Origin of the sequence: Thiomicrospira cyclica ALM1, assembly GCF_000214825.1 — a bacterium.
Lineage (GTDB): Bacteria > Pseudomonadota > Gammaproteobacteria > Thiomicrospirales > Thiomicrospiraceae > Thiomicrospira > Thiomicrospira cyclica.
This window is the reverse complement of sequence record NC_015581.1, coordinates 1038086-1094740: the sequence shown is the minus strand read 5'-3', so window position 1 is coordinate 1094740 and position 56655 is coordinate 1038086. Positions and strand designations below refer to the sequence as shown.

The following is a 56655-nucleotide window of genomic DNA, read 5'->3' as shown; positions in this document are numbered from 1 at the left end:
ATTGTGGGTGATTTTTGACATAAGGTGACCAGAGGTTGTGTCCTGAAAACTCTTTAAGGTCATAAACTGCAGTTTTTCAAACATTTCTAAACGAATTTGCAAGGTGGCGCGTTCACTAATCCATTGGCTCACTACCTTGCTGATGTATTCAAACACACCCTTAAAAATAAACACTAAGGCTAACAGAAAGGGCAAAATCACAAAACTATTTGGGTCTTGCTCAATTAAGCCGACATCGACCAGATCTTTGAGCACATAGGCTGTGGCTGGTTCCAAAAGCGCAATCAATACCAAGCTAAACAGGGTTAAGGCAATGGCGCTCTTGTAAGGCAAGATGTAGCGGAGTAATTGGCCATAGAGTTTTAATGATTGTCTATCGTACATAGTTTATAGCCCTATTCCCGACGTAGCAGACCGTTGACGATTAGGTTGGCCCAACCTTGGCTTTTAAAATTCTTAGCAAGTTCATCGGGATTGTAATAATGATCCACCCACTCCCAAAATGACACCGTCGGATTTTCGCTGGCAAAGTTTTCATAGCAGTCAAAAAAATAGTCCAAACGACCGGTATCAGCCCAACGAAAATGACCATACTTAATGGCCAATTCTTCACGCGCTGTTGCGACAGGCTCATCTAAACGGGTAATGCGATACAGCACGCTGGCTAAACCCGCACGGTCGGCTCCCGATTTACAATGCATCAAAATGGGGTATTCCACCGAATCAAACATGACTTTAAGTGCTTGTAATTCACTTATTTTGGGCAAGCGTCTTGATGACAGCTTAATATTAATTAAACTGACCTGGTACTTCTCGCAGGCCTCCGCTTCTAACAAATGCGCGCCTGATTGATTGGCCTTACGTAAGCTCACAATGGTTTTTACACCATGCAGTTCCTTAAGCTTGCGAATAAAACCGGCTGAAGGGTGATTACTCCGAAACGCCTCAGGGCTAAGCTGATAAAAATTACGGTAGAGTTTTCGAATAAGCTCATGGTCAACAAACCAGGCGTGTAAGGTGGCTAAAATGCGGCGCTTTACGGAAAGCTGATGAGAAGATGACATTAACGGGGTTCTATTCAATTAAAAACTCGCTTATTCTACCGTTTTTAAGCCAAAAAGGGTAAGCAAGTCATTATGGCTAATGCAGAATTCATCAAAAATGCCAGACGATATGCCTGGTCATGTTTGCAAGGTGTCGGCAAGTTTTATTATGTCAAGCTGTTTGGCGCCAAGCCGCTTCCCTTGTCGCTGCCAAGGTCTAGTGCAACAACGGCTGCCCTAGTGGATGACCCCAGCTATCAGCAGTTTATAGATTTACCTCTTCAAACCCTAGATGAAGCGACGTTACAAACTTGGTTAAGCCAATCAGCCAGCCCCAGATTAGTGGCGGCTTTTTCGAAACAACCAGCAACTTGGTTAGAGTTAAAAGATGCTACTGATGTAGCACAGCTCACAAACCAAATGGCCCACTTTCAAAAACTAATTCACGACTTTGACAAAGATTTGAAACTACCGAACACAAAAGCAACCTTTTATGGGCGAGGGCATGGCTTGGATAGCCTGAATGTTTATCGGAAACTAGAGGCTGGCAACGAAACCCTATTATTTGAAAAAATCTATCTTAAAACAGGACGAGATTGGTTACTAATTAACTGGTTCTATACCCAAGTTGCGCCAAAATTACCATCGGCAGTCACGCGTGTCCCGATGCTCATAGATATCCGTGAGGGTCAGCAACTCGTTGCCGCTTATTTTGAATTTATTACCGACCCGCTCGATGATTTACAGTCAAAAAATGACCTAATCCAGCGCGGTATGGCTATCCAACAAATCTTGTGGCAATTAACACAGTCCCATCCCCAGTTAGTAACTGAATTTCCTATCGCTCATCAGCAACTAAATAACATACCGCTATTTGCAGGGTGTATGAACCGGTTAGACACATTGCAGGCGCAATTAGCGAAGCAGTTTGGTCTTGAATTGGATGGGTATTGGTTAAAACATCAATTAGAGCGTATAGAACAACACCCGAAACAATTTTGTCATGGCGATATTCATGGTAAAAACCTATCCGCATCAGGCTGGCTAATCGACTGGGATAATTTCAGTTATTTGCCAGTCGGTTATGACATTATGTTGTTACTATCCAAGATCCAAAATATCTATTGCATTGAACAGCTTGAACACATCATTGATCAAGTTAACGCAACAACCTATCCACACCCTTTATCAACCACCATCAAATACAACATGATGTTCTTTGCGGCGGTATTTTATGCCAGAAAACTTAACGAGCGCATTAGCCTATCGACACTTGCGGCAATTTTGCAATGGTTGGCGCGACAAAGTGACTAAGGTGATAAAATAAAACAATTGATTAAAAAGTAACTAGAACTTAATTTAGGACGCAACATGATTGTAGTAACCGGTGGGGCAGGGTTTATTGGTAGTAATATCGTCAAGGCGCTCAATGCGATGGGGCGCAGCGATATTTTGGTGGTCGATAATCTCAAAAATGGCAAAAAATTTATCAACATCGCCGATTGTGATATCGCGGATTATTTGGATAAGGACGACTTCCAAGCGCGTATTTTTGCCGAAGAAGGTCTGCCAAAAATCGACTGCGTATTCCATGAAGGCGCTTGCTCGGCGACTACGGAATGGGATGGCAAATATGTCATGGACAACAATTACCAATACTCCAAAGACTTGCTGCACTATTGCCTAGACCGCAAGATTCCGTTTTTATATGCCTCTTCTGCGGCCACCTATGGCGATGGCCCGAGCTTTATCGAAGAACGCCAGTACGAAAAACCACTAAATGTCTATGGTTATTCAAAATTTCAGTTCGACCAATACGTACGCCAGATTTTGCCGAAGGCTCAAAGCCAAATTGTCGGTTTCCGCTACTTTAATGTCTATGGACCGCGCGAACAGCACAAGGGCGATATGGCGAGTGTCGCGTTTAAACTACATAATCAAATTCTGCGCGGCGAAAATCCGAAGTTGTTTGGCGAATACGACGGTTACGGACCTGGCATGCAAACCCGCGACTTTGTGTATATCGATGATGTGGTAAAAGTGAATTTATGGTTTATGGCCAACTCAGGTAAATCCGGCATTTTTAACCTTGGCCCGGCGGCGGCGGAGCCGTTTAAAAATGTTGCCGAAGCGGTGATTAACTTTCACGGTAAAGGGCAGATTGAATATGTGCCATTCCCAGAGCATCTAAAAGGCGCGTATCAAAGTTTTACCCAGGCGGACAACAGCCGTTTGCGCCAAGCCGGCTACAACGAAAAATTCTACACCGTCGCCGAAGGCGTGCACAAATACCTCAGTTGGCTAACCGAAAACAAACACTTTTTGGATTTTGCGAAGTAGATTGGTATCAACGAGGTGTTAAGGTTTAACATGGAGTAAGTTCATATGAGTTACAAATTTATAGATGAGCGTGAGCCGACTGATGAAGAGCTGAACAGCTTGATGGGTGAGGCGATAAAGAAAGTAAGGCAAAAGCAAAAAAAAGCAATAGAAGTATTTATGAATGACTTACACAATCAAATCGCTCGAATAAAACAAACGAAGAAACATGCAAAAGAAGCCTAGTCTTATTATTGTAGCGGGGCCTAATGGTTCAGGAAAAACAACCATAACTGAACAAGGTTTAGAGCACGAGTGGTTCGAGGGGTGTCATTACATTAACCCTGACTTTATTGCTCAAAATGACTTTGATGGCTGGAATGATGTCTCAAGTGTACTTAAAGCAGCAAAGCAAGCCACTGCGTTGCGCTATGAACTCCTGTCACAAAAAAAAAGTATTGCTTTTGAAACAGTGTTTTCGACTGAAGAAAAGCTCGATTTTATAAAACAAGCTAAAAAAGCAGGTTATTTTATAAGATTATTTTTTATATGCACAAATTCACCAGTGATCAATGCCTCAAGAATTGCGCAAAGATTTTTGGAAGGTGGCCACGAAGTTCCAATTAATAAAATAATTAGTCGTTATCAAAAGTCCATAATAAACGCTTATCAAGCTCGTGATCTTGTTGATAGGTTTTATTTATATGACAATACAGTTGATGGCGAGTTACCGATGCTGGTTGCTAGGTTTGCAGATGGCAAGTTAGTCCGGCGTTATTTGACTGCTTTGCCAAATTGGGCGCAGGACTTTTTTGATGAGGGTACTCAAGTTTGAGAATACTACTTGTCAAAATGTCGTCGATGGGGGATGTGTTTCACACCTTCCCAGCACTAACCGATGCCCAGCAGGCGATACCAGGCCTGGTGGTGGATTGGATAGTGGAAGAGAGCTTTGCGGAAATCCCCGCTTGGCATCCAGTGGTTGATCGCGTCTTGCCGATTAATCTGCGCCAATGGCGCAAACAGCCGTTTGCAAAACATACTCGCCAAGCGGCCAAAGTCTTCTTTGAACAGGTAAACCAACAAGATTACGACCTGGTGATTGATGCGCAAGGCTTGTTAAAAAGTGCCTGGGTTACCCAAAAAATCGCCACGCCCAAAGACCAGAAAGTGGGCCTAGATTGGGCATCGGCACGCGAAAAACTCGCCAGCGTGTTTTATGGTCAAAAAATTTCGGTCGCAACAGACCAACATGCGATTACACGGTTACGCGAACTCTTCGCCAAAGCCCTCAATTATCCAATGCCCAGCACGCCGATTTGTTACGGATTAAATCACCAGGCCTGGTTGCCGCTAGCGCAGGTGAACCATCAGCGCTACATCGTTTGTTTACACGGCACCACCTGGGCAACCAAATACTGGCCCGAAGACTATTGGCAAGCGCTTATCAGCAAACTCAATCAACAAGGCTATCAAGTGATTCTGCCCTGGGGCAATGCCGAAGAACAGGCGCGTTCTCAACGACTCGCCGCCGGTTTAACGGAACAGCAGGCCTGGTGCCCAACCGAACCGCTAAAACTCAATGACATGGCGCGGTTACTAAAACACGCCACAGCGGTGGTTTCGGTAGATACCGGCTTGTCACATGTCGCCGCCGCGCTCGATGTGCCACTGGTGGTGCTCTATCGTGTTACGGATCCAAAACGCGTCGGTGCACTGGGGCAAAAGGTCACGCACCTGTGCTCACCATTAGCACCCAATTACATTAAAAAGTTTCAGCCTGGTCAAGAGCAAGCCTCATTAGAGGGGTTAGGTGTGGAAGATGTCATCTGCGCTATTACTGATTTTGTTGAAGTAAAACGTCATTGATTTTGATTAAATCAAAGTCCTTGTGAATCACATGAATGTAAGCAGGCATACGTGTTTGTCCTAGAATTTGCAGCAAAATCGAACGGTGTAGGCCACGAGAGTTACGAATAATTTGTCCATCTCGTCCAATATTGATGCGCAGAATGTCCGGTGACCATTGACAACCTTTGCTTTTAAGAGACTCAAATAACTCATCTACTTCCTGACCGCGACGCAAAAAAGCTTGTTGCTGTTCTTTTGTGGTCAATTTTTTAAAATCATCCAGCTCATGCCATGGACATTGCTCTTCAAAACGTTGTTTAAAACGGTGAAAAAGATTATGCTCATTCAGTGGTCTAAGGTTTTGGTCCCAGTCACCTGTTTGAAAAGTACCCAATCTATGCATTAAAAAATTACCACGCTTTGAGAGCGTCCGGCTTGATATAAGTCCTTGCACAGCAAACGGGTTGATAAAAACCGGATGAAACAAACTAGCTGTAGGCCAGGTTAACCGGTTTTGACGCAACCGCCAATCACGGAAAAGGTTTTGGGTATATAAACTGCCGATATTTTCATACTGGCGCAGGTTTTTGAGCACTTCAAAAAAGCTTGGATAGATGGGTAATGACATTTTTAATAGCGAGATATTTGTTAGAATGGTGCGATTTTAACGGCAAATGAAAATATTACAACAATTACTGAGTTAATAGCGAATTCATGGCAAAGGTCTTATTTTTTCCCTCCACACCGTTAAATATTCTAGTGTCAGCCGCGCTGGCATGTCATTTACGCCAACAACATGGCGACAGTTTTCAAGCCGAAATCTGGCTAATTGATCAAAAAAATACCGACAACAATCCCTATTTAAATGCCTTAGAGCAATGGTCCGATTCACCCTTTAAACGAGTAACCTGTTTACCGGGCAAAGCCAAAGGGCGTGCAAAACTCCGCGAGCGCAAACAGAACTTTCATGCGATTCAACAAGATCTTGCCGAATTTCAGCCAGATATTATTGCGACCGGCTCTGACCGCCGCATCGAATTTCAATACGCCATGCACCTAATGAAACAGACCAATAAACAGATCAATATGTCGGACTGCAAACCCACCCAGGGCTGGTACTTAGATGATGGACTCTACTCTTATGCCGGTTGGCCGGTACAGCCCGGCAAAGACCAAGTTAACGCCTGGCTAAAAAAACTCACTTACGGCCTTTGGTGGCAAGAACCGAAAACCATTGGCGCATCCAGCTGGATTAACCAGGCCTGGTTGTTTCAGCCTCAGCAGGCCCATCCGTTACTGCAACACAAAAGACTGTACACCCTAAAAACAGACTGGTTTCAAACCCCGGCCATTAGGGCACTCTGTCGTCACATTACCAAGCAATTACCCCGGCAGGAACTGTCAGCCATAAGCTTGCTGTTGTTACTACCGCATCCGGCTGATCAAGCCAAAATGCTCGATTACGTGCAACAGATTAGACGCTATTTAGATAAAATCACCGAGCAGGGTGTCAAGGTTGCGGTAAAATACCACCCCAGGCAGGCGGTTGATGATGAACACCAGCTGGCTAAAAATCCAGCGGTCACTATCATCCCGAAAGATGTGGCCTTCGAATATCTGCTAGCCGATTTACCGCCCAATACGCAAGTTGTTGGCGATATTTCGACCGTTTTGCTGACGGCAAAGTGGCTGCGAGATGATGTCGGAGTTACCGGTGTATTTAATGCCGACGATGCTTATGCGCAACAATTTAAGCCATACTTTGCCCAATTTGGTATTCACATAATAGAAGATTTAACGAAACTACCCATTCATGTCAGCCGCTAACCGTCCAACAGATCTCTACCTTGTTTCGTCCAGTCTGCATTTTTTTTGGGCGTGGTTGCTGGCCGCCAAAAATCAACCACAACGCGATGCGCACTTATGGTTAATTGATCAATATACCAATCAGCCCTTAGCTTTCACCCCCTTGCTTAACCAAGTTGCAACACCCTTTACAAGTACACAACTATGGGCAGGGCGAGAACTGAGCGGCTGGCAAAAATTCAACCAGCGTAAACAGGATTTTAACCAAGCAAAAAAGGCACGGCAGAAAACCGATTACGAAAGAATATTAATTGGTAATGATCGCAGCGTGTTTGGCCAATATGTCATGCAATTAAGTAACACCAGCAACAACATTGCCCTCGATGATGGCGTATTCAGCTATTTGGGCCGCGAAGCCTCCAAATCCTGGCACGAGCGGGTTATTGACCAAGCCTTAAAAAAAATCAGCTACGGCAACTGGTACGACAGCCCCAGCAGCATTGGTGCCAGCAAATGGATAGATAGTGTTTGGCTGATGTATCCCACCGAAGCAAATGCGTTGCTAAACAACAAAAGTTGTCATGATCTAGACCTAAACCGCGATGACCTAAATGCTTTTCAGCCGATTGCCGAGTTGCTAATAAAACAACTTGCGCCAGACCTGCTAACAACAAAAGCCCCCGATGTCTTAATCGCCTTGCCTAATTATTACCTGATAAAAGCCACGCCTGACTACCCAGTGCGGCTTGCACAGCTCATAACACACCTCCAACAGCAAGGGCAGACGATCGCGGTCAAATACCATCCCGCCGCCCAGGGCAAAGACTTGCTTAACCTTAATGCGCAATTTGGGATTCAGTGTCTTAATGACCAATTAAGTTTTGAGGTTTTGCTAGCCCATTGGCAAGATCAGACCGTGCGTTTTATCGGCGACCTATCAACCACCACTTTCTTAGCCCATTACTTTGGTTTTTCAAGTCAATGGTTACCGGGTGTTCAAACTGCGCAAACGCAAGCTATGCAAGCCTTTTGTCAAAAATTAGGCATTACAGCGGTGACCACACATGACTAAGCGCGTCCTGCTGATTAAAATGTCATCGCTAGGCGATTTGGTGCACAGTTATCCAGCACTAACTGATGCGCAAAAAGCCATTCCCGGTATTCAATTTGACTGGGTGGTCGAAGCACCCTTTAAAGACCTGCCCAAACTCCATCCAGCTGTTAAGCAAGTGATTGTTAACCCGCGTTTAGCCATCAATAAAAATCGCCTATCGTTTCAAGCGTTAAAACTTTACCAAAATTTTAAGCGCCAAATACAAGCGACGGATTATGATGCGATTATCGAAAACCAATATGTTAATAAAGGGGCGAAGGTTGCCAAACTGGCGCGCGGCCCAAAACACGGCTTAACGGCAGATACCGCACACGACCCCGGCATCGCGAAACTATTTGACCATACCCACTATGTGTCCCGTGCTCTGCACGCCGTGGATCGCAGCCGAAAACTCATGGCATTAAGTCTGGGTTATGACTATGAGCCTGCCGTAGAAAATAGCTCCCTTGATTATGGCCTAGACCTAAGTGGGATTGCCTTAACAGAACACCTAGCAAACTGGCAGGCCGCCGCCGGTGATTACTTGGTGTTTTGCCAAGCAACCACTTGGCCAACGAAACATTTACCAACCGACATGTGGGTGCCGCTTCTGATCAAAGCGAAACAGGCCGGTTTAAAGGTATTACTGCCCTGGGTTGGCGAAAAGGAACAAAACCAAGTAGCCGATATGATTCGCTTAGCCGAGTGGGGCGAAATGCTACCCCCACAACCCCTTGACCAATGGGCAAAACTCATCGCCGGTGCGCAAGGAGTTATTGGTGTCGATACCGGTTTAACCCACCTTGCCGCGGCACTAGAGCGCCCAACCCTAGCATTGTTTGGACCAACCAATCCGCTATTGACGGGTGCAAAAGGGCGGCAAGCAACCACCTACTGGTTAGACCTAGCCTGCTCACCCTGTATGCAAACGCGCTGTCCGCTAGCAGCAGGGCAGGTGTGTTTTAGTAGAATGAAGGTTGATGATATTTGGCGAATGTTTGAAAACTTAAAACTAAGGTTTAATTATGATTAACATTGTATGTTTAAAATGGGGTACAAAATATTCCACGGAATATGTGAACCGTCTTTATCGAATGGTAAAAAAAAATATAACCGTTCCCTTTTCTTTTCATTGCATTACTGAACAGTCAGCAGGCTTATACCCAGAAATTAGCGTTTTGGAACTTAAAAATCCTGAGCTAGAAGGGTGGTGGCATAAGCTTTCATTGTTTCACTCTGATTGCTATGGACTAAAAGGCACAGTGCTTTATCTGGATTTAGATGTCGTAATTACTGATTCTTTGGACCCAGTAATAAGCTTTTCGTCAGGTAGCTTTTGCACTATAAAATCTCGCGGTAAGCGGTTAAACGCCCGTTTTAATAGTTCCGTCATCCGATTTGAGGCTGGAAGTGTTCCTTTTATCTGGGAAGCCTTTGTCTTCAATCAGCAATGGATATTAAACAACCTTGACGGTGATCAAGATTGGTTGGGTATGATTGTTCCAGGTGCAACAACTTTTCCAGATCACCTTATCGTTTCATTCAAAAAAAATTGCATGGCACAAGGCCAGTCTTGGCTAGGTATTGGTGAAAAGCTAATGAAAAAGGGGTTGATAAAACCAAAAGGGGAATCGGTAGTTCCAAAAGGCGCAGCTGTAGTTATTTTTCATGGTTTGCCGAATCCTGAGGACGTGGCGGAGACCTCCTATAAACAGTGGAAAAAGTCACCATGGATCAAAAAATGCTGGGGTTAGCGCAATTACAACAATCCAATTTACTGAAAGTTTTTTTTCTCAGTTTTTCTTTTTGGATTATTTTGTTACCAGGCCCGCTTTCATTTGAAAGTTTATTTCTCGCGCTTGGCATATTGGCAATTGCCATTTATCGACAACCGCTTAAAGACTTAAAAAAACTGCCTTGGCAGTGGTTTTTGGTAGCAATAGTTTTTTTTGTTGCCTTAACCATTTTGCCGATACCATTTCATCAACCCATGGGCGATAAAAGTTGGATGGTCATTCAGCGCAGGCTAGCCACGATTCTGGTGATAGTTTATGTATTTATTTTATTTTGGCAGTTACGCTTTAATGAACACCAAATATGGGTATCACTTATTATTGGTACGGGTGCAATTGCCTTCTATTTAGGTTATGAAATCTGGCACTTAGATAACCTAAGTGAGATCGCTAAAACACGATTTGGCACTACCTTCACTAATCCATTGCGCTTTGGTATTTACAGTATTTTAATGGCTGTTGTATTAATGGGTGGTTATATTTGGGCATTTAAAACCGGGTTATGGGCGGTAATCTTTTTAACCCTCGCGTTATTTGTTGCACTTTCAGGTGCGGTCATGTCGCAAACACGTTCGGCCTGGCTAGGTTTTCCTGAGGCCGTGTTGGGCTGGAGTTTATTTTACCTTTATTACCTAAAGCGAAATAATAAACTGTCATTAAAGCAAATTTTGCTGGGTATTGTTACAGCCACGGTTTTATTGGGCTCAGCTGTTGTATTTAACTACAGCACTATTGAGCAACGGGTTATGCAAGGAAAGGTTGATGTGGAAAATTACTTTAACGGTACGCGTGCGGGTAGCATTGGGCAACGCTTTGTTATGTGGGAGGCCGCATGGCTTGGCTTTAAGCAAGAACCTTGGCGCGGTATTGGCATTGAAAACGCAAGAGATTTTGTTACAAAAACATCAAGACAGATTATGCAAGAACGATTTAATGAAAATAGGGCACTGGATTTTGGTCACCGCCATAACCAGTTTATTGAAGAAGCTTATACACGAGGTATCTTTGCGTTTTTAGGTTTACTGGCAACGATGGGTTACCTTTTTTGGTATTTTATCGTGCAGATAAGACAAAATAAAAAGCGGGCACAAACCGATATAACGCAGCTTTCTCCATGGCCTGTTATGGGTTTATTAGTCACTATCGCCTATTTCTTGGCAATGCAACCAGAAGCGATCCTCAATTTGAGTGCGGGCATAGCCCATTTTATATTTTTGATGACATTTTTAATTGTCATGTCTCGTAACCGTGAGGGAAAGGTCCAATAGTATGTTTTCTCATAATCTGTTTAAAAAAATAGCCAGGCACCACAAAAAGCCCTCTCTGCAGATTGATGCCAGCAAAACGTGTATTTTAACTGCCGTTAATCAGCGTAAAAACAAGTCACAATTGGTTGAAATACTTCATGCCGAACAACAGGTTGATTTGCTTCAATATTGAGTTGGGCGCCTGCCAATTATGCATATCCCGACAAAATGCTGGTTATGCCCGGTGCGCATCACTATGATTCTGGGTATCATCCATTTGTTGAACTGATTAGAAATGATTCAAAAGAAAAATTTGCCAATTTCTATCAGCAGTTTGTCCCCCAAACCCTTGCTGAAATGTGTGGTGTTAGGATTAATCCAAGTGAGCAAGGATATCATTTAAAACCCTACGATGAACCCTGGTTTTTAAGAGAGTCTAAGATACCAACGGGTGAAAATGGGTTGTCAGCAGAACATGGCGCATCTTTTTACGGTCCGGTTAGTGAGGCTAAGTTATCGTTAGAATACCAGCGTGTGATCAATACTTATAACAGTATTAAAAAGCAGGGTTATTTACCGCATAAATTTGGTCATGTAGATGGGTTTTTTCTCAAGCGTGGTAACGAATATCGTTTTTATGTAAATGGTGCGAAGCATCGTGCCGCAGCTCTAACAGCTTTAGGCTGGAGTCATATTCCGGTTACTTTTAGAGATAATATGACGCGAGTTGTTGCGGACACCGATGTTGATAGCTGGCCTTATGTTGCCGCCGGAAATATATCCAGAACACTTGCTCTGAAGGTATTTGACGCTTACTTTGACGCAACCGATCCGTTAACAAGGTGTTAATCATGTTTAACAATCCTTTTAATAATTTGGATACGTTAAGAAATAATGTTTATTGGATAAACCCTGCACGCATTAGTTTTTATGTGCCAAAAAGTAGCTTTCCTTATGTTGTTAAAAGGCGCGTTAATAAAACAAGGTTTAGCCTTGTAAGCAAGTTTTTTGATCAGCCTTTACCTTTTATTATTTCAGAACAAGCTTTTTCAGATATCAGGCAACCTGTTGAGAGTGTTGTTCGTTATCAAATTATCAGCGACTTTATTCAAAATATAGACAATTATGAACAGAGCATCTGGTTTAAAAAACTGGTTACAGATCTTCATCAAAAAGGTGAGGCGAGGCACAAAAAGTTATCGATGACTAATTTGGATGAGGTTCACGCCTTTTTTAACGGCTATGTTATTGCGCTCTATGAAAGTTTAATTGCCGATGGGTTTGATCTCTCAAAAGGTAAGGATGTCGCCAAGGTTTATATAGATGCTGATGGCGATATTTTGAAGGGCGAGAGTGGGTTCCATCGTTTTGCAATAGCTCGCATAGTGGGTATCAAGAAAATGCCTGTAAGAGTTCAGGGCGTGCATGCTTTATGGGCGGACGGTGTAACAGCAAAAAAACCACTAGCAGCAAAAATAGACCAATATTTTTCGTGTTTAGGTGTTTCCGCCTCGTCATCCTGAATCTAACCCAGTCATTCCGGCTGAGGTTTCCGTCATTCCGGCTGAGGTTTCCGTCATTCCGGCGCAGGCCGGAATCTCCATCATTACCTACGTACAAATAACATGTATAAAATTTATACACTAGCGGATAGTGTATTTTTAATATATATTACTTTCACTTTAATTTACCACCACTGTTCAATGGATGCCGAGCCATCCGAGTGAGATATTTTTGAGAAGTCACCGTCTATGAAGCTATTGACAGATTCCACTCAATTTGTCATTTGGCTTTACAAGTTAACAAAAGGCCTGTTAGCGGTTAAGCCTTTGGTTACGCCGATTGTTGTTATAGCCGAATCTTATTGCAGTCAAACTAAAGCTCATACTCATTTTTATTTAACTTCTAGAGAAGTTGAGGCTTGCTTACTTCAGTATTATTACCCTGTGCATGTGCACGAGGATCAAATTTGAAACTTCAAAAAAGTTACAAGTTGGTAGAGTTTCTAAACAAACCCCATTCACGGTTTTTTAAATACGGCTTATCTGTCGTTGGTTATGTGGGTGCTGTATCAGTAACCGGCTCGCATCAACTTGCAAAAATATTGCGAGCAGATTTTATTGACAATGAACTAAAAACCGCTTTTCGGCGTGCCGGATGGATGCTTGCCAAAGGTTGGCTACGCAAAGAAATTATTAATGATCCCTTTTTCAACTTCACAGAAGGGTTAAGCGCTGATCAGCTTAAATCAGTAGAAACCTTTCTGGAAAAGCACAAACACAAATACCCGCAGACAATCTTCATATCGGATCAGCTCTTTATAACAGCCGCCGTCATACATTTGATGATCGAAAAAGGGGCAAGCCAACAGCTGACTGAAAAAATAACCGCTTTTTATAGGCTAGCGGATCAGCTGCTCGAAGATCTAGCACAAAAACAATCAGAAATTCCTGTACCTGACAAAAAACTAAAACAGCGTCCTGACGATTTCTGTGAACATAAAGCCACGCAAGCTCTCCAAGATTTTGCAAAACTCTTGCCGAATAACCAATTTACCTGGTATGTCGTATCAGGCACCTTGCTAGGTCTACATCGTGAAGGTGCTTTTCTAAAACACGACTATGACATAGATCTTGGCATCAACTACACACCAGAACTATACCAAGCCATCACAAAGTTAATAGACACCTCCCATTTTGTCGTCAGCAAATTAGACCACTACAGCGAAGTCATTAAAAATGATCAAGGTCAATATCAACTCAAAAAAAGACCTGCAATTATCAAACTTATTCACCCAAATGGTATAAGTATAGACCTGTTTATTCACCATCAAGATGGCGATCTGCTCTGGCACGGCTCCAGTATTCACCGATGGGAAAATAAACACTATGAACTTGAGCTAAGAGACCTAGCCGGGATAAAAGTGCTAGCACCCCAAAATGCCGACCAATACCTAACAGAAAACTACGGTGATTGGCGAACGCCTGTAAAGGCTTTTGACTGCAGTACCGGAACCCCAAATCTAGTGATAGCAAAAAACTTTTTATCGCTCGCGTTATTCCTAAAAAGGTTGGCCGTTTTTTCCGACACCAACCCACTCGAATATGAAAAATTAAGAAAAACTCTAAACCAGCAAGCCATTATTAAAAACAATACGCTGAATAAAGAGATGTTTTAACATGTCAATCCTAACCAAGCTTTTGAACAAAAACGCCATTATTAACTTCCTCACGCTCCTAGGCTTAGTGTTGTTCGTGTACCTCCAAGATACGATCAGCTTTTGGCAGTTGCTTCCAGTCATTTTGGCGATAGGCTTGCAAAACGCGATTGCGCTCTATCCGCTCGTCGAGCGTGCAGCGGTGCCTGTTGAGCACATGATCCATACCAAGGCTTTTTTACCGCGCTTTATAAAACGCATTCCACAGATTTTAATCCTAACCCCCATACTCTTATTTATTGACCTAATGTTAAGCTATGTGTTTGTCCTAACAGCCATCCTACTTACCAGTTATTATTTTGCCTACCTGGCGCTGCGTCTAATCCAACGCAAACAACTAAAAGGTGAATCACTTAAACTGCTAAAAAAGACCAATCCAAAGGTCGCCATTTATATTTCAGGTTTAGAAGGCGTCGCTTACCAAGTCAATCAATGGCTGCCCGTTTTAGAGAAAATGGCGATTCCCGCCATTATTATCGTGCGAGAAAAATCCATCTATAAAGGTATGAAGCCAACCCCTATACCAACCTTCTATGCAAGAGCACAGATTGATGTAGAAACACTTATCAGCAATGCACCAACCCTAAAAACCGTTTTATACCCAGCTAACACCATGAAAAACGTACAAGCGCTGCGTTTTTATCATCTAAACCACTACTTTATAAACCATGGCGAAAGTGACAAAGCCGTAAACCAAAGCAAACTACTCATGGCTTACGACAAGCTGCTGGTTGGTGGTCCACTCGCCGAAAAACGCCTAAGAGAAGCAGGCCTGCCAATTAGAGACGGCCAAATAGAACATGTTGGCAGACCACAAGCCGAGCTTTTCCTAGAGCAAATTGAACAACCACAACCGATAAAAACACTACTCTATGCTCCGACCTGGGAAGGCTTTGTTGACAACGTCAACTACAGCTCAATTAATGAACTGGGTTACGACATGGTTAAAACAATCATTAACACCCAAAAATACAAACTCATTTTCAAACCCCATCCCTACACCGGCAGAAAACAAGCTAAAAACGCGCAATACCTAAAGCGAATCCTACAGCTCTGTAAAGAAAATAACGTGGATATCCATCTACCGGATTCCTCAGCGGAATTGCACGACCTAATGAACCAAAGTGATGCATTAATTACCGATATTTCAAGCGTATTAAACGAATACCTCATCACCAATAAACCCATTATCCTATGCAATACAAAACACTACCCACTTGAAGAAATGAACCAAGAGTTCCCCTCAACCCAAGCCGCTTATGTGCTCAATGACGGGAAAGAAATTGACAAGCTGTTAACCACAATAGATCAACAAGACACCATGCAAGCAATACGCTATGCAATAAGAACCGCATCTTTATGTGATTTTAAAGATAGTGCATTTGACCAGTTTACTCGTGTAATTAAATTAGACCTTGCAGAGTGAAAAGGAAACGTTAATGAAAAAAACAATACGAAAAATAATAAAAAAAATACAAAAAACATTTTCGAATAAAAAAAAGATATCCCATATCTATTTTTTAATTAGAGCTGGGCGAAACTATAGTCAGGTACAAAAACAAACATTTAATATCATACAAAATAAGATGCCGAAAGGGTCTTATACAACAATTAAAGAAGTCGACTTTATAAAGAAAAAAAAGAAAACCATAAAAAATGGTTTAAGTTTTGATATGTTTATTCGTGCAAGTGGTGATGTGCTTATGTCGCATGGTGTAGCAGACAAAAACTACCTCACAATGCGAGATGAGAATGGAGAATGTTACATCAATAGGCGCAAACATGTCCTGGTGCCTGGACCATGGTTAAAGAATAAACTACTTAATCACCCAAAAATAACGCTAAACGAAAATCAAATTCACTGTGTGGGTTGGCCAAGGCTTGACGAGCTTATTGATTTGCAAAATAAATACAAATCAAATCAAAAGCCAACGGAAAAAGTTAAAGTGCTCTGGGCACCAACCCATGATAGACGAAAGCGAGGAAAAGAAGGTTTATCAACATCCTCCTATCCTGAGTTTGATCAATGGACAGAGTTGTTAGAAGATAAGTTCGATTACACAAAATCTTTACACCCGAGAAACAAGGTTCTAGATAAAAAACCAACCGTTGATGCGCTAATCGAGGCCGACTATGTAATATCAGACTTTGGCACCATCGTGTATGAGGCTTGGGCGCTTGGGAAACCCGTCATTTTCCCTAATTGGTTAATAGGGCAAAGAATTAAAAAAAACCTAAAAGGTAGTGCCGAGGCTTATATTTTTGAAAATAAAATTGGATTACATGCTAATTCTATCCAAGAGGTTGTTGATTTTATTGAGTTGAAAAAAGAAATTGGCGATGATGTGAAGCAATTTATGGAATCTTATCTACCCGAAGACTTAAATGGCCAAAGTGCTAACACTATAAATGAATTGTTTTTAAAAGGTTGTGTCGAATAATAATGAGTGATTCAAACAGGCCTTTTGTGAGGTATAAATGAATAAAGTTTGTTTTTGCTTTGTTACTGAAGCAGGGTTAGATTATAGGCAAGTAGAAAAGCAAATCTTTGATATCATACAAGCTGACTTGCCCCAGGGATCATATTTAACTGTTAGGTATGAAATAATTTTAAAAAAAATAATATTCAAGCTACTTAAACTCAAAAAGAATAATCTATATAGAAATAGCTTATATAGAAAAAAATGTACTTATACTTTTGACTTATTTGTGCGTGGTGGCGCAGATATTTTGATGTCGCATGGTGTAGCTGACAAAAACTACCTCACAATGCGAGATGAGAATGGAGAATGTTACATCAATAGGCGCAAACATGTCCTGGTGCCTGGACCATGGTTAAAGAATAAACTACTTAATCATCCAAAAGTAACGCTAAACGAAAATCAAATTCACTGTGTGGGTTGGCCAAGGCTTGACGAGCTTATTGATTTGCAAAATAAATACAAATCAAATCAAAAGCCAACGGAAAAAGTCAAAGTGCTCTGGGCACCAACCCATGATAGACGAAAGCGAGGAAAAGAAGGTTTATCAACATCCTCCTATCCTGAGTTTGGTCAATGGACAGCATTGTTAGAAGGGAGGTACGATTTTACAAAGTCCCTACACCCTGGAAATAAAGTTGTAAATAAAAAACCAACCGTTGATGCGCTAATCGAGGCTGACTATGTGATATCAGACTTTGGCACCATCGTATATGAGGCTTGGGCGCTAGGAAAACCCGTCATTTTTCCCAATTGGTTAATAGGTAAAAGAATTCAAGAAAACCTAAAAGGTAGCGCCGAGGCTTATATTTTTGAAAACAAAATCGGGTTACATGCAGAGTCAATAGATGATGTTATAGAATTCATAGAACAGGGTGAGGGCATTAATCGTGATGTTAAAGACTTTATTGAACAATACTTGCCAGAAGCGTTTATCGGTAATAGTGCAAAAAGCCTTGCTGATGTCCTCAAGCAAATTAATAACGAGAAAGTTTAAGAGCTAATATGAAAATATCACTTATCCCATTGATTTTTATCGCAATACTTTTTGCAAAGATACGTTTTTGGAAGGTCGCGCTAGGTCTTATGAAAGGCTACCTGAAGTTTGATAAACAGCCCCAATCGAAACATTATTATCGCACTTCGATATATGCTAAAAAAGCTGAAGAACTTGATTATGCAATAGATATGATCAAAAAGGCACTAGCGCACAACCCGAGAAAAAAATCATACCTCATCAAGTTGAAAGCTTTATTGAAGCAAAAAAAAATAACAAAGTATGAATTAAATCTCGTTTTAAAAGAATTGAGCAAGTTGGCTGTACCGCGTAGAAAGCGCCAGTATATAAAAAGAGACTTCTTTGAAAGTGCAATAAACCCCGCCGCTTCTTTTACCATAAAAGACTGGAATAGCTTTGACATTAAGCTTTTTATTAAAAAAACCGGTACGCGTTATCAATTAAAATTTAAATTGGTTGGCGATGAAAGTCATATGTTAAATGACGCTGCTCAACTTTTGGTAAATGAAACCCAAGTTGCCAGCATGCCCATAAAGTCTTCAGTGGGCAATAACGGCCAGAAAGAGCATACTTTCTACTTTTATTTATCTGAAGAACTACTTAAGTCACTTCCGAGTTTAGGTTTGACGGCTATCCAATTAAACGGCCAACGATTAAACCTTAACTCATGGCTCGAAAGTTTAGTAGAAGCTAAAACCAATAAAAATATCCAACAGGCTTTAGAGCAAGGTTATCTTCTAAACAAAAAAGGACGGTTAGTAAAACCGAAGAATGAAAATCAGTACTGGATTAACTCAACCCTAGAGCACTACACCAGAGCAAGAAAAATATTCAACCAAGAATTCGGCTTGGATTTATATGTTGTGGGCGGCACTTTGCTTGGCTTTGCCAGATCGGGGGGAGTGATCGGTTTTGATAAAGACTTTGATTCTGGATATATTTCAAAATATTCTGATGTAAATAAAATTCATGATGAATACAAGCATATTATCCTTACGCTACTTAAATTAGGTGAAGATATTAGGCTCGTCACCAAAGTCGGTAAGAAAATCCGCAGCGACTACTTCATGTGGTTTGATCATACAGGGCACCACATAGATATTTTTCCAGCCGCGTTTATTGATGGGTTTTATAAAAGACCGACATTCGTAGATACAAAACTAACCCCTGAAGACTTTTATCCAATGAGAAAAGAAAGTTTCCACGGACACAGCATTCTTGTACCCAAAAACTACACCAAAAAAGTTGAATCAGTTTATGGAGCAAACTGGAAAACACCAGACCCTTTTTGGAAGAAAATTAAGAGTCCAGCAATAATCGAATATAGAAAAACCCTCATGTTGACACCTCAGGATTTATTAGAAATAGCAGACTACTCTGAGCGAGAAGGGGAATTTATCAAACAAGCCATACTTAGTGGCGGATACCAAGTACAGTACTAGATTTTAAGGTTAAAGCATGAAAAAAATTGGCTATACAACAGGCGTTTACGATTTATTTCACATCGGACACTTAAACCTTTTGAAAAGAGCAAAGCTAGAATGTGACTATCTCATCGTCGGTGTGACTACCGACGAACTTTGTGAACAAAGAAAGGGCAAGAAGCCAATCATTCCATTTTTTGAAAGAATGGAGATTGTCGAGCACATAAAATTCGTAGATGAAGTGGTGCCACAAGTCAATATGGATAAATTTGAAGCCTGGCAAAACTTAAAGTTTGATCGCATGTTTGTCGGCGACGATTGGAAAGGAACCGAAAAATGGAACCAACTCGAAAAACAGTTTGCCGAGGTCAATGTAGAAATAATATATTTCTCATACACCACGCACACATCAAGCACTAAGCTTAGAGAAATTCTTGATAAGATTTAATATGCCGTTTACCTACGCACTCAAATCGACACTCGGATGGCAGTATCGCATCTTAAAAACCCTGCTCAGGGCGCACGCTAGGATTACGCTTAGCGTTATCCTGTTGCAAGCCCTCTCTAAGATCGCATACCTGCTCGCATTCTTGTTGCCGCTAAAAGTGATCCTACTGATTGGAACCCCGGGCGTGCCAAGGTATTTCCCTTTTGTCGATCCTGCGCAAAAGATGGACTGGGTGGTCGGGCTGACACTCGGCGCGATTTCGTGCTACCTGCTGGCGTTAATCTTTGACCACCTTACCAGCCGCCTCGCCAAACCCGGCGCGAGCGCTATGGTGAAGCGTGCCAATAAAATGACCGTCATTCGCAACCAAGACACCCTGGCGCAAAGCTACTATGAACGCATCACCGGCATTGCCGCGAACAACCTGTTTATAGCACTCGGTCTGGTGTTGCTCTATTTTATTAACTTACCCGTATTCAGCTTTATCCTCCTTTTTTCGCTATTCGGCTTAACCCTAACCGCGCTGATGCTCTGGACAGCGCAAACGCAAAACACCAGCCCAGCCACAAACCAAGCGAACCAATACATCCCAAGCTACTTCATTCCCCAAAATACCATCCAGGCCTGGTTGACTAAAAACCCGAAAACCTATACCAGTGTGCTTTCATCGACCGCCTTTTTAATGGGGTTTTTATTAATCCTATACCCATACCTTGATGGCGACGGCCCCAACATTCTCATCTCCCTAATCTCGTTTCTGGTTCTACGTCAAATCGCTAGTTTTGCTGAAGCCAATATCAACGCCAGCTTCACACTCAACAAGAACGCACAAAAAATCAATGCCCTGGTCTTCAAATCCCAAAAAACCAGCATAAAAGAAAGAAAACACAAAACCCTCCTGCGCGATATTTTCGAAAAAAAACGCAGAACCGCGCTGGTTAACGACCAGCTTAAACCGGGCGAAACAACCCCCGCCACAGTCAATTGGATGGACTCTAATCTAACAGGCGTCACCCTGTTAAAAATCGAAACCCCAACGACGCCAACCCAGTTCGCCCAGCAACAAATTTTCAACAAACAAAGCCGCCATCTGCTAGAGCGAGAAGCCTTTTTATTCACCTACATAGATCGCGCCCAATTCAAAGCGCCACCTGTGCTGGCACAATACCAAATCCAAGACTTTGACTGCCAAATCCTAGATTACGGCACAGCCGAACCGCTGCTCGCAAAAGACTTCAGAGCCGCACTCAACAGTCTTAACCAACAAATATTTCACCGCTTTATACCGCCTAAAGCACTGGTCAAAGACTACAAACTCACGCGCCCCTTACTCGCCGACAAATTCAGTTCAGAGCTGGTCAAGCGGCTCGAAGTCGGTATCGACACCCCAGAAGAGCGCCAGCAATATAAACAGCTGCAAGCCAACCTCCCAAGCTTGATACAGCGCCTTGACGCCCAGCCGCTTTATATCTACAACCCCGACCGCAAACCCGGCACCCTCGTATGGCAAACCGACCAACGCACCGACCTCACCCAAGTCTATATCATGGCCTGGGGTCGCTGGAGCTTGGAACCTTTGGGTATCGCATTCGACCTAAATCAACCTGACGAATGGTTTGACGACAAAGCCTCCTGGCTAAAAGCCAACCGCAAAGACATTCGCGCCCACTATAGCGGCCAAGACTTAAAACTCGTCGCCTGTGCGCAAAAACTCCAACAAGCACTAAACGCCAGCCATTTTAAACGCGCGTTGCACTACGCCCAAACGCTCAACGCACTAATTGAAACCCACACAGCAAACAAAAAACAAAACGGAAACGCAGTATGAAAACCTCATTCTATCTATACAGCAGTATCGCCATGGCCAAACTCAAACGCTGGAAACATGCCGCCAAACTGATAGAACACTATCTCGATCGCCAAAACACCATCAGCGACAAAGACCTTTATCGCGCTGGCGTCTACTGCTTTAACGCGAAAAACTACAACGCCGCCGCCACGCACCTAGAAAAAGCCTACCAAATCAAGCCCACCGAAGTGCGCGCCTTGCTCTGGGCAGATGCCCTTAAGTTCGCCAAAAAAACCCACGCCGCTGAAAATGTCTGTCGCCAGTTTATTGAACTCAAGCCCAAAAGCTTTCTCACCATTTTTAAACTCGCCACACTCCTGCGCAAGCAAAAAAAATGGTGGCAAGAAATCGACACCTTGCAAAACGGCCTAGCCATTCAACCCAAGCGCCCGAAACGTTGGTACCAACTCGGTGAGGCGCTTGAAGCCATGAACCGCTTCCAACAAGCCGCTGAAGCCTATGGCGAAGCCATCGAAAGAAAAAAAGACACACCCCCAGCAGAATGGTACTATCGCCAAGGCTACTGCTATGCACAAGAAGGCCATGATGGACCACCCAATCCAGACGCCGCACACCGTGCCTATCAACAAGCCATCGAAGCCGACACCCAACATGTCGCACAGCGTTTTGGCATCGGTGTGTTTCACCAGGCGCGCGGCTATTGGCCACAAGCCGCTGAAGCTTATGCTCAACAGCTGAACACTAACCCCCAAGACCCCGAGCTCACCTACAAGCTCGGCATGGCACACGACCGCTGCTACAACTGGGCAAAAGCCGCCTTAAACTACCAGGTCGCCATAGACCTACAACAACAGCAATCCCTCGATCCCAATCCCTATTGGTTCTACCGACTCGGCTTTGTTTTCGAACGCCTGGGCGAAGGCTACCAAAGCCAAGCCATCGAAGCCTATCAGCGCGCCAATGCAACCAGCGAAGAGCACAGACCCTATTGGCACTATCGCATCGGCTATATCTTTAACCAACAAGGCCAATACCAACAAGCCGCCGAAGCTTTTCTGCAAACCAGAGAAACCCAAACCCTGCCACCGGAAGAAAGCACAGAAGCATCCGACCACCAGCAGCAAATCAACGAACTCGAAAAAGCCCTAGCGCAAGACACCACCGATCACCAGGCCTGGTACAAACTGGGCAACGCCTATGAGCGGATGCAAAACTGGCCGAAGGCGGCAGAAGCCTACCAGCATGCGCTAGACCGCCAAAATGACCATACACCGGAGTGGTATTATCGTTTGGGGTATGTGCTCACGCAGGCGGAAAGTTATCAAGCAGCAAGCGAAGCATTGCGTGAAACACGCATATTGCAAAAACCTTATGGTGTGCCAGAAGGTGCTTATGCTAGAGATGCTGGTTTCAAATTGGCCTCAGATTTTACCGAATACTATGAGGCACTAGAGTTAAAGCCAGATACCATACTATTCGAAAGCTTTAATGGTGTCAGCATGAGCTGCAACCCTTATGCTATCTTCGTTGCAATGCAGAATGATCCAGCTTACACAAATTGGAAATACATCTGGGTTGTAAACGACACTAATCCACCACCAAAAGAATACAAGAAACAAAAAAATATAGTGTTTGTAAAAAAAGATTCAGACCTGTATTTAAGGTATTTAGCTAAGTGCAGTTATCTTGTTAACAACAGCACCTACCCACCTTATTTTATAAGGAAAGAAGGGCAGAAGTATCTTAATACATGGCACGGTACGCCTTGGAAAACCTTAGGCAAAGATATTAAAAACAATTTCATGGAGCATAAAAACACCCAAAGAAATTTCTTGCATGCGACGCACATCTTGAGCCCTAACACACACACAACCTGGGTACTTAGAGAGCGTTACGACATCGAAGGCCTTTATACAGGAAAGTTTGCAGAAACTGGCTATCCGAGAATAGACCTTACGTTGAATATGGACGAGTCAAGAAAAACAAGCTTACAAGAAAAACTTGGTTTAGATCCTAACAAAAAAACAATTCTTTACGCGCCTACATGGCGCGGCACGCTTGGCAGCGTCGAGCTTGAAGTGGAAAAGCTAATCAATGAAATCAACGCCCTAAAGCATCCTGATATAAACCTTTTATTCAGAGGGCATTACTTTGTCGAATCCGCTGCCTATGAAAATGATCTAGGTAATTTAGTGGTCCCGCAAGAAGTAAATACCAATGAACTGCTCGGCATTATTGATGTTTTGGTGACCGACTATTCCAGTATTGCATTTGACTTTATGGTCACAGGTAAACCTATAATCTATTACCTAGAAGATTACGAACAATACAAGCAAGAGCGTGGGCTATATTTTGAAGCGGATAAACTTCCTGGTGAAGTTGCCTATGATATTAAAGAGCTAAAAAACCGGGTTCAGGCTCAACTAACAACAAACGAGAAGCATGCAAATTATCCGCAGGCGCAGCAAGACTTTACGCCTAATGAAACAGGCAGAGTTTCAAAGGATGTGATCAAATGGTTTATTGAAGACATAGCTCACGATAAAGAGATTAACCATTCGATTAAAAAGAAAAACATACTATTTTTTGCTGGTCAGTTTATGCCCAATGGCATTACCACATCCTTCTTAAACCTTGTTAACAATATTGACAGCAAACAATACAATATCGCCCTTGTCATTAGCCCTAATGCTATAGAAAAAGACCAAGCTAATCTTGAACAGTTCGAACGCTTACCAAAGCATATTAAGGTTATTGGCCATGTTGGGCGAATGAACAGAACAATTGAAGAAGGGTGGGTTGAAATCAAGTTCAATCAACAATCTACGTTTACAAACGCAGAGATGCACACAGTTTTCGAAAAACTTTACACCAAGGAGTTCATGCGCGTTTTTGGTAGGGCTGTATTTGAATCTGTTATCGAATTCAGCGGCTACAGTCAGTTCTGGTCTGCTGTTTTTAGCAACGCGCCAACTAACCTGGTAAAACGAAAAGTGATCTATCAACATAATGACAAGTTTGGTGAGTTTACAGTTAGATTTCCAGGACTCGGCAGGATTTTTGAAATGTATAAAAGCATGGATGGGTTGATATCCGTTTCTGAGCAAACGAGAGATCTGAATTTGTCTAATTTGGTGGCGCATCTCAATATACCCAAAGATAAATTTTTATATTGCGATAATTTGCAAAACCCAACGGAAACCCTGGAAAAATCGAATGACATCATAGATTCCAGTGACGAACTTTATTTCTCTTCTGGCAAAAAAACATTTATTACCATGGGGCGTTTATCCCCAGAAAAAGATCATGCGAAAATGATCAGTGCATTTAAAAAAGCAATCGAACACACACCAGATATACAATTAATAATATTGGGTGACGGGCCTCTAAAGAGCGAGTTACAGCAACAGATAGCATCACTTAACTTAGAAAAAAGCGTACACCTGTTAGGCAGAAGGTTTAACCCTTTCCCACTTTTAAAGCGTGCGGATTGTTTTGTTTTATCTTCAAACCACGAAGGGCAGCCGATGGTGCTTTTTGAAGCGATGATACTCAACAAACCGATTATCTCGACAGATATTGTCGGTTCACGAAGTGCAATAGAGGGGCGTTCTGGTCATCTGGTTGAAAATTCGGCAGAAGGGCTTGCACAGGGCATGCACGACTTTTTGGAGGGCAAGTTAGCGTTCAATACATTCGACTTAGAAGATTACCAAAAAAATGCCATCAATATGTTTTACGAAAAAGTTTGCGGCGAAAAGGAATTAACACATGTTAACTAAACCAGCAATTTACGCCCACCGTGGCGGTGCGGGCTACCATATTGAAAACACACTGGCCGCCTTTGAATTTGCGATTGAGCTGGGTTGTGCGGGCGCAGAGCTAGATGTTCACCTGACTAAAGACAATCAAATTGTAGTTCATCACAATGCCAAGTTAAATCACCTATATACGCGCAAACCCAATGGCCAATGGCTCACGAAAGATGAAGAACGTCAAATCAGTGAACTTACGCTAGAAGAGCTAAAACAATACACCGTCGGCGAGCCAAATCAGAATACGGACTACCGTAAAAAGTTTCCAAAACTACTACCGGTAGAAAACCAAACCATTCCAACCTTGCAAGAAGTCATTCAACTCGCCAAGCAAAAGTCGGAGTCCTTTCGATTACTGATCGAAATAAAAACCGATATTTTTGCAGACAACAACCAGGCCTGGTTACCGTTGGTTGATGCTGTTTTAAACCAAGTTGAGCAAGAGAATTTTACAGAACGCGCAGAATATTGCAGTTTTGATTGGCGCAACCTAATTGAAATCAAAAAACAGCAACCCACAGCTAAAACTTGGTTTACCACTCATCCTTTAGACTGGCTTATTGATACGGGCGAAGAAACACTCTCGCTCGCCTGCGGAAAAGAGCATCTTAATAAACTACGAACGGCCTTTGCAACAGGCAACGCCCCCTGGTATGCAGGTTATCAGCCCAAAACCCCTCAAGGCTTCCCACAGGCCATCAAAAAGGCCGGTGGCGATGTGTGGTTTGCTTATTGGAAAGGTTTAACCAGCGATTTAATCGAACAGGCTCACACCCATGCACTTGCGGTTGCTGGCTGGACGAATAACCTAAACAACCCCAAAGACTACAAAGCGATCAACGCACTCAGCCTCAATGCGCAGTGCATCGACTACCCGAATTATAGGTTTATCGAAATCACTCCAGAGCTACAACAACAACTCGACCTAGCCGACAAAGCAAGGAAAGCCAAAAACTGGCAAGAAGCGAAAACCTTATATGAATTGATCTACAGAGCTTATGGTGACGAATCGCCAGCGGAAGTGTATTGGAAACTGGCCATATCATACCGCCGTCTAAAGCTATTTGATCAATCAATGGGGGTTTTATCAGAAGCAAATTCATTTTTTCCTAATCAAGTGAATGTTTTAACTGAAATTGCAGCCTTAAATAATGCAAAGAAAAAGTGGTCTGATGCAGTTTTAATATGGAATAAGGTAAAAAGTATTAGAGCGGTTTTATCAAAATTAGATTACGAAAGGATGTTGATTGCGCTTGAAAACATGAACTGTAACGATCAGTTATATTCAATTTTAGAAGAGGCGATCGTATTTTATCCGGAAAACAAATCTTTTTCTGGGCGCTTTGCATTGGTAAAAGTAAAAAAGGATATACTCTCTAATTCTATAGATGAGTTTACATATTCTGCTTTTAAAAAGTTTAAATTATCAAAAATAAACAATCAAGCGACTAGGTCGGTAGAAAAAACTCTTTTCGGAAAAACCAATGGTAAACTTGTGAGGCATTCGCCATATAGAGTTTATGCATCTGATTTTTGCAATATACGTAACGTATTAGAACGATATTTTAAAATAGATAAAGAGATTTGCGCAGCGCTTGATGCTATAGCTGCATTAGCCTTTAGGACGGATGGCGTTTTGAATAATTATCTTGATGAATCAACTGTAAATAGTATAAAAATTATTTATAGTTTTTTGGAAAGAAAAAAACAACTTCTTTGTCTTTTAGATGAAGAAACTTTACTTGCACTAGTTAATTTAGTGTTGATGGATAAAAAAATATTGTTCTCATATTATTTGAGGGGGCTTGCTTCTGAAAAATCTAATAATACGATAAGAATATCTAGTTTGGACTTTTTTAAATTAACAGGTTTCGAAAAGCTAGTTGAAAACAAGATTGAGGACTACATAAGTTACAGCGAATTAGACTATACAGCTGAAGATCGTGATTTTAAAGAGTATGTTGCTGGAAAAAGTATAGCAATTGTTGGACCTGTTAATAATGGTATTCTCTCCGGAGATGAAATCGATAATAGTGATATTGTTATAAGGTTTAACTATAAGGGTCTAACGGGGTATGAGCCATGTTACTTTGGAACAAAAACAAATATATCTCTTTACCTTGATCATGATTTATTAGATAAAAAAAAATCTGATCTTATTGAGCACAATGTTAATGATCTTGATTGGGTTTTGTTTAGGAATACTAAGTTAAAAGATTTCAGTAGCTTAGGATTTAATTTACAGGGTGTTAAGGTAAAGCCTTCATTGAAAATTTGGGAAAAAAACAAAAATCCTTTTTTTAAGGGTTTTCCTAATGCTTTACAAATCGTACTGTTTGATATATTTCGATTTCATGTGGGTAGCGTAAAATTATTCAATATGGATTTTTTTGTCTCAACAAATTATGAGTCTTCATATATGCGAACAACCACCACCCTAGATCCGTTTTTCTTAACTTGGCATGATTTGACTTCAAACTTTGCAATGCCGAAGGCACTTTTTAATTCTGGGTTAATAGAGGCTGATGAAATAGCAAGCAAAATCTTGAGACTATCAGTTAAGGATTACATGGAAATTATGGATAAAACTTACTCTAATGTTTATGAGGATAACTCATGAATTTACACCTTGACTGCACCCTCCGCGATGGCGGTTATTACAACGATTGGGATTTTGCACCAGGCCTGGTGGTCGACTATTTACAAGCCATGGCCGCTTTGCAGGTAGATTTTGTCGAAATCGGTTTTCGAAGCCTTAAAAATGAGGGCTTTAAAGGTGGCTGTGCGTTTAGCACGGATTCGTTTTTAAACAGCTTGCTGATTCCAGTAGAACTGACCGACAAAATCGGTGTCATGATTAACGGTTCTGAACTGGCATCTAAACAATCACCAGGCCTGGTCGTCACGCTAGAAAAACTTTTTGCCCCAAAATCTCAATCGCCCGTAACTCTAGTGCGCATTGCCTGTCATGTGCATGAATTTGAAACCTGTTTGCCCGCCGCCAGCTGGTTAAAAGCGCAGGGCTATTTAGTCGGCTTTAACCTGATGCAAGTCGCGGATCGTTCGCCTGAAGAAATCACCCAACTGGCCAAAAAAGCCAGCGAATACCCGATTGATGCCCTGTACTTCGCCGATTCGATGGGAAGCCTTTCGCCTAAAGAGGTCACTCAAATTATCCAAGCCTTTAGAGCGGGCTGGCAAGGCGCACTCGGTATTCACACCCACGACAATATGGGACAAGCGATTGCCAATACCCTACAAGCCATTCAAGATGGCGTGACCTGGGTGGATTCCACCGTAACCGGCATGGGGCGCGGACCAGGCAATGCCCAAACCGAATACCTCACGATGGCGCTCGAACCCTATCGTACAAATAAAGGCAATCCCACCAAACTCTTTGAACTGATTCGCAAACACTTCAAGCCCCTGCAAGCTCAATACGGCTGGGGAACCAATCCCTATTACTACATGGCGGGGCAACATGGCATCCACCCGACCTATATCCAAGAAATGCTCCAAGACTCACGCTACAGCGATGAAGATATTCTCGCCGTGATTGACCATTTAAAAATCGAAGGCGGTAAAAAGTTCAGCCTTGATACCCTAGAAGCCGCACGCCATTTCTACTCCGGCGAACCGCGCGGCACCTGGTCACCCAAATCGGTAATGCAAGGGCGGGATGTCTTGATTGTCGGCACCGGCCCCGGTGTGGCTAAATATCGCTCGGCCATCGAAGCCTTTATTGAACAGCATCAGCCTTATGTGATTGCGCTGAATACCCAGAAAAACCTGCGAGAAGACCTCATACATGCGCGTGCAGCTTGTCATCCGGTACGCTTGCTTGCGGATTGTCACGAACACCTTAACCTGCCGCAACCGCTGATTACACCAGCGAGTATGTTGCCCGAAGACGTACAACAAGAACTCAAAACTAAAACCCTGTTGGATTTTGGTATCTCAGTGAGCAGTGCAGGCTTTGAGTTTCATGAATACTATGCACAGCTGCCAACGTCCTTAGTGGTGTCTTATGCCTTAGCGATAGCGACCGCAGGCCAGGCGAATCACATTTTTATGGTCGGCTTTGATGGTTACCCAGCTGGGGATTCACGCAATCAAGAAATGATTGACCTGTTTGCGCAGTACCGACACGCGCCCAGCAGTGTGCCGCTATATACCTTGACCCCCAGCCAATATCAACTTCCGAGTCTATCTATTTATGGAGCCTTAAATTGAGTCAGCCCAACTTACTAAACCATTTTAAAACCCAACTCAATCACCAGGCCTGCTTGGGCATCTTTAGCAAAACAACCGACAGCAATGTGGTTGAAGCCGCAGGCTATAGCGGGTTAGATTTTATTATCTTGGATATGGAGCATGGACCAGCCACATTAGAAACGATGCACAACCATGTTCGTGCTGCTAAAAGCAGCCAACTGTTTCCCATTATTCGTGCCAAAGGCGTTGATGCCCATGCGATTGGCTCAGCATTAGATACGGGGGCATTAGGTGTGCAAGTTCCTAATGTTTCAACGGCACAGCAAGCAAAAGAAGCCGTTAATGCCGCTCGCTTTCATCCAAAAGGGATGCGTGGTGTGTGTCGATTTGTGGCCGCCGCCAATTTTGGCACACTTGATAAGCAAACCTATTTTGAACAAGCGAATGAAGCCCTCGTCATTTTGCAAGTAGAAGGGGTTGAAGGTATAAAAAACCTAGATGAAATCTTATCTGTAGTAGGGTTTGATGTGCTGTTTATTGGCCCTTATGACTTGTCGCAGTCGATTGGCAGGCCTGGTGAAGTCGATTCGCCCGAAGTCTTGGCGTTGATGAAACAAATCGCCGAAAAGGCCAAAGCTAAAGGCATTATTTTAGGCGCTTTTTCAGATTCACTTGAACGTAATCAATCACTAAAGCAAGAAGGCTTTAACTATATTGCCTACTCAGTGGATTTGAATATTTTTTCTAATGCTCTATCAGATCTAGTAAGAGGAATCTAATTATGTACACAGCTGTTATTCCGGTAAGAAAAGGTAGTCGTCGTTTGCCGGGTAAAAACACGGCACCTTTTGCAGATTCAAATCTATTAATTTATAAAATCGAACAATTGAAAAAAGTTCCTCAAATTACACGCATAGTTGTGACATCTGATTGCGATGATATGTTGGCGATGGGGCGAGCGCAGGGCGTGGATACGCATAAGCGTGCGATTGAATACTGTGATGAAAAAACTAAAACGTTTGGTGAGGTAGTTGCACATGTCGCTGAGAGTGTAGAGGGGGAAAATATTATTTGGGCAACCTGTACTTCTCCGCTGGTTGAACCTCACCATTATGCCGATGCAATAGATCAATATGAGATTGAACTTAAAAATGGCTATGATTCATTAATGTCAGTAGAAGAGTTTAGACGTTATATTTGGACAAAAGAAGGTCCATTAAATTACGAACTAGGAATAAAGCATGTCCCATCACAAGAGCTTGAGCCACTTTATCGCGTAACAGATGGTATTTTGATAGCACCGAGAGCAAAAATGATCGAATGGATGTATTTTCATGGAACAAATCCATTTATGTATAAGATGGATAAAAAGTCATCGATAGATATTGACGATATATATGATCTTGAGTGCGCAAAGGCTTGGTTTCATGTCTAATTTGTTGGTCGATGGGGGCTTTCTAAAATGTAGCGGAAGTAGAAAAAGCATTAAAGGCAGTAGGATATGAATAGAAGATTAGCTTTAAAAACTTTAACAGCACATAAAAAATACTTTGGTGCTATTTCTACCGATCATATTGATTATTTTTTAAAAAATAACTTGCCATCTCACTATGCGGCTAAAAGCGATTTGGTGTTTGGGGGTGGGTGGAGTAACTTGATGAGATACTCTGATGTTGCTAAATTCTATAATGATCATATTTTCTACACCATGTCAGTTTTTAGCGTTTGTGGGCTTGTGAGTTATCCAAAATATAATTATGCAGAATTTATTGGTAAAGGTGCTGGCAAGAATACACTAAACAGTTATAGAAAAGTAACATTAGAAAACGGTGAAGTTAAATTTGAAAAGGTATATAAGAATAACTCAGATGACTTAATTAAGTTGAAGTTTTTTCAGGAAGTGGCTTACAACGTAATTAGTCAAGACTTTAAAGTCCCTTACGCTGATTTAGTAATTGGCGAGGTCGGCACGCTAGCCTATTTTGATTGGATTGATAATGTAAAGCCAATTGATAGGAGAAATATTCTGGGCTTTTATTCCAAGTTCAGAAGTGCAGCCAAACACATAGCAATTCCAGATCACTATTCTAAAAACGAAGTCATTTATGATTTTACCAGAGAACCTATGTATCAAAGTGGCTTAAAGGCTGCAGAATCTTGGCTGATCAAACATAATTTTGACAGCAAAGATACTTTGCTACTAAACCATCTGAGCCTTTACTTGAAAGATACACCTAGTTCGGAAAGGTTATTTACGCATGGTGATTTAGCACCCGTTAACTTGCTTCAAGAAGATGGTGTATTTGATTTTGATAGGTGTGGATACTACCCTTCATCTTATGAGTTAGCCTTTTTATGCAGTAAGTCGTTAAGTTTTGAGAGCTTGGCTCAACTAGACTTAGAACTTGATATGCATATTCAAGATTTATCTGAAATAAATAAAATTGGTTTTTATTTTTTTGCATTTATCTTTTATTCAAGAAAGATAGGTATCGAGTCCTCTGATGCGTTTTTAAAAGAGCTCTGGGTAGCCGTTAACAGAAAAGCAAAAGGAGCAGGACTTGAAATATAAAGCCTATGTATTTGATTGCGATGGCGTGGTACTGAATTCTAATAAAATCAAAACCCAAGCGTTTTATGATGTCGCTAAAGTTTACGGTCACGAACCCGCACAAGCCTTAAAAGACTACCATGTGCAAAATGGTGGGATTTCACGTTTTGTTAAGTTTGAATACCTGCTCACCGAGATCCTAAAAAAACCGCTTGACCAAACCGAGTTAAAGCAACTGCTGGACAACTTTGCACATGAAGTTAAAAAAGCCCTCATGACCTGTGAAGTGGCCAAAGGTCTAGCCGAACTGCGCGGACAAACAAAACACGCCAACTGGTTGATTGTCTCCGGTGGCGATCAAGACGAATTACGAGAAGTGTTTAAAGCCCGTGGCCTAGCCCACTACTTTAACGGCGGCATCTTCGGCAGCCCCGATACCAAAGACACCATCCTCGCCAGAGAAATCGAAAACGGCAATATCACCCGACCCGCTTTATTCCTCGGCGACAGCAAGTACGACTACCAAGCCGCCGAAACCGCAGGCCTAGACTTCATCTTCCTAACCCAGTGGACGGAAGTAAAAGACCACCAGGCCTGGTGCAAAGAATTAGGTTTGGATGTTGAATTGAATTTAATGTCGCTGGCGTAGGTTCTTCAGGTTGTCGGTACACCTGTTTGAAGCGATTGAACAGGCTCAAGACCTGGCAACAGAGTGGCTTTGGACATACAATAACGAACGACCAAACTCAGCCATTGGTCGCGTACCGTCAAGGTATTTACTGGACGCGGCTTAACCCTCTACTTTTAACTTCGGTTATAAATGGGGGGATTACAATCCAAAGCTAGGGTGCCGGTTTGTTTTAAAGTGTGGGTTTATATTTAGGAGTAAGTGAAATGTATGCCATTGAATTTGAAACCGATGTGACGAGCCCGTTTATTCGATTACATGATTATGAGAAGTTGAAGAATCAACATGTCAAGGTAATCGTGCTTTCAGAGTCACTTTCAGATGAAGTGCCTGCTCCGTCAGTTCATCAATCAAAATACAATTTTGATGATTTAGTTGGTCGTTTGACTTGGCAGGGTGACGCTCTTAAAGTGCAGCAAAGGTTGCGTGATGAATGGGTGTAGATTCGTTTTAGATACCAATGCCATTATTCAGTTGCTTAAAGGTAATCGTGACCTATTAAATCTGATTTCATCTGCGCAGTATCTTGCGATATCTGTGATAAGCGAGTTGGAATTTAAGTCCTTTTCAGGTATCAGCTAGGATGATTTAATGTTGTTTTCTAAATTTAAGGACCGCGTTGAAGTCGTGGATATTGTCTCCGCCAACGCTAACTTGATAGCTAAAGTAACGGAACTAAGATGCCAGTCATCATTAAAAATGCCTGATGCAATCGTGGCGACGACGGCTGTAGTGGAGAATGCGGTTTTGATTACGTCAGACCAAAAATTGCTGCGAGTTCTTGGTGAGCAAGCTGTGGCATTTGAGCTTGTTTAAGGTTTTAAATTTGAGTTTAGAGTCGCGCTAATGGCAAATTACTCATCGTCCTCGGCGACAGTAAATACGACTACCAAGCTGCCCAAACCGCTGGCCTAGACTTTATCTTCTTAACCCAGTGGACCGAAGTCAAAGGCCACCAGGCCTGCTTTATTCCTCGGCGACAGCAAATACGACTACCAAGCCGCCAAAGCGGCAGACTCCTAAGTTTTGATTTTAATGAATTTTACTCTGGTCCCGGTTTTTTAGGGTTGCAGGGCGTGGAGGAGTCTACTGGATGACAACACCAAAGAGTGAGCAGACCGATGATCACACGAAAAGCGAGGCACGCTTGATAGGCTTATGGGTTGGTTTTTGGGTAGAATAGCGATTCGGTTTAACTATCATGAGGAGTGGCTTATGTACGCGATTGAATTTGAGACGGATATTAAAAGTAAATATATTGAAATTAAAGATTATAACAAGGTTCTTAATAAACATGCCAAGGTTATTGTGCTAATGGAGGATTTGGATAGTGGCGACTTTTTTGCGAGTCAAGATGATTTTATCGCCAGTTTGCTTAATAAACCAAGGCATTTAGAGCAAGGCACCGTGTTTTTGAGCCGAGATGAAGCCAATGAATGATAAGGTCTTTGTTGATTCGAATATTTTCTTGTATGCGTTTAGTGATCTAGACTTGGAGAAGCAAAAGATTGCTGGTGAGATAGTGTCACAAGAAAATTGTGTCATTTCCGGTCAAGTGTTGAATGAGGTGAGTAATAATTTAATTAAAAAACTACTTTTCAAAAATAACGAGGTTTGTAAGTTTGTTGAGAGTGCATATAGTCGATATTGGGTGGCTGATCTTGGTAAAGATACGTTTTTGAAAGCGTGTGATTTGAGAGAGGTATAAGTTTTCTTACTATGATTCGTTGATCGTTGCGGCTGCTAGTAACGAAGGTTGTTGCCGACTGTATTCTGAAGACATGCAAAATGGTTTGCTGGTAGATGATCTTTTAAAATTACAAATCCGTTTTGATAAGCGTTGAGGTGCCACGCCAGGCCTGCTTTATTCCTCGGCGATAGCAAATACGACTACCGAAGTCAAAGACCACCAGGCCTGGTGTGGTGAGCTGGGCTTATTCATGAAAAGCAATTTATTTGATATGGTTTAATTGACTTAGCTATACTTTGCTAAGGCGTATGAATATTTAGAAAAGGAATGGTGAAGTATGTTGAGAGAAATTATTAGACCAGATAACGAGTATTACAATTTGCATATTCCAAAAGAGTATGTGGGTAAGGATGTAGAGGTTATTGTATTGCCGCTTTTTGATTTGGTTAAAACAACGCAAGTAGAGCAACTGAAGACCTTTGACCCGATGGCGTTTTTCGGTGCGGCCTCAGCGAGTAAGGCTAGTGTGGATGCGTATTTATCGCAGATTAGAAGCGAATGGGATTAAGCGGTGAAAAACAAATATTTGCTTGATACCAATGTTGTCATCTATTTTTTTAATGGTCTTACCGATGATAGGTCATTGGTTGAGATTCTTCGTTCCAGTTTTAATATTTCGATTATCACGAAAATTGAGTTTTTGAGTTGGCAGAAACTTTTGAGTGATGTTGCTTTAAATGACAAAGCGATCGAGTTTATTTCAAATGCTACGGTTTATGAACTTGATGAAGTTGTGGCAAATCGTACGATTATAAACAGGCAACAATATAAAATTAAAACGCCCGATGCGATTATTGGTGCTACCGCGCAGGTGCATGGCTTTGAAATAGTGACCAATAATGTTGATGATTTCAAGATGCTAGATTTAAAGGTGACAACCGTTGAACTTAAGGAATAATCGCGTGAGAAAAGAAAGTTTTTTTCTAAGCATTAAAAGGACAGCCACTTTTAAAGAATGGAAGAAATAAAAACCGGCAATATCACCAGGCCTGTCTTATTCCTCGGCGACAGCAAATACGACTACCAAGCTGCCCAAACCGCTGGCCTAGACTTCATCTTCCTAACCCAATGGACCGAAGTCAAAGACCACCAAGCCTGGTGCAAAGATTTAGGTTTTGATGTTGAAGTGAATTTAATGTTGCTGGCGTAGTTTTTGGGGCGCGTATTTGTTGGACTTTTTGCCTTTTTCAATCGTGATGAAGTAGGTTGTTGTTTTTAATATTTGGGGCAGAGTAGTTTATGAACATTCTTGTGGTTGGTGGTGCGGGTTATATCGGTTCTCACATGGTGAAGATGCTGGCAAAAGCCGGGCATGATGTGGTGGTGTTGGATAATCTTTCTACCGGTTTTCGTTCGGCGGTGAAGTATGGTGAGTTGGTGGTGGGTGACTTAGCCGATATTCATTTGTTGGAAGGGTTATTTGCCAAGCATTCTTTTGATGGGGTGATGCATTTTGCCGCGAACAGTTTGGTGGGGGAGTCGGTCGATTATCCATCCAAGTATTATCGCAATAATGTTTCGAATACGTTGAATTTGTTGGATGTGATGGTGCGCCATGATGTGAGACATTTTATATTTTCGTCGACGGCCGCGACTTTTGGTGAGCCGGACTACACGCCGATTGATGAGGCGCACCCGCAAAGGCCGATTAACCCGTATGGGGCGAGTAAGTTGATGGTGGAGCGTATCCTGAAAGATTACGCTACTGCTTATGGTTTGAATTCGGTGTGCTTGCGTTATTTTAATGCGTGCGGCGCGGATCCTGAAGGCGATCTGGGCGAGAACCATGACCCGGAAACCCATTTAATTCCGTTGATTTTACAGGCGGCGTCGGGGCGACGTGAGGCGATTACGGTTTTTGGCCGAGATTATGCGACGGCGGATGGGAGTTGTGTTCGTGACTATATTCATATTCAGGATTTGTGTTCGGCGCATTTGTTGGCGTTGGAGCATTTAATCACGGGTGCGGGTCAAGGTGCGTTGGCGTTTAATTTGGGCAATGGCGCGGGTTATTCGGTGCAACAGGTGATTGAGGTGGTTAAGCGCGTAGTGGCGGAGGATGGCTGTGAGTTAGTGGTCAAAGAAGGTGAGCGTCGTGCTGGCGATCCCGCGATATTGGTCGCCGATGCCACCCAAGCTCGCGCCGTTTTAGGCTGGCAACCCTTCTATGATGACCTAGAAACCATTATCCGCCATGCGTGGGCGTGGGAGCTTCGTGATAAGGCGTTATTAAGTTGAATTTGGTGGTAACTGATGTATGATTTGTGCAAGTTTAGTTAATTATGACCTTTTTAAGATGAGTATAAGATGAGTAGCAAACCAAGAACGATTATTACTTATGGAACATTTGATATGTTCCATATTGGGCATTTAAATTTATTGCGTAAGTTGAGTGAGATGGGCGACCGTTTGGTGGTGGCCGTGTCAACGGATGAGTTTAATAATGGCAAGGGTAAAAAAACCTTGATTCCTTATGATCAGCGTGCGGAGATTGTGCGCTCGATTAAGTATGTTGATTTGGTGATTCCTGAAACCACTTGGGAACAAAAACTGACCGATATTAAAGAACATGGCGTGGATGTTTTTGCGATAGGCGATGATTGGAAAGGTAAGTTCGATTTTTTAGAAGAGTTGTGTGAAGTGGTGTATCTAGAGCGTACGAAGAATATTTCGACCACTGAGCTAAAGCGTTCTTTGAAACGCTTTTTGTCTATTCCGCACGAAGATTTGGCACGCGCATTTGAGGTGTTGGAGATGTTGCGCCGAGATTTGGAGTAAAAGCTTTCTCGTGGTTAACATTACGAAGCGTTAATGTGCTAGATTAAAATTTTAGTTGGTTATTTACCCATATCTTTTCGGTGATTATGCATAGAATTATTCGCTATTCCTCTCGTAAAGCGCTTATATATTTTGGTTTGTTTGACCTGATACTTCCTTTGGCCTTGCTCTATGTTGTGCAGGGTTTGGTAGGTGATAAACCATGGTCGGAGCCTTATTTTTGGCTGGGTCTGTTGGCAGGGATTGCTATGGTGTTAGGCAGTGCTTTGGCAAATGGTTATAGTCGGTATTCTAGTCGCACCTTAGCTAAAAAGTTACAACTGGTTTTTCAGGTTTGGGGAATTATCCTGCTTGGTTTGTTAGTGGTCGCTTTTGTCATTTTTGCAACACACGAGTTTGGTCGTAAGGTGGTTTTGGTTTGGGCGTTTTTTACGCCATTTTTGTTGCTATTGGCGCGTTTGGCAATCAATTATTTTTGTTATTACCGTCAGCATACGCTGATTAAGGTTTTGTTTTTATCTCCTTATAAGTTTACCGGTTTTGAAAAGAAGCGTTTGCGAGCTCAGCATTTTCAATGGCAGTTTTTAAAAAGTCGTTCGTCATTGGAGGTTGTTCTCGCAGATTTTAAACCTGACTATGTGGTGTTGCCCGAGCAGACGCCAGTAATCGGTGTTGTTGATAAGCGTGAGCAGCAAGATTGGGTTAAGCAGTTAACTCGTGCCGATTTGCAGGGCGTGCATCTGGTTAAATTTGAGCAATTTATGGAAGGCTTGTTGCGCAAATGTTTCATAAATTATCAATCGACCGATTTAACCTATTTAGAGCAGATTGCTGCTTATTCTCAAAGTCAGTATGTGGTTAAGCGTGTGGTTGATATTGTAATGGCGTTAGGTGTTTTGGTGTTAGTTTGGCCATTGATGCTGTATGCCGCTTGGCGCATTCGCCGCGAGTCGCCGGGGTCGGTGTTTTTTTCGCAAACTCGGGTGGGGCGCGGTGGTAAGGAGTTTACCTTGTATAAGTTTCGGTCGATGCATCTTGATGCCGAAAAAAATGGTGCGCAGTTTGCGACTTCTAAAGACCCAAGAGCATTTGATTTTGGTGCTTTGATGCGTAGAACACGGATTGATGAGTTGCCACAGCTTTGGAATGTGCTTAAGGGGGATTTGCATTTTGTGGGTCCACGACCAGAGCGCAAGTGTTTTACGGACACTTTGGAGATCGATATTCCTTTTTATAACGAGCGTCATTTGGTGGCCCCTGGTATTACGGGTTGGGCGCAGGTGATGTATCCTTATGGGTCTTGCACGGAAGACGCGCGTCAGAAATTGATGTACGATTTGTATTACATCAAGAATTGGAGCATTTGGCTGGAAATAGAAACCCTTGTTCGTACCGTTGGTGTTGTCTTTAGTATAAAAGGTATTTAGGTAGGAGATTCCGGCCTGCGCCGGAATTACTGGAAAGGTGTCATCCAGTTTTTTATTTATGTCATCCCGGCGAAGGCCGGGATCTTTTGAGATTATGAAATTTGCGTGACGCGTGGAGTTTTCCAAGGATAGTGTTTGATGATTTTAGTGACAGGTGGTGCGGGGTATATCGGGTCGCATACGTGTGTTGAGTTGTTGGCGGCTGGGTATGATTTGGTGGTGGTGGATAATTTGAGTAATAGTTCTGTGGCCTCGCTTGAGCGGGTTGCGGGGATTGCTGGGGTTGAGTTGTTGGATGGAGATTCCGGCCTTCGCCGGAATGACAGTGTTAGCCGGTTGGAGATCCCGGATCAAGTCCGGGATGACGCACGTTTAACTTTTATCCAAGGGGATATTCGGGATCGGGGGTTGTTGCGTTCGGTTTTTGCGCGGTTTGAGATTGAAGCGGTGATTCATTTTGCCGGCTTGAAGGCGGTGGGGGAATCGGTGGCGATGCCGTTGCGTTATTACGATAACAATGTATCGGGTTCGGTGGCGTTGTTTGAGGTAATGGCGGAGTTTGGTTGCAAGCGGGTGGTGTTTAGTTCGTCGGCGACGGTGTACGGAGACCCAAAGAGTGTGCCAATTCGTGAGGATTTTCCGTTATCGACCACCAATCCGTATGGCGCTTCGAAGTTGATGGTGGAAAACATTTTGCGGGATGTTTTTGCAAGTGATTCAGATTGGTCGATTGGTTTGTTGCGTTATTTTAATCCGATTGGGGCGCATGAGTCGGGTTTGATTGGTGAAGACCCGAATGGGATTCCGAATAATTTGATGCCGTTTGTATCGCAGGTGGCGGTGGGGCAGCGTGAGAAGTTGTCTGTATTTGGTGGCGATTACGATACAGTCGATGGCACAGGGGTGCGCGATTATATTCATGTGGTGGATTTAGCGAAAGGCCATGTGGCGGCCTTGCGGAAGTTAATGCAACAACCAGGCCTGGTGACGGTGAATTTAGGCACTGGGCGCGGTTATTCGGTATTGGAAATGGTGAAGGCGTTTGAACAGGCATCGGGTAAAGCTGTGCCTTATGAAATTGTAGCCCGCAGGCCTGGTGATGTCGCGCAATGTTATGCCGACCCGAGCTATGCGTTTGAAATGTTGGGCTGGAAAGCGGAATTGGGCATAGAGCGAATGTGCGAAGACGCTTGGCGCTGGCAGTCGATGAATCCGAATGGGTATAAGTAATCAGGTTTTGTAATCCTGAACCCAACCCCGTCATCCTGAACCCAGTGGTGTCATCCTGAACTTGATTCAGGATCTCTCGAGGGTTTGCACAGTCGGTTGGAGATTCCGGCCTTCGCCGGAATGACGGGGTAATCTGCCGGAATGACAAGGTGGTGTCATCCTGAACTTGATTCAGGATCTCTCGAAGTTTCGTTGCTGTTTGACCGCCGTACTGGATTAGATTAACATGTATAAACCTTTTGGATATACAGGACATTTGTGATGACTGCAATTACAACAACCCTTTTTAAAAATAACCAATCTCAGGCCGTACGTTTGCCAAAATCGGTTGCCTTGGACGAAAGTATTAAGCAGGTTGTCATTACCGCAATTGGCAAAACTCGCATTATCACCCCGCTTGAACAGACGTGGGATGATTGGTTTGATGCTGTAGGTGTGAGCGATGATTTTATGAACGAGCGTGCGCAAGAGCCGGATCAGCTTCGCGAATCCTTATGATCAAGTATTTGCTCGATACCAATATTCTGATTTATACCTTAAAAAACCGACCTAGGCAGGTCCGTGATGCTTTTAATAGTCATGTGACGCAGATGGCGATTTCGACGATTACAGTTGGCGAATTGATTTACGGTGCCGAACGATCTAACCAACCTGAGCGGAATCTTGCCGATATTGAAGGTTTGATCGCGCGTTTGGATGTGCTGGATTTTGATAGCCATGCCGCGACTCATTTTGGTCAAATTCGCGCAGAACTTTATGCAAAAGGTCAACCAATAGGCCCTTATGACATGATGATTGCCGGACACGCTCGAAGCCGAGGTCTTATTTTGGTGAGCAATAACCTGTGTGAATTTGAACGCGTTCCGGGTTTAAGGCTCGAGAATTGGGTTTGAGATTCCGGCCTGCGCCGGAATGACGGTGGTGGTTTGGAATGACGGTGGACATGACACGTTTATTTTCGGGTAAAATAAAAGTTTAACTTTGTTTTTATGGGGGTGTTAAATGCATGTAGAAGCTTTTGAAACGGATATTACCAGCCCTTTTATTGAGTTTAAGGACTACGCTCGTGTACTGAATAAGCATGTGAAAGTGTTTATTGTTACGGAAGATAGCCCCGGTCTAAATAATGAGTCAGCAAGTATTGCGGGTGCGCTTTCAAAGTATGCAAAACCTGAGCTTATGGATATAGAAAGGCAGATTGCTTGGCAGGCCGTTGCGGATGAAAAGGCATGAATTATTGCGATACGAACATTATATTGCGTTATTTGTTGGCAGATAATGATGAGCTATTTGCACGGGCGCTTGCCATTTTAGAAGAGAAGACGGTTTTTGTGCCGAATGAGGTTTTGGCTGAAGTTGTTTATGTCTTGACAAAAACTTACCAGGTTCCAAAGATTGATGCTTGTAAAACACTTGATCTTTTTTGTCAGAAAGAGAATGTGCTTTTGCAAGATGAAAAAATTGTTTCTTTAGCACTGAATTTCTTTGCTGAGAAAAATATTGATTTTGTTGATGCGTTGCTTTGTGCGGCTAGTAAATCAATCGGTGTTCAGGTTTTTTCTTTTGATAAGAAACTGAATAAATGCGTGACGCAGGACTGGTAGGCTTTAATCAGTCGAAGAATTATTCAGCATAATAACGCCTGTTTAGGCGTTTTTTTTTGTTGGTATGGGATTCCGGCCTGCGCCGGAATGACGAGGTGGTGTCACCCTGAACTTGATTCAGGATCTCTCGAGGGTTTGTACAGTCGGTTTGAGATCCTGACCTTCGTCAGGATGATGAGGTGGTGTCATCCTGAACTTGATTCAGGATCTCTCGAGGGTTTGTACAGTCGGTTTGAGATCCTGACCTTCGTCAGAATGACGGTGATGTTGGTTGGAGATTCCGGCCTGCGCCGGAATGACAGGAAAGGCGTCATCCTGGGATTTTATTTACGTCATCCCGGCATACCATTTACGTCATACCGGCATTTCATTTACGTCATACCGGCATTTCATTTACGTCATACCGGCATTTCATTTACGTCATCCCGGCGAAGGCCGGGATCTTTTGAGGGTTTGTATGCAGCCAGCCGTGTACATCTTGTCTAATGAAAATAATAAAGTGCTTTATATTGGCGTAACGTCAAATTTGGTACAGCGCGTATATCAACATCGCAATCATTTAGTTGATGGCTTTACCAAGCAATATAATGTTACGAAGTTAGTTTATTTCGAGGTTCATGAAGATATGTCTGAAGCCATTAAGCGTGAAAAGGCGTTGAAAAACTGGCATCGCGATTGGAAAAATAGGTTGGTTTCTGAGATGAACCCTGATTGGAATGATTTGTGGGATTCTATTGTTTGAAGTGTCGGTTGGAGATTCCGGCCTGCGCCGGAATGACAAAGGTGTCATCCTGAACCCAGCACCGTCATCCTGAACTTGTTTCAGGATCTCTCGAGGGCTTTCATGGTATTGGCTTGGTTTTAGGGTAGAATCAAAACTCACGGCTTGATAAACGCAATGAAGGAAAAGCTATGTTGAGAGAAATTATTAGACCGGATAACGAGTATTACAATTTGCATATTCCAAAAGAGTATGTTGGTAAGGATGTAGAGGTTATTGTGTTGCCGCTTTTTGATTTGGTTAAAACGACGCAAGTTGAAGAGCAGAAGACCTTTGACCCTATGGCGTTTTTTGGTGCGGCTTCAGTGAGTAAGGCAGATGTGGATGACTATTTATCGCAGACTAGAAGCGAATGGGATTAAGCGGTGAAAAACAAATATTTGCTTGATACCAATGTTGTCATCTATTTTTTTAATGGTCTTACCGATGATGGGACATTGGTTGATATTCTTCGTTCAAGTTTTAATATTTCGATCATCACGAAAATTGAGTTTTTGAGTTGGCAAAAACTTTTGAGTGATGTTGCTTTAAATGACAAAGCGATCGAGTTTATTTCAAATGCTACGGTTTATGAACTCGATGAGGTCGTGGCAAATCGTACTATTATAAACAGGCAACATTATAAAATTAAAACGCCTGATGCGATTATTGGTGCTACCGCGCAGGTGCATGGCTTTGAAATAGTGACCAATAATGTTGATGATTTCAAGATGCTAGATTTAAAGGTGACAACCGTTGAACTTAAGTAATATTCGCGTAAGCAGAGAAAGCTTTTTTGGTTGATATAAGTTTGTATGATCTAATCAAAGTAATGGCGGCGGCATTGTTGATGCCGTTGCCTTTTTTGTTTTTGGGGTATAAGTGGTAGGTTGGAGATTCCGGCCTGCGCCGGAATGACGCCTAATGTGCGCCGGAATGACGGGTAAGGTTTGAGATTCCGGCCTGCGCCGGAATGACGGGTAAGGTTTGAGATTCCGGCCTGCGCCGGAATGACGGGTAAGGTTTGAGATTCCGGCCTGCGCCGGAATGACGGGCGTGGTGCCGGAATGACGGTAAAAGTGTCATTTTCGCGCGTAGCGAAGCCTAAGAATGGTTCTCTGTATTATCTAGGTGTATACTGAATTGAAAATGAACTGGATGAAAGCGTGATTTTTGACTGGGATGAGAATAAGGCCAAATTAAATCTTCAGAAACATGGCGTTTCTTTTGAAGAGGCAAGCAGTGTGTTTTATGATGATCTTTCACGTACCGTTTTGGACCCATTTTCGTCTGTAGGTGAGTCACGTTTTTTAACACTAGGTTTGTCAGCGGCTATGAATATATTGCTTGTGGTGCATACGGCAGTAGAAGAAAATTGTATTCGTATCATAAGCGCAAGACTGGCTACTAAAGCCGAGAGGTGGAAATATGAGCAATATCGATGATGATATGAAAGATGAATATGATCCAGCATTGTTTGATAGTGCGGAGGTTGGCAAGTATGCCGAACGCTTGCGACAAGCGTCAAATGTGGTGATTGTAGAACCTGATGTGGCTGCAGCATTTCCCAATAATGCGGCGGTTAATAACGCATTGCGAGAGCTGTTGAAACTTGCAAAGCAGGTTAATGTTCCAAACCACGCTTGATTTTAAAAAGTTGGATAGCGTTTTGCGCCGGATGGAATCCGGCGTTTTTGTTTTTGGATCTTTCGAGGGTTTGCACAGTCGGTTTGAGATTCCGGCCTGCGCCGGAATGACGGTGGAGTCATCCTGAACTTGTTTCAGGATCTCTTGAGGTTTTGCACAGTCGGTTTGAGATTCCGGCCTCCGCCGGAATGACGGTGGAGTCGGTAGGAGATTCCGGCCTGCGCCGGAATGACGAGGTGGTGTCATCCTGGACTTGATTCAGGATCTCTTGCGAAGTGTAAACAGATAGACTTGTAGTGGCGTACGTTATGACGTACACTTAGGTTTTGATGATTATTCTATTGAGGTGTTTTAAATGACGTCTTTAAATTCTACGGCGGCACGTGCCAATTTTTATGGTTTGATTGCGCAGGTCAACGAATCACATGAACCCATTACAATCATAGGTAAGAAAGGCAATGCGGTGCTCATTTCTGAAGAGGATTGGAGCGCGATTAATGAAACCTTGTTTTTGTTAAGTACGCCTGGGATGCGTGAATCGATTGTTGAAGGTTTGAAAACGCCTGTTGAAGAGTGTGATACTGAGTTAGTTTGGTAAGCCAATGAGTTGGAAGCTGGTTTATACCAAGCAGGCGGTTAAGGATGCAAAAAAGCTGAGTGCCAGTGGGTTGAAGTCTAAAGCGCAAGCATTGCTCGAATTAATTCAACAAGATCCTTTCGTTACGCCTCCGCGTTTTGAAAAATTGGTTGGCGATTTAGCAGGTGCCTATTCAAGACGTATTAATATTCAACATCGCATTGTGTATCAGGTGCTAGAGGACGAAAAACTTATTAAAGTTATTCGCCTTTGGACGCATTATGAGTGAGATTCCGGCCTGCGCCGGAATGACGGTGATGAAAGCCGGAATGACGGTGATGAAAGCCGGAATGACGGTAAAGGCGTCACCCTGAACCCAGCACCGTCATCCTGAACTTGATTCAGGATCTCTCGATAGATTCACAGTTGGCGTTAAGTGTGCGATTTGGGTAATATAGGGTTTGGCTTGTTAGTTGAGAGGGTTTGATTATGTATGCCGTTGAGTTTGAAACCGATGTTGTGTCTGAGTATGTGCGTATTCCGAATTTTGAGCAGTTTAAAAACCAGCATGTGAAGGTGATTGTGTTGAGTGAGCAGGCTAATGTGTCCCAAAGTGTAGCTGGAGTAGAAAGGGCAGATGTGCTTGATTTTTCAGCTTTTAAGGTGAAGGCTTTTAAAAACTGTGATGCGCTGGCTTATCAACAGGCGATGCGTGATGAGTGGGAATGATCGTTATTTGCTCGACACCAATGCGTTAATTTATTTATTTGAACATGGGCTTGTTTTACCAAAATCAATACTTTTTTATTCGAGTATTTCGAAGATTGAGCTGTTAGCATATCCAAGCTTGGATAAGGCTGATGAAAGTAATATTCGTTCGGTTCTTGCTTTGATGCAAGAAATAAGGCTAAGCTATGATGTTGTTGAGTAAACGATTCATATTCGCAAGGCGGGTTCGTTGAAGTTGCCAGACAGTTTGATTTTGGCTTCTGCGCTGTCTGAAAGGTGTTTGTTGGTTAGCGATGATAAAAAGTTACAAGCACATAAAAATGTGATTTCTATTGATAGGTTTATGGGTGTTTTTAAGTAATATTTTGTGTCGGTAGGGTTTGGTTGTGTGTTTTGAAATGCCGGGTTGAATCCGGCGTTTTTGTTTTTGGGGTATGTGTGGTCGGTTGGAGATTCCGACCCGCGCCGGAATGACCGTGTTAAATGCCGGAATGACGAAAAAGGTGTCGGAATGACGGTATCTTAGGGGGTTAGTATCGTCGCGGTGCTGGCGGGTTGTAACTCCGGATAATCAAGGTTGTAATGCAGACCGCGACTTTCTTGGCGTTTTTGCGCCGATAGCACCATCAGTTTCGCCACCAGGGTTAAATTGCGCAATTCCAGTGTATCGACATCCAGTAGGTGATGGCGATAAAACTCTTCTACTTCCGTTTCAAGCGTTTGAATACGACGCAATGCACGGGCTAAACGGCTGTTAGTGCGTACGATGCCGACATAATCCCACATAACTCGTCTTACTTCGTCCCAATCATGGGTGACCAATATCCGTTCTTTGGCTTGACTCACTTTGCTGGTATCCCAGGGTTTCGGATCTTTGCTGGGCTGGGTGAGCGGTTGGCTAAGAATATGCTGTCGTGCCGCTTCGGCAAATACCAGGCCTTCTAACAGTGAATTGCTGGCCAGGCGGTTGGCACCATGTAAGCCGGTGTAAGCGGTTTCGCCAATTGCATAGAGCCGTGGCAAATCGGTTTGACCTTGCAGATTAGTCACCACACCACCACAAGTATAGTGAGCCGCAGGCACGACCGGTATCGGCTGTTGGGTGATATCAATGCCCACTCTTAAACAGCGTTGATAGATGGTCGGGAAGTGGTTTTTTAAAAACTCGGCCGGTTTGTGGCTAATGTCCAAATAGACACAGTCTATACCGCGGGTTTTCATTTCTTGGTCGATGGCGCGAGCAACCACGTCACGAGGCGCCAGTTCACCATCGGGGTGGTATTTGTGCATAAAGGCCTCGCCATTGGCCAGTAGCAAGCGACCGCCTTCACCCCGCACCGCTTCGGTAATTAAAAATGAGCGGTCTTGCGGGTGGTAGAGGCATGTGGGGTGGAATTGATTAAATTCCATATTGCCGACGCGACAGCCCGCGCGCCAAGCCATGGCTATGCCATCACCGGTGGATGTGTCTGGGTTGCTGGTATATAAATAGGCTTTTGATGCGCCACCGGTGGCGAGTACGGTGACGGCGGCTTTCAGTGGGAAAATTTTCCCGGCCGCTTTATCCAACACATAGGCGCCAGTGCATTCCTGGCGTTCGCGGTCGAGTAGTAAATCGACCGTCATGTGATTGGGGAGTAGGGTGATGTTGTCACTGGTGTGTACTTTTTGAATAAGGGTGTCGATAACACTTTGGCCAGTGTGGTCGGCGGCATGGATAATGCGTCGATAGCTGTGGCCACCTTCTTGGGTCAGGTGAAAGGGAAAACTACTATCCGGTTGCAGCGCCGGGCTAAAGGGCACGCCCATTTGAATCAGTTCTTGAATCGCTTGATGAGCGTTTTCGGCTACAAAACGTACCGCGGGTTCTTCACACAAGCCGGCGCCAGCAATTAGTGTGTCTTGCACATGGGCATCAACGCTATCAAACGGGTCGAGCACTGCGGCAATCCCGCCTTGTGCGTATTGGGAGCTGCCTTCACTTAAATTGGATTTGGCTAATACAGTAACCCGGTAGTTTTGGGCGAGTTTAAGGGCGAGAGATAGACCGGCGATGCCGCTACCAATAATAAGAATGTCTGTATTCAAAGAATGTGCTGCCTGATTAGTAATAGCAATATGGTAGCATAGAAGCTTGAAATATTAAGCGACGTCACTATAGAACAACTGCGAATGAAGGTGAATAAGGTTGAATGAAGATTTAATCGCCCAGGGGCGGGTGGTGCGTATTGAGGGCCAATGGGCTTGGGTGCAAACCCAGCGTGAATCGGGATGTCACTCCTGTCAATCGCAAGGCAGTTGCAGTACGGGCACCTTATCGCGTTGGTTAGCGCAATCGACCCAGCAGGATGTGAAGGTGGCAGTGGTGCCGGGCCTGCTGGTTGGACAGCAAGTGGCGTTGCGTCTGCCGGGCGGGCGTTTGGTGTGGCAGGCGTTTTTGGCCTATGGCTTGCCGTTGGTGACCTTTGTAATCGGCGGTTTATTGGCCGGTTGGCTGTGGCCCGCATCCGGTGAGTTTGTGATAATTTTAGGGAGCCTACTAGGGCTGGGGTTGGCTTGGTGGGGCGTATCCAAGTATCATCAACCCTCAATGCCGGTAATCGACCGTATTTTAGAAACCCAAAACGGATCTGAGAGGAACTATGAAACAAGCCATTAAACGATTATTAGTTTTAAGTTGTGTCGCTTTGCCTTTATGGTTGCCGGCTAAGAGTTTCGCCCAGACGCCTGCCTCATTTCCTGACTTCACCCAGTTGGTAGAGCAGAACCATCAGGCGGTGGTGAATATCTCGACGACGCGTACGGAGCGACGCAATACCCAGCAGCCACAAGGTCAGATTCCACCCCAGTTTAGGGGGATGCCAGAAGAGTTTTTGCGGCACTTCTTTGGCTTTGATCCGCGCCAAGAATCCCAACCACGCCGAGGGCCGGAGCGTCGTGCTCAGTCAGTGGGTTCCGGGTTTATTATTAGCGACGATGGCTATATTTTAACCAACCATCATGTGATCGATGATGCTGATACGATTATTGTGCGTTTGAGTAATCGTAAAGAGTATCAAGCCGAGTTGATTGGTAGTGACCCACGTACCGATGTGGCTTTGTTGAAAGTAGATGCCGAAGCTTTGCCAGTAGTGCAAATTGGGAATTCGGAAGAGTTACGCGTGGGTGCTTGGGTTTTAGCCATTGGCGCACCGTTTGGTTTGGATTACACCGTGACTAAGGGGATTGTGAGTGCCAAAGGGCGTAACCTTCCAGACGACAGTTATGTGCCATTTATTCAGACCGATGTGGCGATTAACCCGGGTAATTCGGGCGGTCCGCTCATTAATCTGAATGGTGAAGTGATCGGCATTAATGCGCAAATTTTCACCCGTAGTGGTGGATTTATGGGCTTGTCATTTGCGATTCCGATTGAGATTGCGATGAATGTGGTGGAGCAGTTGCGCGAAACCGGTCAAGTAGCGCGGGGTTATTTAGGGGTTCAGGTACAAGAGGTAACCAGTGACTTAGCGCGTTCGTTTAATATGGATTCGCCGCAAGGTGCCTTAGTGGCGCAAGCCTTTCCGGGCTCGCCAGCCGAACGTGCCGGCATTCAGTCGGGTGATATTATTTTGAAGTTTAACGACAAAGTGATTGAAAAATCGACTGATTTGCCACCGGCGGTAGGGATCACGCCGATTACCAAAGAATCGGAAGTGTTGATTTTGCGCCAGGGGGAAGAAATTATTATTCGTACGCAATTGGCGCCGTTAGATAACATGGCGAGTGCCAGTACTCAGTCGGCACCAGCGATGTCTAGCGAAGTGTTGAATGTGATGTTGCGTCCTTTGGACAGCGAGCAGTTGCAAGAGTTGAGTATTCCGTTTGGGGTGGAGATTGAGCAGATGCGTGAAGGTTTGGCAAGCCGTAGCGGTTTAATCCAGGGCGATATTTTGGTGAGTATTAACTTTCAACCGTTGCGCAGTATTGAAGATGTCGATAAAGTCTTGAGTGCGGTGCCAGCGGGTCAGTCGGTACCTTTGCGGGTGATTCGTAATGGCCGTTCTAACTTTATCGCGCTAACACTGGAGTAGGCGCATGATGGCTGGTGCATTGGCAGAAATTAGCGTAAAATAACGCCAATTTTACCGGTTTGCCAGGCCTGGTTATCAGCAGGTCTGGTCAAGTAAGGGTGCAATCGCACCCTTTTTTATTGAGTTTTTGCTTGGAGTACGCATGTCGCAACCCTTATCTCATATTCGTAATTTTTCGATTATCGCCCACATTGACCATGGCAAATCGACCATTGCTGATCGTTTTATTCAGCATTGTGGTGGCTTAACGGAACGCGAAATGGATAAGCAGGTGTTGGATTCGATGGATATTGAGCGCGAACGCGGCATTACCATTAAAGCCCAAAGTGTGACCTTGTTATATAAAGCTAATAATGGTGAAACCTACCAGCTGAATTTTATCGATACGCCCGGCCACGTCGACTTTTCTTATGAGGTATCGCGTTCGTTAGCGGCCTGTGAGGGGGCGTTGTTGGTGGTGGATGCCTCGCAAGGGGTGGAGGCGCAAACGGTTGCCAACTGTTATACCGCCATTGAGCAAGACCTTGAGGTGATTCCGGTATTAAACAAGATTGACTTGCCAGCGGCAGAGCCGGAGCGGGTGAAGCTAGAAATTGAAGAAATTGTTGGTATTGATGCTTCGGAAGCGGTATCGGCCAGTGCCAAGGCGGGTATTGGTATTGTTGAAACCTTGGAAGAGTTGATTAAAAAAGTGCCGGCACCGGTGGGTGATTTAGACGCACCGTTTAAGGCGCTGATTATTGATTCTTGGTTTGATAATTATTTGGGTGTGGTGTCGTTGGTGCGGGTGATTGATGGCAAGATTGCCAAGAAAACCAAAATGCGCGTGATGTCGACCGGTGATGATTATGAAGTGACCGATGTGGGCATTTTCACGCCTAAGCGCAGTCCACAAGCGTTTTTGGGTGCCGGTGAAGTGGGTTATGTGATTGCCGGGATTAAAGACATCGATGGCGCGCCGGTGGGCGATACCTTAACCGATGCCAAAAATCCGGTTGCCGAGCGTTTGCCTGGTTTTAAGCCGGTACAGCCACGCGTATTTGCCGGTTTGTTTCCGATAAGTTCGGAAGATTATGAGGATTTACGTGAGGCCTTGCGTAAATTACGTTTGAATGATGCGGCGCTCAACTTTGAACCTGAAACCTCTGAGGCCTTGGGCTTTGGTTTCCGTTGCGGCTTTTTGGGGATGCTGCACATGGAAATTATCCAGGAGCGTTTAGAGCGCGAATATAACTTGGATTTGATTAGTACGGCGCCGACGGTGGTTTATGAGTTGTTGACCAAAAAAGATGAAGTATTGAAGATTGATAACCCGTCCGAATTGCCGGATGTGGCTACCATTGCTGAGATTCGTGAACCGATTATTCAAGCCAATATTTTGGTGCCGCAAGAGTATATCGGTGCGGTGATGAAATTGTGCATTGATAAGCGCGGTGTGCAAAAAGCTATGAGCTATGCCGGTAACCAAATTTCGATTAGTTTTGAGTTGCCCTTAAACGAGGTGGTGTTAGACTTTTTTGACCGTTTAAAATCCAATACCCGTGGTTATGCGTCGATGGATTATGAGTTTAAGCGTTTCCAAGCCGATGATTTGGTGAAGGTAGACTTTTTAATTAACGGCGAGCCGGTCGATGCTTTGGCGGTAATTACGCACCGTTCGATGGCGGTGACTCGCGGTAAAGAAATGATTGAAAAGCTCAAGGACATTATCCCACGCCAAATGTTTGAAGTGGCGATTCAGGCGGCGATTGGTGGTAAGGTGATTGGTCGTACCAATGTGAAAGCGATGCGTAAAAACGTGTTGGCCAAGTGTTATGGTGGCGATGTGTCGCGCAAAAAGAAATTGCTCGAGAAGCAGAAAGAAGGCAAGAAGCGTATGAAGACGATAGGGCGCATTGAGTTGCCGCAAGAAGCCTTTATGGCGGTGTTAAATACCGGAGGCAGTGATAAATAATGAATTTTGAATTAATTTTAGTCTTAGTGACCGTTATCACCGGGGTGCTGGTGTTGATTGATCGGATGGTGTGGAAGAAAAAACGTGAGCACTCGGCGGTTACCCAAAATGTACCGATTGTGATTGAGTATGCACGTTCGTTGTTTCCGGTTTTTTTAATTGTGTTGGTGTTGCGTTCTTTTATGATCGAGCCGTTTCGGATTCCATCCGGTTCGATGTATCCGACCTTAGAAATTGGTGACTTTATTGTGGTCAACAAATATTCCTATGGGGTGCGTTTGCCGGTGTTGCAAAGCCGAGTGATTCCAGTTGGTGATCCGCAGCGTGGTGATGTGGCTGTGTTCCGTTATCCGCTGGACCCGAATGTCGATTATATTAAACGGATTGTTGGGGTGCCGGGCGATCGCATTACCTATGTGGATAAGGAGTTATTTATTAATGGTGAGCCGGTGCCACAAGAACCGATTGGACGCTACATCGGTTTAAATTCGGGTTCGGTGATGACCGGGGCACGCCATTTGCGTGAAACTCTGCCGGATGGTCGCAGTTATGAGATTTTGATTGATCCAGATCGTCGTGGTATGAATGTCTATGATGTGGTGGTACCGGAAGGTTATTATTTTGCGATGGGCGATAACCGGGATCACAGTGCCGATAGCCGCAGTTGGGGCTTGGTGTCTGAAGAGTTTTTGAAAGGCCGTGCCTTTGCGATATGGATGAATTGGGATCAGGGTTTGCAATGGAATCGTATTGGGCGAGGGATTGAGTAATGGCGGGTCAAGCAGAACGCCAATTTAAATTACGTCAATTATCGACTCGGTTAGGCTATAGCTTCCAAGATGAAACTTGGTTGGAGCTGGCCTTAACCCATCGCAGTGCTGGGGCTAAAAATAACGAACGCTTAGAGTTTTTAGGCGACAGTTTGGTTAACTTTATAATTGCCGACTTGTTGTTTGAGCAGTTTACCAATTTACCCGAAGGGGATTTAAGCCGTATTCGTGCCCATTTGGTGAAAGGCGAAACCCTGGCCAAGCTTTCCAGAAAACTGGCTTTGAGTGATATGTTGACCTTGGGGCCGGGTGAGTTGAAAAGCGGCGGTTATCGACGCGAGTCGATTTTAGCCGATGCCTTAGAAGCGATTATTGCCGCGGTTTATCAAGATGGTGGTTTGCAGGCCTGCCGGGCGTTTGTGGAACGCTTGTATGCTAATAAGTTGTGTGAGTTAGACCCGCAAAAAGTCGGCAAAGACCCCAAAACTCGCTTGCAGGAATGGTTGCAAGCGCAACAGCATCCGCTACCGGAATATAGCATTATTAGTGTTAATGGTGTCGCCCACGCTCAGGTGTTTACCGTGGCTTGTTATGTGTCGCCATTGAATACCAAATTTGAAGCGACCGATACCAGTCGACGCAAGGCCGAGCAAAAAGCCGCAGAAATCGCCCTAGAGGCGTTAGGACAAGTATGAGCGAACAGCAAACACCTTTTAAAGCGGGTTTTGCCGCCGTTGTTGGCCGCCCAAATGTCGGCAAATCAACACTAATGAATGAGTTGTTGGGGCAGAAGCTGAGTATTACTTCGGCCAAACCGCAAACCACGCGCCACCGAATTCATGGCATTTTTACCGCCGAAGATCACCAAATTGTGTATGTTGATACCCCAGGGCTGCATTTGGGCGGCGAGAAATCGATTAACCGCTATATGAATCGTGCCGCTCGCAGTGCCTTTAATGGTGTTGATGTGATTTTGTTTGTTGTTGAAGCGCCGAAGTTTACCCGTGAAGATCGTGCCGTTGCCCAGCAGTTAGCCGAAGCCGAGGTGCCGGTGATTTTATTGGTGAACAAGATTGATAAGATTAAGCACAAGGCCGATATGATGCCCTATTTGCAACTGCTGGGACAGGCGGTGAAATTTGATAGCTTAATTCCGGTTTCGGCGTTTAAAAAAAGCGGCTTGGATTTGATTGTCAAAGAAGTGTTAAAACGCTTGCCAGAACAACCAGCGATTTTCCCGGAAGATTATATTACCGATCGTTCGACCAAGTTTTTGTTAGCCGAAATTGTGCGTGAAAAGTTAATGCGTTCATTGGGAGAAGAAGTTCCTTATGGTGCGACAGTAGCGATTGAGCAATTTGAAATGGACACCGAGCAAGACCGTTGGTTTGTTAATGCGTTGATTTTAGTCGAGCGTGAAGGCCAAAAACGGATTGTGATTGGCGATAAGGGCGAGCGCATTAAAGAGATGGGGCGTCAGGCCCGAATGGATATGGTGGCGATGCTTGAAAAACGTGTGCACCTGGAATTGTGGGTGAAGGTGAAGCAAAACTGGTCGGATGATGATCGCGCCTTAGCGAGTTTGGGTTATACCGATTTGTGAGCGTCATTCAACAGCCGGCCTATGTATTACACACGCGGCCTTATAAGGAGACCAGTTTACAGGTCACTTTATTGATGCCTCAACAGGGCAAGCGGTTTGCCACTTTTCGGGGCGTGCGCCAAGCGTCTAAAGCCGCGCGCCAAAAGCAGGCCTGGTTACAGCCGTTTCAGCCGTTGCAGGTGGCGTGGCAAGCAAGTCCATCCAACCAGGACTGGTTAATGCCTAGCCATTTGGAGGCTTATGGTCAGGTGCATTGGCTGAGTGGTGAAGCCAATTTGTGTGGTTTGTATCTTAATGAGTTGTTATATAACTCTTTGCCACTGGCGCAACCTTGCGAAACCCTGTTTGTGGTCTATATCGAAACCTTACAGGCGCTGAGTAATCAAGCCAAAATGGATAAGATCAGCCCAGCGACCTTGAATCGCGCCCAGCAGGCCTGGTGGTTACGTCGTTTTGAGTGGTATTTATTACAAGAGCTGGGTTATCCCTTACACACTTGGTTGACTGAGCAAACGTATGGCTTTGTAGCGGGTGCGGCGATTGACCCGCAACGCCCGTATCGATTACGTCCGCAGACCTTACCCGAGCTTGCTGATCATCAAGCGGAAGTTTGGGATTTGCCTGGAGCCGCGTTGCTTGCTTTATTAGATGAGCAGGCGGGTAGTGCTGGGCAGATAGATTTGCGCTTGCTTGCCGCGCTGAAACGAGTGTTTCGTGCCCATCTGGATCTTTTTTTAGCCGGACGCCCGCTTGGGAGTCGGCAGTTATTACAAACCTTTTTAACGACTGCAAAGGATACGTCCTCATGAATGCGACTTTAACCCCGGTTTTAAATCCCATCTTCCTTGGCTTAAATATTGACCATGTGGCCACCTTGCGCCAAGCCCGTGGCACCCGTTATCCTGATCCGGTTAAAGCCGCTTTAGATGCTGAAATGGCTGGGGCGGATAGCATTACCTTGCATTTGCGTGAAGATCGCCGTCATATTCAGGATGCTGATGTTTATCGCTTAAAAGCTTGCTTGCAAACTAAGATGAACTTGGAGATGGCGGTTACCGAAGAAATGCTGGCCATTGCTTGTGATGTGCAACCGGAAGATGTGTGCCTAGTACCGGAAAAGCGCGAGGAATTAACCACTGAGGGTGGTTTGGATGTGGCGGGTCAGCAGGCCTGGTTAACTGAGGCGTGTGACCGCTTAGCGCAAGCCGGTTGTCGGGTGTCGTTATTTATTGATGCTGATGAAACTCAGATTCGTGCCGCTAAGGCAGTAGGGGCACCAGTAATTGAATTGCATACCGGTCGTTATGCTGATTTACCAACCGCCGCAGAGCGAGCGCAGGAACTGATCCGCATTCGTGATGCGGCCGAGTTTGCGCATGGGTTAGGTTTGGTGGTCAACGCCGGTCATGGCTTGCATTATCATAATGTCGAGGCTATTGCACAGATTGCTTGTATCGAGGAATTGAATATTGGTCATGCGATTGTGGCACAGGCGATTTTTAGCGGCTTGCCCGAAGCGGTGCGCGAAATGAAGCGTTTAATGCGTGATGCGAGAGCGGCAATTTGATCAAAGGTATCGGTACCGATTTGGTAGAGCTGGCGCGGATTGAGCAATTAATGGCACGTCAGGGTGATGCCTTTGCCAAACGCTTGTTAGCCGAGGCCGAATGGGACGATTACCAGGCCTGCTTAAGGCTTTCTGAACAGCATTCGCATTCGGTGCAACAGGTCAAGTTTTTAGCGAAACGTTGGGCGTTTAAAGAGGCGTTGGCTAAGGCCTTAGGTACAGGTATTGCACAGGGCATTAGTTTTAAGCAGCTGATGTTAGGTCATGATGATTTGGGTAAGCCGATGGCTAGTTTAACCGGTGCGGCGTTAGCGCGAGCTGAAGATTTGGGGATTAGTGATTGGCAGGTGTCAATCAGTGACGAACGCCACTATGCGGTGGCGTTTGTGATTGGACAAGGCGATTAAACGAGCGGATACTGCGGTTAACCCACTAGAGCGATTTATTTACCGCGGTAGGTGATGCGACCTTTGGTAAGATCGTAGGGCGTTAATTCAACTTTGACCTTGTCGCCGGCGAGAATGCGGATATAGTTCTTACGCATCCGGCCTGAAATGTGGGCGATGATCTCGTGACCATTTTCCAATTGCACTTTAAACATGGTATTCGGTAGTGTTTCTAATACCGTACCTTCAAATTCAATCACATCTTGTTTTGACATAAAACCGTTTTCTTGTCCTGGCTAAAATTGTCGCGAATTATAGCATAGTTAAAATCACTGCGTGTATTATTGTTGACTATTTAGCCTTTGTTGATAACACCGGCGAATCTGGGTCAAGAGGGCTTGCCAGTGGGCAGGCGCTTTGCCGGGATCTAGCAGCCAAATCAGTAGGTCTTGTTCCTCCTGCGCCAGCAGGCCTGCAAGAGTTTCAGCCTGTACCGCAAGTTGTTGCGGATGGTGGCGTAATTGGTCAATAAATGGGGCGAGAAGTTGTTCGGCTTCGGCATTGCCACGGCGGGCGGCTAGCGCCAGTTGACGCCAGGTGTCGTTCATTAGGATTGCGTCCATTGTTGGTGTTTGAGTTGACGAATCGCGCGACTCGGGTCGAGGCCTTTTGGACAACTGGCGGTGCATTGCTGAATCCCCCGACAACGATGCAATTGATAGGGATCGCTGAGGGCGTCGAGTCGTTGTTTGGGTTGAATATCACGTGAATCTATCACTACCCGTTCGGCGGCTAACAGCGCGGCGGGTCCCAAAAACTGATCGGGATGCCACCAAAACGACGGGCAACTGGTACTGCAACAGGCGCAAAGGATACATTCATAAAGACCATCGAGTTTGGCCCGATCTTCCGGGCTTTGTAGATGCTCCTGTTCGGGATTAAATTCACCAGCATTTAGGGTGGGATTGGCTTGGGCGTAGCG

67 protein-coding genes and 1 pseudogene (2 of these 68 only partly in view) are annotated in these 56655 nt (G+C 44.0%); 61 read left to right on the top strand and 7 right to left on the bottom strand.

What is annotated here, in order from left to right:
- Both msbA and THICY_RS04845 read right to left on the bottom strand, forming a co-directional pair.
- On the bottom strand, window positions 1-384 hold the beginning of the coding sequence (msbA, locus tag THICY_RS04850; RefSeq protein WP_013835494.1) for a lipid A export permease/ATP-binding protein MsbA. It extends 1356 nt beyond the left edge of the window; only the first 384 of its 1740 coding nucleotides appear in the window; the start codon lies at window positions 382-384; the stop codon falls past the left edge of the window.
- Between the two features lie 11 nt (window positions 385-395).
- Window positions 396-1064: a fused DSP-PTPase phosphatase/NAD kinase-like protein gene (locus THICY_RS04845; protein WP_013835493.1), complete on the bottom strand. Its 669-nt coding sequence runs from the start codon at window positions 1062-1064 to the stop codon at window positions 396-398.
- A gap of 72 nt (window positions 1065-1136) precedes the next feature.
- Between THICY_RS04845 and THICY_RS04840 the strand changes: the two genes are divergently transcribed.
- The 5 genes from THICY_RS04840 to waaC (THICY_RS04820) are packed head-to-tail and all read left to right on the top strand — an operon-like array spanning window position 1137 to window position 5231.
- Window positions 1137-2357 carry a phosphotransferase gene (locus THICY_RS04840; RefSeq protein WP_013835492.1) on the top strand — a complete coding sequence of 407 codons (1221 nt, stop codon included), beginning with the start codon at window positions 1137-1139 and terminating at the stop codon, window positions 2355-2357.
- 57 nt (window positions 2358-2414) lie between these two features.
- Complete coding sequence (gene rfaD / locus THICY_RS04835; protein WP_013835491.1) at window positions 2415-3383, top strand: ADP-glyceromanno-heptose 6-epimerase; 969 nt, start codon at window positions 2415-2417, stop codon at window positions 3381-3383.
- Window positions 3384-3428: 45 nt separating this feature from the next.
- Window positions 3429-3608 carry a hypothetical protein gene (locus THICY_RS04830; protein ID WP_013835490.1) on the top strand — a complete coding sequence of 60 codons (180 nt, stop codon included), beginning with the start codon at window positions 3429-3431 and terminating at the stop codon, window positions 3606-3608.
- On the top strand, window positions 3592-4197 hold the full coding sequence (locus THICY_RS04825) for a zeta toxin family protein (RefSeq protein WP_013835489.1): 606 nt from the start codon (window positions 3592-3594) through the stop codon (window positions 4195-4197). Before THICY_RS04830 ends, THICY_RS04825 begins: the two co-directional genes overlap by 17 nt.
- Window positions 4194-5231, top strand: a complete 1038-nt coding sequence (gene waaC, locus THICY_RS04820) for a lipopolysaccharide heptosyltransferase I (RefSeq protein ID WP_013835488.1) — start codon at window positions 4194-4196, stop codon at window positions 5229-5231. The genes THICY_RS04825 and waaC (THICY_RS04820) overlap by 4 nt, the downstream gene beginning before the upstream one ends.
- Here the strand turns inward: waaC (THICY_RS04820) and THICY_RS04815 are convergent.
- Entirely contained in the window at window positions 5200-5841 is a 642-nt protein-coding gene (locus THICY_RS04815; protein ID WP_013835487.1) for a hypothetical protein, read from the bottom strand. The two genes, waaC (THICY_RS04820) and THICY_RS04815, sit on opposite strands and share 32 nt — an antisense overlap.
- Window positions 5842-5927: 86 nt before the next feature.
- On the opposite strand from THICY_RS04815, the gene THICY_RS04810 reads away from it, so the two are divergent.
- The 47 genes and pseudogenes from THICY_RS04810 (at window position 5928) to THICY_RS04585 (ending at window position 45522) form a co-directional block, all read left to right on the top strand.
- Window positions 5928-7040: a polysialyltransferase family glycosyltransferase gene (locus THICY_RS04810; RefSeq protein WP_013835486.1), complete on the top strand. Its 1113-nt coding sequence runs from the start codon at window positions 5928-5930 to the stop codon at window positions 7038-7040.
- Window positions 7027-8091, top strand: a complete 1065-nt coding sequence (locus tag THICY_RS04805; RefSeq protein ID WP_013835485.1) for a hypothetical protein — start codon at window positions 7027-7029, stop codon at window positions 8089-8091. The genes THICY_RS04810 and THICY_RS04805 overlap by 14 nt, the downstream gene beginning before the upstream one ends.
- Window positions 8084-9145 (top strand): lipopolysaccharide heptosyltransferase I, encoded by a 1062-nt coding sequence (gene waaC, locus THICY_RS04800; protein WP_013835484.1) that lies wholly within the window; start codon window positions 8084-8086, stop codon window positions 9143-9145. The genes THICY_RS04805 and waaC (THICY_RS04800) overlap by 8 nt, the downstream gene beginning before the upstream one ends.
- On the top strand, window positions 9138-9866 hold the full coding sequence (locus tag THICY_RS08610) for a hypothetical protein (protein WP_013835483.1): 729 nt from the start codon (window positions 9138-9140) through the stop codon (window positions 9864-9866). Before waaC (THICY_RS04800) ends, THICY_RS08610 begins: the two co-directional genes overlap by 8 nt.
- Complete coding sequence (locus tag THICY_RS04790) at window positions 9842-11173, top strand: O-antigen ligase family protein (RefSeq protein WP_013835482.1); 1332 nt, start codon at window positions 9842-9844, stop codon at window positions 11171-11173. The genes THICY_RS08610 and THICY_RS04790 overlap by 25 nt, the downstream gene beginning before the upstream one ends.
- Before the next feature lies 1 nt (window position 11174).
- Window positions 11175-11345, top strand: coding sequence for a hypothetical protein (locus THICY_RS08765; RefSeq protein ID WP_013835481.1), 171 nt, complete (start codon window positions 11175-11177; stop codon window positions 11343-11345).
- A 44-nt stretch (window positions 11346-11389) separates the two neighbouring features.
- The gene (locus THICY_RS04785) at window positions 11390-12001 is read left to right on the top strand and encodes a hypothetical protein (protein WP_157862722.1); all 612 of its coding nucleotides are present in this window, start codon (window positions 11390-11392) and stop codon (window positions 11999-12001) included.
- A 2-nt stretch (window positions 12002-12003) separates the two neighbouring features.
- Window positions 12004-12675 (top strand): hypothetical protein, encoded by a 672-nt coding sequence (locus THICY_RS04780; protein ID WP_013835479.1) that lies wholly within the window; start codon window positions 12004-12006, stop codon window positions 12673-12675.
- A 446-nt stretch (window positions 12676-13121) separates the two neighbouring features.
- A complete protein-coding gene (locus THICY_RS04770) occupies window positions 13122-14330 on the top strand; it encodes a LicD family protein (protein ID WP_013835477.1) in 1209 nt (402 codons plus the stop codon).
- A gap of 76 nt (window positions 14331-14406) precedes the next feature.
- A complete protein-coding gene (locus THICY_RS04765; RefSeq protein WP_162093958.1) occupies window positions 14407-15795 on the top strand; it encodes a CDP-glycerol glycerophosphotransferase family protein in 1389 nt (462 codons plus the stop codon).
- Between the two features lie 13 nt (window positions 15796-15808).
- On the top strand, window positions 15809-16810 hold the full coding sequence (locus THICY_RS04760) for a glycosyltransferase family protein (RefSeq protein ID WP_013835475.1): 1002 nt from the start codon (window positions 15809-15811) through the stop codon (window positions 16808-16810).
- A gap of 37 nt (window positions 16811-16847) precedes the next feature.
- On the top strand, window positions 16848-17846 hold the full coding sequence (locus THICY_RS04755) for a hypothetical protein (RefSeq protein WP_013835474.1): 999 nt from the start codon (window positions 16848-16850) through the stop codon (window positions 17844-17846).
- A gap of 8 nt (window positions 17847-17854) precedes the next feature.
- Window positions 17855-19309, top strand: coding sequence for a LicD family protein (locus THICY_RS04750; RefSeq protein WP_013835473.1), 1455 nt, complete (start codon window positions 17855-17857; stop codon window positions 19307-19309).
- 16 nt (window positions 19310-19325) lie between these two features.
- A complete protein-coding gene (locus THICY_RS04745) occupies window positions 19326-19739 on the top strand; it encodes an adenylyltransferase/cytidyltransferase family protein (protein WP_013835472.1) in 414 nt (137 codons plus the stop codon).
- Window position 19740: 1 nt separating this feature from the next.
- Window positions 19741-21567 (top strand): hypothetical protein, encoded by a 1827-nt coding sequence (locus THICY_RS04740; RefSeq protein WP_013835471.1) that lies wholly within the window; start codon window positions 19741-19743, stop codon window positions 21565-21567.
- Window positions 21564-25331, top strand: coding sequence for a CDP-glycerol glycerophosphotransferase family protein (locus tag THICY_RS04735; RefSeq protein WP_013835470.1), 3768 nt, complete (start codon window positions 21564-21566; stop codon window positions 25329-25331). The genes THICY_RS04740 and THICY_RS04735 overlap by 4 nt, the downstream gene beginning before the upstream one ends.
- Window positions 25321-27984 (top strand): glycerophosphodiester phosphodiesterase family protein, encoded by a 2664-nt coding sequence (locus THICY_RS04730; protein ID WP_013835469.1) that lies wholly within the window; start codon window positions 25321-25323, stop codon window positions 27982-27984. The genes THICY_RS04735 and THICY_RS04730 overlap by 11 nt, the downstream gene beginning before the upstream one ends.
- The gene (locus tag THICY_RS04725; protein WP_013835468.1) at window positions 27981-29597 is read left to right on the top strand and encodes an aldolase catalytic domain-containing protein; all 1617 of its coding nucleotides are present in this window, start codon (window positions 27981-27983) and stop codon (window positions 29595-29597) included. The genes THICY_RS04730 and THICY_RS04725 overlap by 4 nt, the downstream gene beginning before the upstream one ends.
- Window positions 29594-30358, top strand: a complete 765-nt coding sequence (locus tag THICY_RS04720; RefSeq protein ID WP_013835467.1) for an HpcH/HpaI aldolase family protein — start codon at window positions 29594-29596, stop codon at window positions 30356-30358. The genes THICY_RS04725 and THICY_RS04720 overlap by 4 nt, the downstream gene beginning before the upstream one ends.
- Before the next feature lie 2 nt (window positions 30359-30360).
- Window positions 30361-31014: an acylneuraminate cytidylyltransferase family protein gene (locus THICY_RS04715; RefSeq protein ID WP_013835466.1), complete on the top strand. Its 654-nt coding sequence runs from the start codon at window positions 30361-30363 to the stop codon at window positions 31012-31014.
- Between the two features lie 66 nt (window positions 31015-31080).
- On the top strand, window positions 31081-32151 hold the full coding sequence (locus tag THICY_RS04710; RefSeq protein ID WP_013835465.1) for a phosphotransferase: 1071 nt from the start codon (window positions 31081-31083) through the stop codon (window positions 32149-32151).
- Window positions 32141-32779, top strand: a complete 639-nt coding sequence (locus THICY_RS04705) for an HAD family hydrolase (protein ID WP_013835464.1) — start codon at window positions 32141-32143, stop codon at window positions 32777-32779. The genes THICY_RS04710 and THICY_RS04705 overlap by 11 nt, the downstream gene beginning before the upstream one ends.
- A 10-nt stretch (window positions 32780-32789) precedes the next feature.
- Window positions 32790-32924, top strand: a pseudogene (locus THICY_RS08760) (IS3 family transposase); the annotation flags it as partial.
- A 100-nt stretch (window positions 32925-33024) separates the two neighbouring features.
- The gene (locus THICY_RS04700) at window positions 33025-33261 is read left to right on the top strand and encodes a hypothetical protein (RefSeq protein WP_013835463.1); all 237 of its coding nucleotides are present in this window, start codon (window positions 33025-33027) and stop codon (window positions 33259-33261) included.
- Between the two features lie 148 nt (window positions 33262-33409).
- The gene (locus tag THICY_RS08605) at window positions 33410-33634 is read left to right on the top strand and encodes a PIN domain-containing protein (RefSeq protein ID WP_049778960.1); all 225 of its coding nucleotides are present in this window, start codon (window positions 33410-33412) and stop codon (window positions 33632-33634) included.
- A gap of 399 nt (window positions 33635-34033) precedes the next feature.
- Window positions 34034-34258 (top strand): hypothetical protein, encoded by a 225-nt coding sequence (locus tag THICY_RS04690; RefSeq protein ID WP_013835462.1) that lies wholly within the window; start codon window positions 34034-34036, stop codon window positions 34256-34258.
- Window positions 34251-34526, top strand: a complete 276-nt coding sequence (locus THICY_RS04685) for a PIN domain-containing protein (RefSeq protein ID WP_049778959.1) — start codon at window positions 34251-34253, stop codon at window positions 34524-34526. Before THICY_RS04690 ends, THICY_RS04685 begins: the two co-directional genes overlap by 8 nt.
- A gap of 319 nt (window positions 34527-34845) precedes the next feature.
- Window positions 34846-35076 (top strand): hypothetical protein, encoded by a 231-nt coding sequence (locus THICY_RS04680; RefSeq protein WP_013835461.1) that lies wholly within the window; start codon window positions 34846-34848, stop codon window positions 35074-35076.
- Between the two features lie 3 nt (window positions 35077-35079).
- Window positions 35080-35466 (top strand): type II toxin-antitoxin system VapC family toxin, encoded by a 387-nt coding sequence (locus tag THICY_RS04675; RefSeq protein WP_013835460.1) that lies wholly within the window; start codon window positions 35080-35082, stop codon window positions 35464-35466.
- A gap of 57 nt (window positions 35467-35523) precedes the next feature.
- Entirely contained in the window at window positions 35524-35718 is a 195-nt protein-coding gene (locus THICY_RS04670) for a hypothetical protein (protein WP_041435357.1), read from the top strand.
- Window positions 35719-35807: 89 nt separating this feature from the next.
- Window positions 35808-36806 carry a UDP-glucose 4-epimerase GalE gene (galE, locus tag THICY_RS04665; protein ID WP_013835459.1) on the top strand — a complete coding sequence of 333 codons (999 nt, stop codon included), beginning with the start codon at window positions 35808-35810 and terminating at the stop codon, window positions 36804-36806.
- A 69-nt stretch (window positions 36807-36875) separates the two neighbouring features.
- Entirely contained in the window at window positions 36876-37346 is a 471-nt protein-coding gene (gene tagD, locus THICY_RS04660) for a glycerol-3-phosphate cytidylyltransferase (protein ID WP_013835458.1), read from the top strand.
- Window positions 37347-37432: 86 nt separating this feature from the next.
- A complete protein-coding gene (locus tag THICY_RS04655) occupies window positions 37433-38773 on the top strand; it encodes an exopolysaccharide biosynthesis polyprenyl glycosylphosphotransferase (protein WP_013835457.1) in 1341 nt (446 codons plus the stop codon).
- A gap of 138 nt (window positions 38774-38911) precedes the next feature.
- The gene (galE, locus tag THICY_RS04650; protein WP_013835456.1) at window positions 38912-40003 is read left to right on the top strand and encodes a UDP-glucose 4-epimerase GalE; all 1092 of its coding nucleotides are present in this window, start codon (window positions 38912-38914) and stop codon (window positions 40001-40003) included.
- 261 nt (window positions 40004-40264) lie between these two features.
- Window positions 40265-40501 carry a type II toxin-antitoxin system VapB family antitoxin gene (gene vapB / locus THICY_RS04645; protein ID WP_013835455.1) on the top strand — a complete coding sequence of 79 codons (237 nt, stop codon included), beginning with the start codon at window positions 40265-40267 and terminating at the stop codon, window positions 40499-40501.
- Complete coding sequence (gene vapC, locus THICY_RS04640) at window positions 40498-40896, top strand: type II toxin-antitoxin system tRNA(fMet)-specific endonuclease VapC (protein ID WP_013835454.1); 399 nt, start codon at window positions 40498-40500, stop codon at window positions 40894-40896. The genes vapB and vapC overlap by 4 nt, the downstream gene beginning before the upstream one ends.
- A 109-nt stretch (window positions 40897-41005) precedes the next feature.
- Entirely contained in the window at window positions 41006-41236 is a 231-nt protein-coding gene (locus tag THICY_RS04635) for a hypothetical protein (RefSeq protein ID WP_013835453.1), read from the top strand.
- On the top strand, window positions 41233-41607 hold the full coding sequence (locus tag THICY_RS04630; RefSeq protein WP_013835452.1) for a PIN domain-containing protein: 375 nt from the start codon (window positions 41233-41235) through the stop codon (window positions 41605-41607). The genes THICY_RS04635 and THICY_RS04630 overlap by 4 nt, the downstream gene beginning before the upstream one ends.
- A gap of 271 nt (window positions 41608-41878) precedes the next feature.
- On the top strand, window positions 41879-42349 hold the full coding sequence (locus THICY_RS08875) for a GIY-YIG nuclease family protein (RefSeq protein WP_407635092.1): 471 nt from the start codon (window positions 41879-41881) through the stop codon (window positions 42347-42349).
- 170 nt (window positions 42350-42519) lie between these two features.
- Window positions 42520-42750: a hypothetical protein gene (locus THICY_RS04620; protein ID WP_013835450.1), complete on the top strand. Its 231-nt coding sequence runs from the start codon at window positions 42520-42522 to the stop codon at window positions 42748-42750.
- Between the two features lie 3 nt (window positions 42751-42753).
- Complete coding sequence (locus THICY_RS04615) at window positions 42754-43137, top strand: type II toxin-antitoxin system VapC family toxin (RefSeq protein ID WP_013835449.1); 384 nt, start codon at window positions 42754-42756, stop codon at window positions 43135-43137.
- A 396-nt stretch (window positions 43138-43533) separates the two neighbouring features.
- Window positions 43534-43812 (top strand): BrnT family toxin, encoded by a 279-nt coding sequence (locus THICY_RS04610; protein WP_013835448.1) that lies wholly within the window; start codon window positions 43534-43536, stop codon window positions 43810-43812.
- A complete protein-coding gene (locus tag THICY_RS04605) occupies window positions 43796-44014 on the top strand; it encodes a hypothetical protein (RefSeq protein WP_013835447.1) in 219 nt (72 codons plus the stop codon). The genes THICY_RS04610 and THICY_RS04605 overlap by 17 nt, the downstream gene beginning before the upstream one ends.
- Window positions 44015-44369: 355 nt before the next feature.
- Window positions 44370-44612: a type II toxin-antitoxin system Phd/YefM family antitoxin gene (locus tag THICY_RS04600; protein ID WP_013835445.1), complete on the top strand. Its 243-nt coding sequence runs from the start codon at window positions 44370-44372 to the stop codon at window positions 44610-44612.
- Between the two features lie 4 nt (window positions 44613-44616).
- Window positions 44617-44880: a Txe/YoeB family addiction module toxin gene (locus THICY_RS04595; protein WP_013835444.1), complete on the top strand. Its 264-nt coding sequence runs from the start codon at window positions 44617-44619 to the stop codon at window positions 44878-44880.
- A 200-nt stretch (window positions 44881-45080) separates the two neighbouring features.
- Window positions 45081-45320: a hypothetical protein gene (locus THICY_RS04590; RefSeq protein ID WP_013835442.1), complete on the top strand. Its 240-nt coding sequence runs from the start codon at window positions 45081-45083 to the stop codon at window positions 45318-45320.
- On the top strand, window positions 45307-45522 hold the full coding sequence (locus tag THICY_RS04585; protein ID WP_013835441.1) for a PIN domain-containing protein: 216 nt from the start codon (window positions 45307-45309) through the stop codon (window positions 45520-45522). The genes THICY_RS04590 and THICY_RS04585 overlap by 14 nt, the downstream gene beginning before the upstream one ends.
- A 320-nt stretch (window positions 45523-45842) precedes the next feature.
- On the opposite strand, the gene nadB is transcribed toward THICY_RS04585, so the two are convergent.
- Entirely contained in the window at window positions 45843-47408 is a 1566-nt protein-coding gene (gene nadB / locus THICY_RS04580; protein WP_013835440.1) for an L-aspartate oxidase, read from the bottom strand.
- 100 nt (window positions 47409-47508) lie between these two features.
- On the opposite strand from nadB, the gene THICY_RS04575 reads away from it, so the two are divergent.
- From THICY_RS04575 to acpS, 9 genes are all read left to right on the top strand, one after another.
- Window positions 47509-47979 carry a SoxR reducing system RseC family protein gene (locus THICY_RS04575; protein ID WP_013835439.1) on the top strand — a complete coding sequence of 157 codons (471 nt, stop codon included), beginning with the start codon at window positions 47509-47511 and terminating at the stop codon, window positions 47977-47979.
- On the top strand, window positions 47963-49393 hold the full coding sequence (locus THICY_RS04570; RefSeq protein WP_013835438.1) for a DegQ family serine endoprotease: 1431 nt from the start codon (window positions 47963-47965) through the stop codon (window positions 49391-49393). The genes THICY_RS04575 and THICY_RS04570 overlap by 17 nt, the downstream gene beginning before the upstream one ends.
- A gap of 142 nt (window positions 49394-49535) precedes the next feature.
- The gene (gene lepA / locus THICY_RS04565; protein ID WP_013835437.1) at window positions 49536-51347 is read left to right on the top strand and encodes a translation elongation factor 4; all 1812 of its coding nucleotides are present in this window, start codon (window positions 49536-49538) and stop codon (window positions 51345-51347) included.
- Window positions 51347-52117 carry a signal peptidase I gene (lepB, locus tag THICY_RS04560; RefSeq protein WP_013835436.1) on the top strand — a complete coding sequence of 257 codons (771 nt, stop codon included), beginning with the start codon at window positions 51347-51349 and terminating at the stop codon, window positions 52115-52117. The genes lepA and lepB overlap by 1 nt, the downstream gene beginning before the upstream one ends.
- Window positions 52117-52812, top strand: a complete 696-nt coding sequence (gene rnc, locus THICY_RS04555) for a ribonuclease III (RefSeq protein WP_013835435.1) — start codon at window positions 52117-52119, stop codon at window positions 52810-52812. The genes lepB and rnc overlap by 1 nt, the downstream gene beginning before the upstream one ends.
- Window positions 52809-53720 carry a GTPase Era gene (gene era, locus THICY_RS04550; protein WP_013835434.1) on the top strand — a complete coding sequence of 304 codons (912 nt, stop codon included), beginning with the start codon at window positions 52809-52811 and terminating at the stop codon, window positions 53718-53720. The genes rnc and era overlap by 4 nt, the downstream gene beginning before the upstream one ends.
- Window positions 53717-54529, top strand: coding sequence for a DNA repair protein RecO (gene recO / locus THICY_RS04545; RefSeq protein WP_013835433.1), 813 nt, complete (start codon window positions 53717-53719; stop codon window positions 54527-54529). Before era ends, recO begins: the two co-directional genes overlap by 4 nt.
- Entirely contained in the window at window positions 54526-55287 is a 762-nt protein-coding gene (pdxJ, locus tag THICY_RS04540) for a pyridoxine 5'-phosphate synthase (RefSeq protein WP_013835432.1), read from the top strand. Before recO ends, pdxJ begins: the two co-directional genes overlap by 4 nt.
- The gene (gene acpS / locus THICY_RS04535) at window positions 55284-55694 is read left to right on the top strand and encodes a holo-ACP synthase (RefSeq protein ID WP_013835431.1); all 411 of its coding nucleotides are present in this window, start codon (window positions 55284-55286) and stop codon (window positions 55692-55694) included. Before pdxJ ends, acpS begins: the two co-directional genes overlap by 4 nt.
- A 35-nt stretch (window positions 55695-55729) precedes the next feature.
- Here the strand turns inward: acpS and infA are convergent, their stop codons facing one another.
- From infA to THICY_RS04520, 3 genes are all read right to left on the bottom strand, one after another.
- The gene (gene infA / locus THICY_RS04530) at window positions 55730-55948 is read right to left on the bottom strand and encodes a translation initiation factor IF-1 (RefSeq protein ID WP_013835430.1); all 219 of its coding nucleotides are present in this window, start codon (window positions 55946-55948) and stop codon (window positions 55730-55732) included.
- A 66-nt stretch (window positions 55949-56014) separates the two neighbouring features.
- Entirely contained in the window at window positions 56015-56281 is a 267-nt protein-coding gene (locus THICY_RS04525) for a succinate dehydrogenase assembly factor 2 (protein WP_013835429.1), read from the bottom strand.
- On the bottom strand, window positions 56281-56655 hold the 3' portion of the coding sequence (locus THICY_RS04520) for a succinate dehydrogenase iron-sulfur subunit (RefSeq protein WP_013835428.1). Its footprint extends 360 nt past the window's final position; 375 of the gene's 735 nt are visible here — the last part of the coding sequence; its start codon lies beyond the right edge, outside the window — the gene reads right to left on this strand; its stop codon occupies window positions 56281-56283. Before THICY_RS04520 ends, THICY_RS04525 begins: the two co-directional genes overlap by 1 nt.

Excerpts from the sequence above, each read along its gene's own strand:
- THICY_RS04845 (WP_013835493.1), bottom strand. The coding sequence starts at position 1,064 with ATGTCATCTTCTCATCAGCTTTCCGTAAAGCGCCGCATTTTAGCCACC.
- THICY_RS04840 (WP_013835492.1), top strand. The coding sequence starts at position 1,137 with ATGGCTAATGCAGAATTCATCAAAAATGCCAGACGATATGCCTGGTCA.
- rfaD (WP_013835491.1), top strand. The coding sequence starts at position 2,415 with ATGATTGTAGTAACCGGTGGGGCAGGGTTTATTGGTAGTAATATCGTC.
- THICY_RS04830 (WP_013835490.1), top strand. The coding sequence starts at position 3,429 with ATGAGTTACAAATTTATAGATGAGCGTGAGCCGACTGATGAAGAGCTG.
- THICY_RS04825 (WP_013835489.1), top strand. The coding sequence starts at position 3,592 with ATGCAAAAGAAGCCTAGTCTTATTATTGTAGCGGGGCCTAATGGTTCA.
- THICY_RS04815 (WP_013835487.1), bottom strand. The coding sequence starts at position 5,841 with ATGTCATTACCCATCTATCCAAGCTTTTTTGAAGTGCTCAAAAACCTG.
- THICY_RS04810 (WP_013835486.1), top strand. The coding sequence starts at position 5,928 with ATGGCAAAGGTCTTATTTTTTCCCTCCACACCGTTAAATATTCTAGTG.
- THICY_RS04805 (WP_013835485.1), top strand. The coding sequence starts at position 7,027 with ATGTCAGCCGCTAACCGTCCAACAGATCTCTACCTTGTTTCGTCCAGT.
- waaC (WP_013835484.1), top strand. The coding sequence starts at position 8,084 with ATGACTAAGCGCGTCCTGCTGATTAAAATGTCATCGCTAGGCGATTTG.
- THICY_RS08610 (WP_013835483.1), top strand. The coding sequence starts at position 9,138 with ATGATTAACATTGTATGTTTAAAATGGGGTACAAAATATTCCACGGAA.
- THICY_RS04790 (WP_013835482.1), top strand. The coding sequence starts at position 9,842 with ATGGATCAAAAAATGCTGGGGTTAGCGCAATTACAACAATCCAATTTA.
- THICY_RS08765 (WP_013835481.1), top strand. The coding sequence starts at position 11,175 with ATGTTTTCTCATAATCTGTTTAAAAAAATAGCCAGGCACCACAAAAAG.
- THICY_RS04785 (WP_157862722.1), top strand. The coding sequence starts at position 11,390 with ATGCCCGGTGCGCATCACTATGATTCTGGGTATCATCCATTTGTTGAA.
- THICY_RS04780 (WP_013835479.1), top strand. The coding sequence starts at position 12,004 with ATGTTTAACAATCCTTTTAATAATTTGGATACGTTAAGAAATAATGTT.
- THICY_RS04760 (WP_013835475.1), top strand. The coding sequence starts at position 15,809 with ATGAAAAAAACAATACGAAAAATAATAAAAAAAATACAAAAAACATTT.
- THICY_RS04755 (WP_013835474.1), top strand. The coding sequence starts at position 16,848 with ATGAATAAAGTTTGTTTTTGCTTTGTTACTGAAGCAGGGTTAGATTAT.
- THICY_RS04750 (WP_013835473.1), top strand. The coding sequence starts at position 17,855 with ATGAAAATATCACTTATCCCATTGATTTTTATCGCAATACTTTTTGCA.
- THICY_RS04745 (WP_013835472.1), top strand. The coding sequence starts at position 19,326 with ATGAAAAAAATTGGCTATACAACAGGCGTTTACGATTTATTTCACATC.
- THICY_RS04740 (WP_013835471.1), top strand. The coding sequence starts at position 19,741 with ATGCCGTTTACCTACGCACTCAAATCGACACTCGGATGGCAGTATCGC.
- THICY_RS04735 (WP_013835470.1), top strand. The coding sequence starts at position 21,564 with ATGAAAACCTCATTCTATCTATACAGCAGTATCGCCATGGCCAAACTC.
- THICY_RS04730 (WP_013835469.1), top strand. The coding sequence starts at position 25,321 with ATGTTAACTAAACCAGCAATTTACGCCCACCGTGGCGGTGCGGGCTAC.
- THICY_RS04725 (WP_013835468.1), top strand. The coding sequence starts at position 27,981 with ATGAATTTACACCTTGACTGCACCCTCCGCGATGGCGGTTATTACAAC.
- THICY_RS04715 (WP_013835466.1), top strand. The coding sequence starts at position 30,361 with ATGTACACAGCTGTTATTCCGGTAAGAAAAGGTAGTCGTCGTTTGCCG.
- THICY_RS04710 (WP_013835465.1), top strand. The coding sequence starts at position 31,081 with ATGAATAGAAGATTAGCTTTAAAAACTTTAACAGCACATAAAAAATAC.
- THICY_RS04700 (WP_013835463.1), top strand. The coding sequence starts at position 33,025 with ATGTATGCCATTGAATTTGAAACCGATGTGACGAGCCCGTTTATTCGA.
- THICY_RS08605 (WP_049778960.1), top strand. The coding sequence starts at position 33,410 with ATGTTGTTTTCTAAATTTAAGGACCGCGTTGAAGTCGTGGATATTGTC.
- THICY_RS04690 (WP_013835462.1), top strand. The coding sequence starts at position 34,034 with ATGTACGCGATTGAATTTGAGACGGATATTAAAAGTAAATATATTGAA.
- THICY_RS04685 (WP_049778959.1), top strand. The coding sequence starts at position 34,251 with ATGAATGATAAGGTCTTTGTTGATTCGAATATTTTCTTGTATGCGTTT.
- THICY_RS04680 (WP_013835461.1), top strand. The coding sequence starts at position 34,846 with ATGTTGAGAGAAATTATTAGACCAGATAACGAGTATTACAATTTGCAT.
- THICY_RS04670 (WP_041435357.1), top strand. The coding sequence starts at position 35,524 with ATGGAAGAAATAAAAACCGGCAATATCACCAGGCCTGTCTTATTCCTC.
- galE (WP_013835459.1), top strand. The coding sequence starts at position 35,808 with ATGAACATTCTTGTGGTTGGTGGTGCGGGTTATATCGGTTCTCACATG.
- tagD (WP_013835458.1), top strand. The coding sequence starts at position 36,876 with ATGAGTAGCAAACCAAGAACGATTATTACTTATGGAACATTTGATATG.
- THICY_RS04655 (WP_013835457.1), top strand. The coding sequence starts at position 37,433 with ATGCATAGAATTATTCGCTATTCCTCTCGTAAAGCGCTTATATATTTT.
- galE (WP_013835456.1), top strand. The coding sequence starts at position 38,912 with ATGATTTTAGTGACAGGTGGTGCGGGGTATATCGGGTCGCATACGTGT.
- vapB (WP_013835455.1), top strand. The coding sequence starts at position 40,265 with ATGACTGCAATTACAACAACCCTTTTTAAAAATAACCAATCTCAGGCC.
- vapC (WP_013835454.1), top strand. The coding sequence starts at position 40,498 with ATGATCAAGTATTTGCTCGATACCAATATTCTGATTTATACCTTAAAA.
- THICY_RS04635 (WP_013835453.1), top strand. The coding sequence starts at position 41,006 with ATGCATGTAGAAGCTTTTGAAACGGATATTACCAGCCCTTTTATTGAG.
- THICY_RS04630 (WP_013835452.1), top strand. The coding sequence starts at position 41,233 with ATGAATTATTGCGATACGAACATTATATTGCGTTATTTGTTGGCAGAT.
- THICY_RS04620 (WP_013835450.1), top strand. The coding sequence starts at position 42,520 with ATGTTGAGAGAAATTATTAGACCGGATAACGAGTATTACAATTTGCAT.
- THICY_RS04605 (WP_013835447.1), top strand. The coding sequence starts at position 43,796 with ATGAGCAATATCGATGATGATATGAAAGATGAATATGATCCAGCATTG.
- THICY_RS04600 (WP_013835445.1), top strand. The coding sequence starts at position 44,370 with ATGACGTCTTTAAATTCTACGGCGGCACGTGCCAATTTTTATGGTTTG.
- THICY_RS04595 (WP_013835444.1), top strand. The coding sequence starts at position 44,617 with ATGAGTTGGAAGCTGGTTTATACCAAGCAGGCGGTTAAGGATGCAAAA.
- THICY_RS04590 (WP_013835442.1), top strand. The coding sequence starts at position 45,081 with ATGTATGCCGTTGAGTTTGAAACCGATGTTGTGTCTGAGTATGTGCGT.
- THICY_RS04585 (WP_013835441.1), top strand. The coding sequence starts at position 45,307 with ATGAGTGGGAATGATCGTTATTTGCTCGACACCAATGCGTTAATTTAT.
- THICY_RS04570 (WP_013835438.1), top strand. The coding sequence starts at position 47,963 with ATGAAACAAGCCATTAAACGATTATTAGTTTTAAGTTGTGTCGCTTTG.
- lepA (WP_013835437.1), top strand. The coding sequence starts at position 49,536 with ATGTCGCAACCCTTATCTCATATTCGTAATTTTTCGATTATCGCCCAC.
- lepB (WP_013835436.1), top strand. The coding sequence starts at position 51,347 with ATGAATTTTGAATTAATTTTAGTCTTAGTGACCGTTATCACCGGGGTG.
- rnc (WP_013835435.1), top strand. The coding sequence starts at position 52,117 with ATGGCGGGTCAAGCAGAACGCCAATTTAAATTACGTCAATTATCGACT.
- era (WP_013835434.1), top strand. The coding sequence starts at position 52,809 with ATGAGCGAACAGCAAACACCTTTTAAAGCGGGTTTTGCCGCCGTTGTT.
- pdxJ (WP_013835432.1), top strand. The coding sequence starts at position 54,526 with ATGAATGCGACTTTAACCCCGGTTTTAAATCCCATCTTCCTTGGCTTA.
- infA (WP_013835430.1), bottom strand. The coding sequence starts at position 55,948 with ATGTCAAAACAAGATGTGATTGAATTTGAAGGTACGGTATTAGAAACA.
- THICY_RS04525 (WP_013835429.1), bottom strand. The coding sequence starts at position 56,281 with ATGAACGACACCTGGCGTCAACTGGCGCTAGCCGCCCGCCGTGGCAAT.